Origin of the sequence: Aurantiacibacter aquimixticola (genome assembly GCF_003605475.1) — a bacterium.
Lineage (GTDB): Bacteria > Pseudomonadota > Alphaproteobacteria > Sphingomonadales > Sphingomonadaceae > Alteraurantiacibacter > Alteraurantiacibacter aquimixticola_B.
Genome location: NZ_RAHX01000001.1, coordinates 1,069,020 through 1,126,690 on the forward strand (window position 1 = coordinate 1,069,020; position 57,671 = coordinate 1,126,690).

51 protein-coding genes and 1 riboswitch (2 of these 52 cut by a window edge) are annotated in these 57,671 nt (G+C 63.5%); of the genes, 31 read left to right on the forward strand and 20 right to left on the reverse strand.

Features of this window, described 5'->3' with window-relative positions:
* From D6201_RS05370 to dapA, 8 genes are all read right to left on the reverse strand, one after another.
* Positions 1-1,070: the 5' portion of a DUF4139 domain-containing protein gene (locus D6201_RS05370; protein WP_133303947.1), read on the reverse strand. 541 nt of this gene lie to the left of the window's left edge; the window shows 1,070 of its 1,611 coding nt (coding positions 1-1,070); the start codon lies at positions 1,068-1,070; the stop codon falls past the left edge of the window.
* A gap of 10 nt (positions 1,071-1,080) precedes the next feature.
* Entirely contained in the window at positions 1,081-2,571 is a 1,491-nt protein-coding gene (locus D6201_RS05375) for a DUF4139 domain-containing protein (protein ID WP_120047880.1), read from the reverse strand.
* 73 nt (positions 2,572-2,644) lie between these two features.
* Entirely contained in the window at positions 2,645-5,125 is a 2,481-nt protein-coding gene (locus D6201_RS05380; RefSeq protein ID WP_120047881.1) for a hybrid sensor histidine kinase/response regulator, read from the reverse strand.
* Positions 5,122-5,643, reverse strand: a complete 522-nt coding sequence (locus D6201_RS05385; protein WP_120049218.1) for a DUF2062 domain-containing protein — start codon at positions 5,641-5,643, stop codon at positions 5,122-5,124. The genes D6201_RS05380 and D6201_RS05385 overlap by 4 nt, the downstream gene beginning before the upstream one ends.
* A 144-nt stretch (positions 5,644-5,787) precedes the next feature.
* A complete protein-coding gene (gene smpB / locus D6201_RS05390; protein ID WP_120047882.1) occupies positions 5,788-6,270 on the reverse strand; it encodes an SsrA-binding protein SmpB in 483 nt (160 codons plus the stop codon).
* 42 nt (positions 6,271-6,312) lie between these two features.
* Positions 6,313-6,744, reverse strand: coding sequence for a plastocyanin/azurin family copper-binding protein (locus tag D6201_RS05395; protein WP_133303948.1), 432 nt, complete (start codon positions 6,742-6,744; stop codon positions 6,313-6,315).
* The gene (locus D6201_RS05400) at positions 6,741-8,042 is read right to left on the reverse strand and encodes a hypothetical protein (RefSeq protein WP_133303949.1); all 1,302 of its coding nucleotides are present in this window, start codon (positions 8,040-8,042) and stop codon (positions 6,741-6,743) included. The genes D6201_RS05395 and D6201_RS05400 overlap by 4 nt, the downstream gene beginning before the upstream one ends.
* A gap of 109 nt (positions 8,043-8,151) precedes the next feature.
* Complete coding sequence (gene dapA / locus D6201_RS05405; protein WP_120047885.1) at positions 8,152-9,030, reverse strand: 4-hydroxy-tetrahydrodipicolinate synthase; 879 nt, start codon at positions 9,028-9,030, stop codon at positions 8,152-8,154.
* Between the two features lie 113 nt (positions 9,031-9,143).
* Between dapA and D6201_RS05410 the strand changes: the two genes are divergently transcribed.
* From D6201_RS05410 to D6201_RS05430, 5 genes are read left to right on the forward strand one after another with little or no spacing between them, the layout of a single operon-like run.
* Positions 9,144-11,075 (forward strand): lytic transglycosylase domain-containing protein, encoded by a 1,932-nt coding sequence (locus tag D6201_RS05410; protein ID WP_242447435.1) that lies wholly within the window; start codon positions 9,144-9,146, stop codon positions 11,073-11,075.
* A 34-nt stretch (positions 11,076-11,109) separates the two neighbouring features.
* Positions 11,110-11,538, forward strand: coding sequence for a DUF7684 family protein (locus D6201_RS05415; RefSeq protein ID WP_120049219.1), 429 nt, complete (start codon positions 11,110-11,112; stop codon positions 11,536-11,538).
* Positions 11,538-12,029 (forward strand): transcription elongation factor GreB, encoded by a 492-nt coding sequence (greB, locus tag D6201_RS05420; protein ID WP_120047887.1) that lies wholly within the window; start codon positions 11,538-11,540, stop codon positions 12,027-12,029. The genes D6201_RS05415 and greB overlap by 1 nt, the downstream gene beginning before the upstream one ends.
* 49 nt (positions 12,030-12,078) lie before the next feature.
* Entirely contained in the window at positions 12,079-12,630 is a 552-nt protein-coding gene (locus D6201_RS05425; RefSeq protein WP_120047888.1) for an RNA polymerase sigma factor, read from the forward strand.
* On the forward strand, positions 12,627-13,208 hold the full coding sequence (locus D6201_RS05430; RefSeq protein WP_120047889.1) for a hypothetical protein: 582 nt from the start codon (positions 12,627-12,629) through the stop codon (positions 13,206-13,208). Before D6201_RS05425 ends, D6201_RS05430 begins: the two co-directional genes overlap by 4 nt.
* A 74-nt stretch (positions 13,209-13,282) precedes the next feature.
* On the opposite strand, the gene D6201_RS05435 is transcribed toward D6201_RS05430, so the two are convergent.
* A complete protein-coding gene (locus D6201_RS05435; protein WP_422664716.1) occupies positions 13,283-15,010 on the reverse strand; it encodes a flotillin family protein in 1,728 nt (575 codons plus the stop codon).
* 74 nt (positions 15,011-15,084) lie between these two features.
* Positions 15,085-15,726, reverse strand: coding sequence for a YqiJ family protein (locus D6201_RS05440; protein WP_120047891.1), 642 nt, complete (start codon positions 15,724-15,726; stop codon positions 15,085-15,087).
* 164 nt (positions 15,727-15,890) lie between these two features.
* Here D6201_RS05440 and D6201_RS05445 point away from each other — a divergent pair, with 164 nt between their 5' ends.
* The gene (locus D6201_RS05445; protein WP_242447437.1) at positions 15,891-16,394 is read left to right on the forward strand and encodes a hypothetical protein; all 504 of its coding nucleotides are present in this window, start codon (positions 15,891-15,893) and stop codon (positions 16,392-16,394) included.
* A 56-nt stretch (positions 16,395-16,450) separates the two neighbouring features.
* On the opposite strand, the gene D6201_RS05450 is transcribed toward D6201_RS05445, so the two are convergent.
* Entirely contained in the window at positions 16,451-17,137 is a 687-nt protein-coding gene (locus tag D6201_RS05450) for an outer membrane protein (protein WP_120047892.1), read from the reverse strand.
* Between the two features lie 256 nt (positions 17,138-17,393).
* On the opposite strand from D6201_RS05450, the gene rlmN reads away from it, so the two are divergent.
* The 8 genes from rlmN (at position 17,394) to D6201_RS05490 (ending at position 25,301) form a co-directional block, all read left to right on the forward strand.
* Positions 17,394-18,629: a dual-specificity RNA methyltransferase RlmN gene (gene rlmN / locus D6201_RS05455; protein WP_120047893.1), complete on the forward strand. Its 1,236-nt coding sequence runs from the start codon at positions 17,394-17,396 to the stop codon at positions 18,627-18,629.
* A gap of 117 nt (positions 18,630-18,746) precedes the next feature.
* A complete protein-coding gene (locus D6201_RS05460) occupies positions 18,747-19,664 on the forward strand; it encodes an acyl-CoA thioester hydrolase/BAAT C-terminal domain-containing protein (RefSeq protein ID WP_242447438.1) in 918 nt (305 codons plus the stop codon).
* Positions 19,661-20,254, forward strand: a complete 594-nt coding sequence (locus tag D6201_RS05465; RefSeq protein ID WP_120047894.1) for a class I SAM-dependent methyltransferase — start codon at positions 19,661-19,663, stop codon at positions 20,252-20,254. The genes D6201_RS05460 and D6201_RS05465 overlap by 4 nt, the downstream gene beginning before the upstream one ends.
* A gap of 129 nt (positions 20,255-20,383) precedes the next feature.
* Entirely contained in the window at positions 20,384-20,851 is a 468-nt protein-coding gene (locus D6201_RS05470) for a glycine zipper 2TM domain-containing protein (protein WP_120047895.1), read from the forward strand.
* Between the two features lie 119 nt (positions 20,852-20,970).
* The gene (locus D6201_RS05475; protein WP_120047896.1) at positions 20,971-23,028 is read left to right on the forward strand and encodes an NAD(+) synthase; all 2,058 of its coding nucleotides are present in this window, start codon (positions 20,971-20,973) and stop codon (positions 23,026-23,028) included.
* Positions 23,029-23,068: 40 nt separating this feature from the next.
* Positions 23,069-23,827 carry an SDR family oxidoreductase gene (locus tag D6201_RS05480; protein WP_120047897.1) on the forward strand — a complete coding sequence of 253 codons (759 nt, stop codon included), beginning with the start codon at positions 23,069-23,071 and terminating at the stop codon, positions 23,825-23,827.
* Positions 23,827-24,558 carry a cytochrome b/b6 domain-containing protein gene (locus D6201_RS05485; protein WP_120047898.1) on the forward strand — a complete coding sequence of 244 codons (732 nt, stop codon included), beginning with the start codon at positions 23,827-23,829 and terminating at the stop codon, positions 24,556-24,558. Before D6201_RS05480 ends, D6201_RS05485 begins: the two co-directional genes overlap by 1 nt.
* The gene (locus D6201_RS05490) at positions 24,558-25,301 is read left to right on the forward strand and encodes a molybdopterin-dependent oxidoreductase (RefSeq protein WP_120049222.1); all 744 of its coding nucleotides are present in this window, start codon (positions 24,558-24,560) and stop codon (positions 25,299-25,301) included. Before D6201_RS05485 ends, D6201_RS05490 begins: the two co-directional genes overlap by 1 nt.
* Here D6201_RS05490 and D6201_RS05495 read toward each other — a convergent pair.
* Positions 25,298-25,741, reverse strand: a complete 444-nt coding sequence (locus tag D6201_RS05495; RefSeq protein WP_120049223.1) for a DUF1801 domain-containing protein — start codon at positions 25,739-25,741, stop codon at positions 25,298-25,300. The genes D6201_RS05490 and D6201_RS05495 overlap by 4 nt on opposite strands.
* An 88-nt stretch (positions 25,742-25,829) precedes the next feature.
* On the opposite strand from D6201_RS05495, the gene D6201_RS05500 reads away from it, so the two are divergent.
* From D6201_RS05500 to D6201_RS05520, 5 genes are all read left to right on the forward strand, one after another.
* Positions 25,830-27,131, forward strand: a complete 1,302-nt coding sequence (locus D6201_RS05500; protein ID WP_120047899.1) for an SAM-dependent methyltransferase — start codon at positions 25,830-25,832, stop codon at positions 27,129-27,131.
* A gap of 36 nt (positions 27,132-27,167) precedes the next feature.
* On the forward strand, positions 27,168-28,502 hold the full coding sequence (locus D6201_RS05505) for an MATE family efflux transporter (RefSeq protein WP_242447439.1): 1,335 nt from the start codon (positions 27,168-27,170) through the stop codon (positions 28,500-28,502).
* A complete protein-coding gene (locus D6201_RS05510; RefSeq protein WP_242447440.1) occupies positions 28,499-29,044 on the forward strand; it encodes a hypothetical protein in 546 nt (181 codons plus the stop codon). The genes D6201_RS05505 and D6201_RS05510 overlap by 4 nt, the downstream gene beginning before the upstream one ends.
* Before the next feature lie 60 nt (positions 29,045-29,104).
* Positions 29,105-30,319 (forward strand): argininosuccinate synthase, encoded by a 1,215-nt coding sequence (locus D6201_RS05515; protein ID WP_120047901.1) that lies wholly within the window; start codon positions 29,105-29,107, stop codon positions 30,317-30,319.
* Positions 30,320-31,153: 834 nt separating this feature from the next.
* Positions 31,154-31,738, forward strand: a complete 585-nt coding sequence (locus D6201_RS05520) for a septal ring lytic transglycosylase RlpA family protein (RefSeq protein ID WP_199798177.1) — start codon at positions 31,154-31,156, stop codon at positions 31,736-31,738.
* An 8-nt stretch (positions 31,739-31,746) separates the two neighbouring features.
* Here the strand turns inward: D6201_RS05520 and D6201_RS05525 are convergent, their stop codons facing one another.
* Entirely contained in the window at positions 31,747-33,006 is a 1,260-nt protein-coding gene (locus tag D6201_RS05525) for a hypothetical protein (RefSeq protein ID WP_133303950.1), read from the reverse strand.
* A gap of 173 nt (positions 33,007-33,179) precedes the next feature.
* Here D6201_RS05525 and D6201_RS05530 point away from each other — a divergent pair, with 173 nt between their 5' ends.
* Positions 33,180-35,018: an NACHT domain-containing protein gene (locus D6201_RS05530; RefSeq protein ID WP_120047904.1), complete on the forward strand. Its 1,839-nt coding sequence runs from the start codon at positions 33,180-33,182 to the stop codon at positions 35,016-35,018.
* A gap of 126 nt (positions 35,019-35,144) precedes the next feature.
* Here the strand turns inward: D6201_RS05530 and D6201_RS13145 are convergent, their stop codons facing one another.
* Positions 35,145-35,273, reverse strand: a complete 129-nt coding sequence (locus D6201_RS13145; RefSeq protein ID WP_277949480.1) for a hypothetical protein — start codon at positions 35,271-35,273, stop codon at positions 35,145-35,147.
* Positions 35,274-35,349: 76 nt separating this feature from the next.
* Positions 35,350-38,265 carry an excinuclease ABC subunit UvrA gene (gene uvrA / locus D6201_RS05540; protein WP_120047905.1) on the reverse strand — a complete coding sequence of 972 codons (2,916 nt, stop codon included), beginning with the start codon at positions 38,263-38,265 and terminating at the stop codon, positions 35,350-35,352.
* A gap of 92 nt (positions 38,266-38,357) precedes the next feature.
* On the opposite strand from uvrA, the gene D6201_RS05545 reads away from it, so the two are divergent.
* The 5 genes from D6201_RS05545 (at position 38,358) to D6201_RS05565 (ending at position 43,773) form a co-directional block, all read left to right on the forward strand.
* Positions 38,358-39,152, forward strand: a complete 795-nt coding sequence (locus D6201_RS05545) for a hypothetical protein (protein ID WP_120047906.1) — start codon at positions 38,358-38,360, stop codon at positions 39,150-39,152.
* Positions 39,153-39,683 carry an RNA 2',3'-cyclic phosphodiesterase gene (gene thpR, locus D6201_RS05550; RefSeq protein WP_120047907.1) on the forward strand — a complete coding sequence of 177 codons (531 nt, stop codon included), beginning with the start codon at positions 39,153-39,155 and terminating at the stop codon, positions 39,681-39,683.
* A gap of 308 nt (positions 39,684-39,991) precedes the next feature.
* A complete protein-coding gene (locus D6201_RS05555; protein ID WP_242447441.1) occupies positions 39,992-40,717 on the forward strand; it encodes a lysozyme in 726 nt (241 codons plus the stop codon).
* A 41-nt stretch (positions 40,718-40,758) separates the two neighbouring features.
* Entirely contained in the window at positions 40,759-41,442 is a 684-nt protein-coding gene (locus D6201_RS05560; protein WP_242447442.1) for a hypothetical protein, read from the forward strand.
* Between the two features lie 120 nt (positions 41,443-41,562).
* Positions 41,563-43,773, forward strand: coding sequence for a M3 family metallopeptidase (locus tag D6201_RS05565; RefSeq protein WP_165853501.1), 2,211 nt, complete (start codon positions 41,563-41,565; stop codon positions 43,771-43,773).
* A 51-nt stretch (positions 43,774-43,824) separates the two neighbouring features.
* On the opposite strand, the gene D6201_RS05570 is transcribed toward D6201_RS05565, so the two are convergent.
* Genes D6201_RS05570 through D6201_RS05590 form a run of 5 tightly spaced genes read right to left on the reverse strand, consistent with a single transcriptional unit; the run spans position 43,825 to position 48,530 of the window.
* On the reverse strand, positions 43,825-44,124 hold the full coding sequence (locus D6201_RS05570) for a GCN5-related N-acetyltransferase (RefSeq protein WP_242447443.1): 300 nt from the start codon (positions 44,122-44,124) through the stop codon (positions 43,825-43,827).
* Entirely contained in the window at positions 44,121-44,852 is a 732-nt protein-coding gene (locus D6201_RS05575) for an ABC transporter ATP-binding protein (RefSeq protein WP_120047910.1), read from the reverse strand. The genes D6201_RS05570 and D6201_RS05575 overlap by 4 nt, the downstream gene beginning before the upstream one ends.
* Positions 44,849-45,808: a FecCD family ABC transporter permease gene (locus D6201_RS05580; RefSeq protein ID WP_120047911.1), complete on the reverse strand. Its 960-nt coding sequence runs from the start codon at positions 45,806-45,808 to the stop codon at positions 44,849-44,851. Before D6201_RS05580 ends, D6201_RS05575 begins: the two co-directional genes overlap by 4 nt.
* Positions 45,805-46,647 (reverse strand): ABC transporter substrate-binding protein, encoded by an 843-nt coding sequence (locus tag D6201_RS05585; RefSeq protein ID WP_242447444.1) that lies wholly within the window; start codon positions 46,645-46,647, stop codon positions 45,805-45,807. The genes D6201_RS05580 and D6201_RS05585 overlap by 4 nt, the downstream gene beginning before the upstream one ends.
* Positions 46,644-48,530, reverse strand: coding sequence for a TonB-dependent receptor plug domain-containing protein (locus D6201_RS05590; RefSeq protein WP_242447445.1), 1,887 nt, complete (start codon positions 48,528-48,530; stop codon positions 46,644-46,646). Before D6201_RS05590 ends, D6201_RS05585 begins: the two co-directional genes overlap by 4 nt.
* Positions 48,531-48,623: 93 nt before the next feature.
* Positions 48,624-48,813: riboswitch (cobalamin riboswitch) on the reverse strand.
* Between the two features lie 115 nt (positions 48,814-48,928).
* On the opposite strand from D6201_RS05590, the gene D6201_RS05595 reads away from it, so the two are divergent.
* The 6 genes from D6201_RS05595 to D6201_RS05620 all read left to right on the forward strand — a co-directional run.
* On the forward strand, positions 48,929-49,984 hold the full coding sequence (locus D6201_RS05595; protein ID WP_242447446.1) for a cell wall hydrolase: 1,056 nt from the start codon (positions 48,929-48,931) through the stop codon (positions 49,982-49,984).
* A gap of 142 nt (positions 49,985-50,126) precedes the next feature.
* The gene (locus D6201_RS05600) at positions 50,127-50,435 is read left to right on the forward strand and encodes a hypothetical protein (RefSeq protein WP_133303951.1); all 309 of its coding nucleotides are present in this window, start codon (positions 50,127-50,129) and stop codon (positions 50,433-50,435) included.
* A gap of 87 nt (positions 50,436-50,522) precedes the next feature.
* Entirely contained in the window at positions 50,523-52,469 is a 1,947-nt protein-coding gene (locus tag D6201_RS05605) for a putative bifunctional diguanylate cyclase/phosphodiesterase (RefSeq protein WP_120047914.1), read from the forward strand.
* Positions 52,470-52,706: 237 nt separating this feature from the next.
* Positions 52,707-53,669 (forward strand): malate dehydrogenase, encoded by a 963-nt coding sequence (mdh, locus tag D6201_RS05610; RefSeq protein ID WP_120049230.1) that lies wholly within the window; start codon positions 52,707-52,709, stop codon positions 53,667-53,669.
* Positions 53,670-53,998: 329 nt separating this feature from the next.
* Positions 53,999-54,889, forward strand: coding sequence for a succinate--CoA ligase subunit alpha (gene sucD / locus D6201_RS05615; RefSeq protein ID WP_120047915.1), 891 nt, complete (start codon positions 53,999-54,001; stop codon positions 54,887-54,889).
* Positions 54,890-54,925: 36 nt separating this feature from the next.
* A protein-coding gene (locus D6201_RS05620; RefSeq protein WP_120047916.1) for a 2-oxoglutarate dehydrogenase E1 component crosses the window boundary here: on the forward strand, positions 54,926-57,671 show its 5' portion. Its footprint extends 95 nt past the window's final position; only the first 2,746 of its 2,841 coding nucleotides appear in the window; the start codon lies at positions 54,926-54,928; its stop codon lies off the right edge, out of view.

Consider the following 57,671-nt stretch of genomic DNA (forward strand, 5'->3'; position numbering starts at 1 on the left):
TCGACCGGTACCGGCACACGGTAGAGCTTGAGATCCCCCAGTTGCTCTTCCTCGGCTATGACGGCGACCGGCGACACGGACTCCATAGTCAATGGCGCAGCAACGCGGCTGCCGGTCACGACGATCATCCCGTCGGAAGCCATGGGCGGCGGCAGAGGCGGCGGTGGCCCGTACATCACCACCGGCGAACCCGCAGCCGTGCTGCCGCGCGGCCAGCATGTCAGCCGCAATGGGCGCGCAAGCGGCGGGCTGGAAAGTCGGTCGAAATCGCTGACGATATTGAGCGTCCCCGCAACCGCCATCAACTCGGCATTCTCGAAGGTCTGGCCGTTATCGTTGAGGACGGTCAGCCAGCTTGTGAGGCCGAAGCGCACGTCGTCGGCATCGCGCCCCTCATCCAGCGTGGCGACGTAATTGGCTTCCCAGTCGAAGCCCCAGGAAAGGTACGAAAGCGTCACCTCATATGTGCCACCCGCCTCGCTGGCCGTGTCGATCGTGAAGACGGGCTGCGCGGAAAGGCCGCCAGGCACGCTGTCGAAAGTCAGCCGCTCGGGCAGGCCGGAACAGCGCACCGCTTCATACCCTTGCGCGGTTTGCAGCACGAGCCCGCCATCGGCCCGGGTGCGCACGATGGCATCTTCGCTCGCCGCCTCGCCAGTGGCGGGATTGGTGCGGGTTATGGTGACGCGATTGCCGAGCGTGCCATCCACCAGCGATGCCGGGCTGAGCAGATCGGCATTGCGGTTCTTTTCGATCGTGCCGCCAGGCAGGCCGGTGACGATGGCGCTGACCGCAACCATGCCTTCCGCCACGCCCTCGAAACGGATGGTCGAACGGCCGGGCGGCAGAGTGACGGTGCGAGTCTCCGATATCATGCCGAAGCCGCGGGGATTATCGCGGTCGATCTCACCGCCCAGCATGCGGCCCGGATCGCGATAGATGGTGACGGCGATATCGGTCGGCTCGGATGCGTCGACGACGGCGCGCTCCTGCGCGGTGGCGGGCGTCGTGACGCATGGCGCCGCCGCAAGGGCGAGCGCTAGAGCCAACCAGGGGCGGTCCGGACGCACCGCGCCTTCCCTACCACCGCGTCTCATAAGTGACGCGGACCTCTCGCTCGCCATTGGCGGGCACGGTGACGCGGTAGAGACGCTCGCCGAAATTGATCTGCTCGCCTTCGACGTCTTCGGAAACGACGCGGTAGTCGAGCCCCCACCAATAGCGATCGAGTCCTTCCTGCGTCAGCTCCACGACGACAGGCTCCGGCTTCGCATTGGTAAAGGTGTAGCGCATGGTGGTGCGGTAGAAGTCGACCGAGTAATCCTCACGGATCTCCCGCACCAATTCGTCGTCCTCGTATACGCGGTAACGACGGCTCTGGCGCCATTGCTGACCGGAAATGCGTTCGCGATTTTCGACTTCGGCCTGCACGAACACATCGAAGGCATCGCCGGTGCGCAGGCTCAGCGTGCTGCCCATCGGCGTGTGGCCGATGCCGTTTTCGCCGATGAATTGCGGATTGCCCTGCACGTCCCGCTGGTAAAAGCGCACCGTACCGGCGGGCAGCGCATCGCCGAGGCCGCCCTCGGCGCTCGAATTGAAGCTGATCGCGGTGCTTGCCGCGCGCGGCGCATCGTCGCTGTCGAAGCGAGCGACGTCGATCGTGTAGACCTTGCGCGCCGGAACGGCCTGCACGTCGAGGAAACTCACCTGCTTGGTCTGCGCATCGGCAATCGTCGTGCGCCCGTCGATGGGATAGAGGTAGAAATCGCCGAGCCGCTCCCGGTCCGCGGTTTGCGTGCCGACCTGCTGCAGATCGCGGCGCGGCGGCGCGTAGCCCTGGTTGCCGCTCGCCGGGTTCCCGGCGACCAGCAGCGTATCGGCATCGTGGAAGGTGGTGCCGGTGTTGTTGGTCAGCGTCACCCAGCCCTGCATGTCCACCGTACCGCGCGCTTCGTCGAACAGGGCGACATAGTCGGACGACCAGCCGAGGCCGGGCGTGAGGTAGCGGATGGAAGCGGGGCGCGTGCCGCCGCGATTGCTGTTCAGCGTGACCGAGAGCGTGGGGCGCGCGCGCAGGTTGGGCGGCACCTCGTCGAATACCACACGCACCGGGAGGCCGTCATCGCGCAGAACTTCGATCCGGTCGCCGATCCGCACCACCACGCCGCCTGCGGTGGAGAGCACTTCCGCCTGCTCGCGCATTTCGAGCCCGGTCGCGGGATTGGTGCGGACGAGCGTGACGGTCTGGCCGATGGCCTTTTCCATCAGCTTTTGCGGGGTCAGCAGGTCGAAATCGAAATTCTGCTCGACGATGGCGGTGCCATCGGCATTGAAGCTGACGGTCTGCGGGCGGATCTGCGCGGAAACATCGGGGAATTCGATCCGCGTCTGCCCGCGCGGAATATTCAATTGCCGCACATCCTGCACCAGCGCCTGGTTGTTCTGGTATATGGTGACGGAGACATCGCCCTGCGCGGTCTCCTCCCCGCTTACCGGCGTCTGCTGCGCGGCGGCGGGCGATGCGACGGCAATGGCGAACAAGCTCGCGGCGAGAATACGTGATGTCATGTGGAGCCCCCTTACGATTTGGCCTTGAGCATCGCCCGGCGGCCTTTATCGGCGCTGAACGCGCATCCGGCCGTCAGCTGGCGCGTATCGCCTTGCGCAATACGCCGCCCACCTTTTCGCCGATCTGCTTCACGCTGAAAGGCTTGGCGATGAAGTGCATGTGCTCGATATCGATTTCGCCGCGCAGCTGCTCCTCGGCGTAACCGGACATGAAAAGGACCGGCAGGTTGGGCCGCGCCTTGCGGATTTCCTTCGCCATGGCCGGGCCGTCCATGCTCGGCATGACGACGTCGGTGACGACGATATCGAACTCGTCGGGGTTTTTCCTGAAGGCGTCGAGGCCCTCGTCCCCGTCGCTGGCGGTGACGATGGAATAGCCCTGCCGCGCCAGCGCCCGCTCGGCCACGGCGCGAACCATGTCCTCGTCCTCCACCAGCAGGATGCATCCGCCACCGGAAAATTCGCGCGTGGTCTCCTCGACCGCAGCCTGCTTCGCCTCTTCCTCCGTCACGTGATGGACCGGCAGGTAGATGGTGAAGCGCGCGCCCTTCACCTTGCCGTCCGGCCCCTTGGCATTGCTGGCGAAGATGAACCCGCCCGACTGCTTGACGATGCCGTAGACGGTCGAGAGGCCGAGGCCGGTGCCCTTGCCCTGCTCCTTCGTGGTGAAGAACGGCTCGAACAGCTTGCCCATGATGTCGGGCGGGATGCCGCCGCCCGTGTCCTCGGCGATGAGCACGGTGTAATCGCCCGCCGGAATGATCTCGCTGCCCATGCGGCGGATATCCTTCGCCTCCACCCGTCGCGTGGCGAAGGCGAGCGTGCCCGTCGCTGTCTCTCCGCCGCCATCGCTCTGGATCGCATCGCGCGCGTTGACGGCGAGGTTGATGATGACCTGCTCCAGCTGGCGCGGATCGGCGCGAACCGCGCCAAGATCGCGGTCATGCCGCACCTTCAGCGTAATCTTCGCGCCGAGCAGCCGCTTCAGCAGCTGGCTGACTTCGGACAGGATATCGGGCAGCTGGATCGTCTCTGGTTGCAAGGTCTGCTGGCGGCTGAAGGCGAGCAGCTGCCGCGTCAGGCTGGCGGCGCGATTGGAATTGGCCTTGATCTGCTGGATGTCGTCGTAATCGCTGTCGCCCGGCGTGTGGCGCAGCAGCATGAGGTCGCAATAGCCGATGATGGCGGTCAGCACGTTGTTGAAATCATGCGCCACGCCGCCTGCAAGCTGGCCGACGGCCTGCATTTTGGTGGCCTGCGCCACTTGCCGCTTCAGCCGCGCTTCCTCGGTCGTGTCGGCCAGGCTGAGCAACACCGCCGCCTCACCCAACCCGCGCACGCCAGCCAAGCCCATGCTGACAGGATCGTCCGGCTCGCTGCGAAGGCGTATCGCGATGTCCCCGCTGGAGGCCGGCCCCTGCCCGTGCCGGCGCACTGCATCGGACATGGCGGATTTGTCGCGCGGAACAACGATATCGCTGGGATAGGGTGGCAGATCGTCCTTGCCGATGCCTGCCGCGCGCCGGAAAGCCGGATTGGCAAACAGGAAATGTCCGTCCCGGTCGGTCGTAGCAAGACCCAGCGGCAACTGTTCGAGCAGTGCCTGCAATTGCGCCGCCTGGCCCTTCGTTTCACCGACCGCACCGCCGATACCGATACCGGCGTCGATCAGCAGCATCAGCGAGGGCGCCTCGGCCGCGGCCCGTCCGGGCACGCTTTCGCGCGCGGCCTCCTCCGGATCGGCGAGCGGCACCTGCACCAGCGTCTGCGGACTACCCTTGCGCCCTTCGCGGGCGAAGAAGATCCGCTCCCGGTCGTCCGAACGCAGCAGCTGCACGAATTCCTGCCCCGCCATGCGCGCCGCTTCATCACCGAAGGCACGGCGCGCGAGTGCGGGGTTCGCCGCGCGGATCGTGCCATCGGGTGAGACCAGCGCAACGGCAATGCCCGCCGCGCCGAGCACGCGTCCGAACAAGCCCGTCATATGCTTGCCGATGGCGGCGATCGGCTCCGTCCGGACGATCGGCCGGAAACGCCAGATCAGGTAATCGTCCGCCCTACCCGCGCGAACAGCGCTGGCGGACCAGCTGTGCTCTTCATCGGCGACGGTGACAGGCTCACCCTTGCCATCGCGCCAAGCGGCGTGGGCCAGCCGGGCCAGCAGGTCCGCGCTCGCCCCATCGACGGGAAGTCGGGGCGGGCCATTGCTCGATCCGAACCACAATTCAAAGGCGGCATTCGCGCAGACCAGCCGATTGGCACGATCCGTGATAGCCACGGCCAGGTCGGACTGCTCGATCGCGGCAACGGTAACGGCCCAGTCGGGCGCATCGGCTCCGGAAATCGTCGGCGCAGCGGCGGGGGACCGAGCGGCGATGAAGGCGATCAGGCCCAGCACTGTCAGCCCGCCGACAAAGGCGAAGGTGACGGTTGTGCTTTCGGCGGCATATTGCACCAGCGCGACGCTGGCGAGCACGGCTGCGGCGACAGCAAGCGCGTCGACCAGCTTTCGCGATGGCTCCGCTTCCGTCAATTTCAGCCGCGGCTGTTTCATTCGGCGGTACGTATCACCTGGCGGCGGCCCGGTCGCCTGCCCCAACGGCGCGCGACCACGAATCTCCACAGGAAGCTGGAGACGAGATAGCCGAGCGCGGCCGTAACGACGCTCAGCACCACGAAGCCGAAAGCAGTGACGCCTGCGGTCTGCAGCCACCAGCCGAATTCTGTCCACCAGCCCTGTTCCAGCGCGGCCTTGGCGCTTCCCATCGTATCCGGATCGACTTTCAGCGTGAAGCGTCCCACGCGGTTCGCAACCACGAGCCAGAACGGCACGGTGAAGGGATTGGTGACGAAGGTTATGGCCGCGGCAACGGGCACATTCGCCCGCGCCGGAAGGGCGAGGAATGCGGCGAGGAAAATCTGTCCGAGCGGGATGATGAAGGCGGCAAACAGGCCAAGCGCGGCACCACGCGGAACGGAGCGGCGGGTAAAGCGCCAGAGCTCGGAACGACCGAAGCGGTGGGCAATCGGCGCAAGCCAGCGATTGCGGGCCATTTCTTCCCGCTTGGGCATTTCCGGCATCCTTGCCGAGAGCCATCTGATCGCTGGTTTGAGCATCGTCTCCCGCGCGCCATACACGCTAACTCTTACCGATACAGGTAGGATTAGGCGAAGGGATGACAACCGGCGCTGAATGTCTTTTTGTGCTGCTGCAGATCAGCTCTTTTCGCGCATGAGGCGGGCCTTGTCGCGCTTCCAGTCCCGGTCCTTGATGCTGGCGCGCTTGTCGTGCGCCTGCTTGCCCTTGGCCAGCGCCAGCTCGACTTTCGCCCGGCCCCGGCCGTTGAAATAAATGCTGAGCGGCACCAACGTCATGCCCTTGCGTTCTACCGCACCGAACATCTTGTTGATCTCACGCTCGTGCAGCAGCAGCTTGCGCGGGCGCTTGGGCTCGTGATTGTTGCGATTGCCGTGGCTGAATTCGGGGATGTTGGCATTGACCAGGAAAACCTGCCCGCCTTTGACCTCGGCATAGCTTTCGGCAATCGACCCTTCGCCCGAACGCAGGCTCTTCACCTCGGTGCCCTGCAGGGCGAGACCGGCCTCGAACGTCTCCTCGATATGATAATCGAACCGCGCCTTGCGGTTTTCGGCGACGATCTTCTGCTTGTCGAATGCGGCGGGTTTGGGTCGGGCCATGGTGAGGCGGGCATGTAGGCGCTCGCGCCTCTCCTGCAAACCCTATCGCACCACGATCGATCCGGTCATGCCGAGCAGCGTGTGGCCGGTATGCGTGCAGTCCACGTCATAGCCGCCGCGAGACGGAATGAGCTGGATTTCGACCGTGTCCCCCGCCCCGACTTCGATCGCGCCATTGGCGACGATGGGCGCAGAGCTTTGCGCCACCTGGGCCGCCTGGAAGAAACCCGGCGCAGCAAAATTGTGCCCGCCATCGGAAACATTGGTGAACGCAAGGGTGACGGGCTGGCCGTCCTGCAGGCCGAGCGTCCTCGGCTCGAAGCTGAAGCTGTCCAGCCGCACTTCGACGCGCGGAGCGGATGCAAAGTCCGTGGCCGCAGGCGCGATGCGCGGATCGACATCGTACGTCGTGGCGCAGGAAGCCATCAGCAAAGCGGCAGGGATAAAAGCGAGGCGAAAAACGGCGTGGGTCACATCAGGTCCTCCGGAAGCGTCGGCGTGTTCAGTATGGAGATGAAACGCTGCCAGCGTGCTTCGGGATCCACGCCCGCAGCCTCGACCGCATTGCCGACGATTTCCTCACCCAGCCCGTAATTGATCACGTAGCTTCGATAGGTGTCCATAAAGCGCAGGCTCTGCTCCGCGCGCTGACGGCTCTGCAGGCGGTAGCGCATCGAATTCTCGATCGCCTCCTCACGCGTCATCGTTCCGTCGAGATAGCCGGCGGCGATAGTATAGTAAGCGCCCGAAAGATCGCCCAGCGCCTCGCGCAGCTCGTAATAGGCCTGGATATCGCTTGCATCGATGCCCGCCAGCGGAGCGAGCACATCGCGTTCGTATACGAGCTGGCTGTCGCCCGGGAAAGCAAGCTTCACGCCATATTCGGCGCTCCCTTCGGAGATGATCGCGCGCGGGCTGTAGAGCGGCAGAAGCGTGTACTCGACCTGCCCCATCGCGTTCACCCGGTCACGCTCGATCAGCGTCGAATAGACGTGGTGGCCGGGATAGGCCTCGTGGCAGCCGACATCGACGGCGCGGTCCAGCCGCGTGGGCAGATCGGTGTTGATCTCGATCACCGACTGGTAATCGCCCTGGTAATAATTGAACCCGCCCCAAGGCTTGTCGGTGACGAGGCTGAGAGTGAAATCCTCGCTCTCGGGCAGCGGAATATGCGGCAGGGTGCGCGCGCGGCATTCGGCGACGGCGGCGTCGATCACGGCGCGCAAACGGTCGTTCGGGATGACGAAGCGATCCTGATAGTCATTGAGCCGCTCGTTCAGCGGGCCGTCGTTGGCATCGCCGGGCACTAATTCCTCGATCCGCACAAGCACCGGCTCCAGCGTGGTCAGGTCGATCAGTTCGGGACGCACGCCGAAAAGGCCCTCGGCCTCGTCCTGGAACGGGATTTCCTCACCGCGCAGCATGCGCAGCCGCACCTTGGCGGAATCGAGCATGGCGCGCAGATACCGCACCCGCTCCGCCTCGACACTGCCCGGCTCGGCCTGCACCAGCCCCAGCGTCGCATCGAGCGCGGTAACGCGCGCCTGCAGCATGGGCAGCGTTGTCTCGTCGTCATTCGCCGCGGCGGCGGTCTTCAGCTCGTCCGGCCCGTAATAGGCATCGACATAGCCTGGATCCTTCTCCCCGATCGCCAGCTGCACGGCGAGATACTGCCGCGCCAGTTCATCGAGTGCTGGCGGCGGCGTGTTCGGCATGGTCGAGCACGCGGCGAGCGCGAGGGTGGCGGGCAATACGAAAGTGGAGAGCTTCATTCTTTGTCTTTCTTCGTGACCCCCCCGCGAAGGCGGGGATCCAGATAACGGCAGCGAGCTGGCCGGACGGCTCAGCTGGCCCCCTGCCCGCGCAGGGGCGACGCCGGATTTACAAACCAGCCAGCTCCATCGCCTTGTCCACTACCTTTTTCGCGGCATCGGAGCATGGGGCTATCGGCAATCGTACATCCGGCGCGAACCAGTCGTGCAGCTTGCTCAGCGCATATTTTGCGGGCGCTGGCGAAGCATCGGCGAACATCGCCTTGTGCAGCGGGTAAAGCCTTTCGTTCAACTCCCGCGCCGTGGCGAAATCGCCCTCGCCCGCAGCCTTGTGGAAGTCCGCGCACAGTTTCGGCGCGACATTCGCGGTGACGGACACACAGCCTTTCTGTCCAAGCGCATAGCCCGCCAGCGCCAGCGGATCATCGCCCGAAATCTGGCAGAAATCCGGCCCCGCCCCCATGCGCTGCGTGACGACGCGGGAAAGATCGCCGCTCGCATCCTTTATCGACAGGATCTTCTCCGGAAAGCGGCGATGCAATTCCACTACGGTTTCGGGCAGGATATCGGTCACCGTCCGGCCGGGCACGTTGTAAAGCATGATCGGCAGCTCGGTCCGCTCCGCCAGATAGCTGAAATGGGCGAGCAGCCCTTCCTGCGAGGGGCGATTGTAATAGGGCGCGACCAGCAGCAGCGCGTCCGCCCCGGCGATCTGCGCCTCCTTGGCGTGCCACAATGCAGTTTGCGTGTCGTTCGAACCTGCACCTGCGATCACCGGTACCCGGCCCGCGGCAACTTCGGCGCAGACGGCGATCACGCGGTGATGCTCGTCATTGTCCAACGTCGCGCTTTCCCCGGTCGTGCCGCAGGGCACCAGGCCGCTCGATCCGCTTTCGATCTGCCATTCGATGAAGCGGCGATAGGCGTCCTCGTCGAACGTCTCGTCGCGAAAGGGAGTCGCCAGGGCCGGTATGGAACCTGAGAACATTGTGGGCGCTCCTGCGTTGTGTTTGTAAACGGGCGGGTTTCCCCTGCCCGCGCCCGCTCCCGGGACAACATTATTCAGCGCCTGATAAGGATGCCTTTGCCATTATGTCCAGCATGGTTCGATTTCCCCTACTGACAGCTCTCGCCGTGACCACCGCGCTGGTCGCCCCCCTCACCGTATCCGCACAGGATGCCCGCGAATGGGATCGCAACCGCGCAAACCTCGTCGCCGAAGGGCCGGGCCGCATGGCGCCGCTGATCGCGGAATGGGAACGGCTGTGGAACGACCGTTCGGCGCAACTTCCTTTCACGACCTATGCCCGCTTCATTACGGCCAATCCGGGCTTTCCTGACGAGACGACGTTGCGTGCCCGAGCGGAGCGTCGCCTGCAGGAAGAATTCGTCGATCCGCAAACGCTGCTCGCCTTCTTCCGCGGCAGTGAGCCCGTCACCAATCACGCCAAGGCACATTATGCTCTCGCACTGATCGGCGAGAACCCGCAGGCGGCGCAGCAATGGGCACTCGCCGCATGGCGCGGCGGAGAAATGAGCTCGACGGCCGAAGCGGCGCTGTTCGCCAATTACGGCGCCGGTTTCTCGCAGGCCGACCATGATGCGCGCATGGACGCGCTGCTCTGGCAACGGGATCGCGAGGGGGCGCTCCGTCAGCTCGACCGTACCTCGCCTGACAATCGCGCATTGTTCGCAACGCGGCTCGGTATCCTTCAGGGCCAAGATGGCGCAGCGCCGTCGCAGGACGCCTTTGCCGATCCGGGCTATCTCTACAATCGCAGTCGCGAATTGCGGCAGCAGGGCCGCGATGCCGAGTCTGCGCGCATGTTCATCAACGCGCCCGAGCTTGCCGCACTGCCGCTCGATCGCACGCGCTATATCGAGGAATTGCTCGCCGTCGCGCGTGCCGCCAATCGCCGCGACACGGTGCGCGTCGCCGCACGTGCGCTCGACGCCTTCGCGCCGGGCGAGGATATTTCCGCGATGGAGTACAAGCTGCGCGACGATTACACGTCGCTGATGTGGGCAGGCGGCACCAATGCGCTCTGGCACCTCAATGACGGCGGTTCCGCAGCTCCGCTGTTCTACCAATACGGCGCAGCCGCGCGTTCCAGCCAGACCCGCTCCAAGGGCTTCTTCTGGGCAGGCGAGGCCTGCCGTCAGGCGGGCCGCGATGCCGAGGCGCGCGAGCATTACGAGATGGCCGCGCAATATCCGGACCGCTTCTACGGCATCATGGCGCTCGAGCGGCTCGGTCGCCCGATCCCGCAATATGCCGCCGCGCCCGATGGCTCGCCAACAGCGGAAGAGCGCCGCGAATTCCTCTCCTCCCCGCTGACGCAGGCGGTGAGCGAAGTGGCGCGCGATGCCCCGTGGTCGACCGGCATCCGCTTCTACCGCGCCATGGCGGACGAGGCGGAGACGGTGGGCGAGCACCTGCTCGTGGCGGAGCTGGCCCGCGATATCGGGCGGCGCGACCTTGCTGTAAACCTGGCCGACGCCGCCGCGGCGGACGGACATTCCGGCTTCACCCGCATCGGCTATCCCACGCTCGATACGCCGCCCGGTGCCAACTGGACGCTGGTCCACGCGATCGCGCGGCAGGAAAGCCAGTTCGCGGAGAACGCCATCAGCCACGCAGGCGCTCGCGGCCTGATGCAATTCATGCCCGCCACCGCGCGCGAGGAAGCGCGCCGCGCCAACATGTCCTATTCCGCCAGCCGGCTGATGAGCGATCCGCAATATGCCATGCGCCTTGGCAGCAATCATATTGAGCGCCTGCTGCGCCAGTATGACGGCAGCTACCCGCTCGCCTTCGCGGCCTACAATGCCGGGCCTGGCAATGTGAACCGCTGGCTGCGCGAAAGGGGCGACCCGCGCCGTTCGGGCGACTGGCTGCGCTGGATCGAGGAAATCCCCTTCTTCGAGACCAAGAACTACGTCCAGCGCGTGGTCGAGAACGCCGTGGTCTACGAACAGCTCCACCCAGACCGCGCCGGCCGCAGCCGCATGGCGAGCGACTTTTTGCGATAGAACGTCGGTATAACTTTGGTTATTGGCCTCGGTCGTGAGCCGACGATATCTGCATCTGCCACCGGATTCTCGACCTCCCGATTTTGATTCAGTACCTCGCCGCATTGTCGTAATTGCCGACTGCGAGGTCCACCGGGAGTGGATGAGCCATATAGCCACGTGGTTGGTCGACGCGGGCGCACTTTACGTTATCACATGGGGTATCGCCTGCGAGGACTGGCATGACGCCGTCGATTGGGCGCTGCTGAAAATTTTCGATTACGGTCCCATACCGGACGAAAAGCACATCATGACGACCTGGCATAGTAACGAACCCGTCGAAGAAGCTTTCTGGTTTGCAGGACACTCTGCCTTCCATCCAACAGAAGAGTTGGTCGAGACGCTGATCCTCGACGTATCTCCCGCTAATCGAGAGGCCGCAATCATGGAGAGTTACTCGAAAGCACAAGTCTGCGACGAGTAATGCCCGACATTACCAACCCCATCACTCCCGCCGGTCTTTCCGCGCTGAAAGCGCGTTACGATCACCTGCTCGGCACGGAGCGGCCGGAGATTACCGAGATCGTCAGCTGGGCGGCGGGGAACGGCGACCGCTCCGAGAACGGCGATTATCTCTACGGCCGCAAGCGGATGCGGGAGATCGACCGGGAGCTGGCCTTCCTGGCCAAGGTCATGAAGCATGCGAAGGTCGTCAATCCTGCGCAGCAGCCGGACAAGTCGCGCGCATTCTTCGGTGCAACCGTTACCATCGCCGACGAGGATGCCACACAGCGCACCTTCACCTTGGTCGGCGATCACGAGCAGGATGCGGGCGAAGGCAGGCTCGGCTGGTCCAGCCCAATGGCCCGCGCGCTGCGCGGCGCGGAAATGGGTGACTTGCGCACCGTGCGCCTTCCGGGCGGCGAGAAGGAGTGGGAAGTCGTCGCCATACGCTACCCGGCAGGCACGGAATAAAATCCGGATAATCGTGTAAGAAACGCCCTCGCCCGCCGACTATCGAGGCATGGCACGAGGACACACGACCCTGAATTCGCCCCCGCCATCGCAGGATGAGGCCTATCGCGAAGCCGCCGAAACCTATGGCGGCGCGATCGTCCGGCTGGCACGCGGGTATGAGCGCGATGCCGATCTCGCCCGCGACCTGGTGCAGGACATTCACGCCGCGCTCTGGCGCAGCTTTGCCTATTTCGAGCGGCAGTGCTCGGTGCGCAGCTGGGTCTACCGGATCGCGCATAATGTCGCTGTGAGCCATGTGCAGGCGGCGCTTCGGCGCAAAAGCGGCGGCCTCGTCGAGCTGGACGAGATCGACACGCTTGCCGCGCCCGACAATCCCGAAGCCGATGTGGGCGAGGCGCAGGCCTCGCAGCGCCTCCTCTCCACCATCCACCGCCTCAAGCCCGCAGACCGGCAGGTGATGCTCCTTTACCTCGAAGACCTGACCGCCGCCGAAATCGGCGAGGTGACCGGCCTTTCGCCCGGAGCCGTCGCGACGCGGATCAGTCGCGTCAAAAGCCTGCTCGCGGAAAGCTTCCAATCCCCGGAGACCGAACGATGACCCCTCAGGAATTCGCGCGCCACAGCTGGCAGGATAGTGCGCCTGCGCCCACCTTGCCCTCGCTCGACACGCTGCGCGCGCGCTCCGACGCCTTTCGCCGCAAGATCGTGCGCCGCAACTGGATCGAATATGCTGCTGGCATCTTCGTCATCGTGATGTTCACGGCCATGGCGTTGCTGATCCCGGTCACGGCCCTTCGCGTCGGCGCGGCGATGGTGGTGGCGGGCACGCTGGTGCTGCTGTGGCAGCTTCACCGACGCGCCAGTCCGCTGACTTCGGCCGAGCATGGGGGCGCGCTGTCGCTGCTCGAATACGAACGGCGCGAATTGATCCGCCAGCGTGACGCGCTCGACAGTGTCTTCACCTGGTATCTGCTGCCCCTTTTGCCGGGAATGCTGGTGGTGATGGCGACGCCGTGGCTGAGCATGCCGGTGGCCGAGTGGCAATTGCCGCCCGTCGGGGTGGCGATGCGGATCGGCGCGGCGCTGGCGGTGTTCGGCGCGGTCTATCTTGTGAACAAGCTGGCCGCGCGGCGATTGCAGGAGCGGATCGCGGAAATCGATATGCTGCGTGCGTAAACAGCCTTTGTGATAAAAACGAAAAGGCCCGCGGCGCGAACCGCGGGCCTTCCCCTTTTTTGTAAGCCGCAGCCTTACTCGGCGGCTTCGATGTCGCCATCTTCGCCGCCATCGGCTTCGGCATCGTCGCCCAGATCCTGCGCGAACAGGCTTGGCGTCTCCTCCTCGTCCGAAAGCGCGGGCATCGCGTCGGCATGGCCATTGGCCGCCCCTTCCACCAGTGAGCCAAGCGAGGAGCCATTGAGGCCAAGCTCCTTCATCAGCCCGTCCAGCACCGGAGCCTGGGCGCGGTAGGCCAGCGCTGCCGCCACCGCATCGTTGGCGAGGTTGCCCGACCCGCCGCCGACACTGGCGGCTCCATTGGTGGAGCCTGCCGGGCCGGCGCGCTGGGTAAGGCCATCCACCTGCACGATCTTGATCGAGTCGATGGCTTCCATCGGCTTCGCGCTTTCGCGGATGACTTCCGGCAGCACCTTGAGCAGCGCGAGCTTCGTCTGCAGCGAGATCTGGTCCATCGAGAGGATGTTCGCAGCCTCGTTCACCGCACGCTGACCGGCTGCTTCCACTTCAAAGCGGACCCGGTCGGCCTCGGCGCGCAGCTTGGTAGCGTCGGCTTCACCCTCGGCCTCGCGGCGCTGGGCTTCGGCGCGGTTGGTCGCCGCATCGCGATCCGCCTCGGCATCGACGCGGATCTTGATCGCATCGCGCTCGGCCTGCTTGGACGCCTCGATCAGTTCGATCTTCTTCTGACGTTCGGCAATCTCGCTCTCGCGGGCCGTGGCGACGCGTTCCTCGGCTTCGACGGCCTTGGCGCGGGCCGCATCGGCTTCCGAGCGAGCCTGGCTTTCCTCACGCGACTTGTTCTGAACGGCGATCTGCTGTTCCTGTCGGGCGATTTCGAGCGCGCGGACCTGATCGATGCGGGCTTCCTCCACCAGCCGGTCGGCCTCGATCTGCTGCGCGTCGACCTGCTTCTTCGCTTCGATCTTGGCGGCATCGGCCTCGCGCTGGCGTTCCGCCTGCTCGCGAGCGATTTCGGCCATCTGCGCGGCGCGGCGCACTTCGACTTCGCGTTCCTGCGACAGCCGAGCATATTCCTGGTCGCGTCCGATCTCGAAGCTCTTCGTGTCGGCTTCGAGGTTCTTCGTTTCCATCTGCACGCGCGTGTCCTGCTCGATATCGTTGCGCAGCTTCTTGCGCGCCTCGATCTGCTCGGTCAGCTTGGTCAGGCCTTCGGCGTCGAAGGCGTTGTTGGCATTGAAGTGCTCGATGCTCGTCTGGTCGAGGCCGGTCAGGGAGACCGATTCCAGCTCCAGCCCGTTCATGGCGAGATCGTTCGAGGAAACCTGCTGCACCTTCTGCACGAAGTCGGCGCGCTGCTCGTGCAGCTCGTTCATTGTCATCCCCGCCGCGACGGAGCGCAGGGCGTCGACGAACTTGCCTTCCACCAGATCCTTCAGCATTTCGGGCTGCATCGTGCGCTGGCCAAGCGTCTGCGCGGCCATCGCGATGGCCTCTGCATCGGGCTTCACGCGGACGTAGAACTCCGCCTTTACGTCGATCCGCAAACGGTCGAGCGTGATCAGCGCTTCGGCATCGCGCCGCATAACGCTCAGCACCAGCGTGTTCATGTTCACGGGCATCGTCTCGTGCAAGACGGGCAGCACCAGCGCGCCGCCATTCATCACCACTTTCTCTCCGCCGACGCCGGTTCGCACGAATGCGACTTCTTTGGACGCCCTACGGTAGAGCTTGATGAGGAACATGAAGAATACGAGGATCAGGAAGATCCCACCGACCATCAGGATGAGGCCACCATCGAACAGACTATCCATTTCTTCTCCTTGCTGTTGAACTTTTGATCCGGCGGCGCGCGTCAGCCCATGGGAGCCAGCTTGCGCTCTGCCAGCGGTACGCCGAAGAAGGTCTGCCCTTCGCGCCGTACCAGTAGAATATCGTCGCCAGCCGCGATCACGCTGGCATCTTCATGCGGCTCCACCATGACATAATGGGCGTGGCCATGGTGATCGCGCACCTTGGCGCGGGCGGGCGAGCCGCGTTCCGCCTTGCCCTCGGTGACCTTGCCGCGCTTGCCGACCAGGCTTTCCAGGCCGACCGCCGTGGTCTCGTCCTGCGGCAGCAGGCGGCCGAGTGGGCGCACCAGCGTTGCCGTGACCGGCACGCTCGCCCCGCCGGCGATCAACGCCGCCAGCCATGCGTAAAGTGGCGATCCGGTCAGCCCTTCGGCCAGTCCCTGCACGCTGACGCCGATTCCGGCGAAAAGGAGCAGGAAGGTCATCAGCCAGACGAAGAAGGGTACGCGGCCTAGCCCCAGAAGCGTCGTCAGGGCACCGCCGATGCCGGCGCTTGTCGGGTCGGCGATCATGCCGTCGGCATCGACATCGATATCGGCGTCGAACTCGAAATCGCCGACACCGATGATCTGCAACAGGCCGAGCAACACCATCAGCCCCAGCGCAATGGCAAAGGGCAGATTATAGTCGGCAAACAGGCTCATCTCTCTCCTCACCTCCCGGCAGGGCCGAGGGCGCCTTTCATTTTCGCGGGTTTTCTAGGAGAACCCCCTCCGTCCCCATTCATATGGCATAAATTCACCGATTTTGCCAGAAAAACCGGACTCCGAATGTTGGATTTTTGCCTGTTTCCTACAGGCCTCTGCGCATGTACTTCATCAACATGCTCCGCCCGGTACTCCCTTTGCTCCTGCTCGCTGTCGCCAGCCCGCTATGGGCACGCGATAGCCTCGGCGTGTTCGGCCAGTGGGGCGCATTTGCGGAGCCGGAACGGCAACGCTGCTACGCCATCGCCACGGCCGATGAGAGTCGCGCGAGGCGGGATTTTCAGCCCTATGCCAGCGTCGGCACATGGCCGCGCCGCAATGTTCGCTCGCAAGTGCATTTTCGCCTCAGCCGTGAATTGGCGGAGCGCGCCAACGTGCGGCTCGCCATAGGCGGTGCGCGGTTCGATCTGATAGCGGGCGAAGGCGATGCGTGGGCGACCAGCGCCAGCGAGGATGCGGCGATCGTCACCGCCATGCGCGCCGCGGGCCGCATGAGCATTCGCGCAACCGACAATCGCGGGAACCGCTTTTCCGATTATTACAACCTGGACGGCGCGGCCACCGCCATCGATGCCGCCAATGTGGGCTGCACCAGGCGCGAATAAAAAAGGGCCGAAGGATCGCTCCTCCGGCCCCTGAACCGCGTGTATATGGCTGACGCTTAGAAGCGCAGGCCGACGCCCAACGCGACTTGGTGACGATCGAGATCGGCGTCGAAGCGGCCGCTCTCTCCGGTATCGTCATCGAAAAAGTCGTCTTCGCTGAAATCGAATTCGCCTTCGGAGTAGTTGGAATAACGATATTCGAGCTTCACGAAGCTGCGCTCGCTCAAGGCGTATTCGGCGCCGGCACCGACGCGGATACCGTCGAGATCGAGGTCGGTTTCCAGCTCGGTCTCGCCATCGTCGGCTTCGAAGTTGAAGCGAGCATTTGTGTATCCGCCTTTCACGTAAAGCAGCGTGCGGGGGTTGGCGAGGATGCCTGCGCGGGCACCGATGTAGATGTCACGGCCGGTGTCCAGACGCGCGCCGAAGCCCAGATCTTCCAGATCGCCGTCCTCGACTTCGGTATCCGCAGTAGAAGTCGACAATTCGGCTTCCGCACCGAGCACGATACCACCGACGGCGAAATCATAACCGACCCCGACGCCGTACATGAAGCCATCGATCGACTCGTCGTCGTCATCGTCTACGTCGTTATCGACATCGCTGCCGGCCTTCGTGAGATCGAAACCTGCCAGCGCCTCGACACGCGGACCGGTAAAGGCGGAATTGTCCTGCGCGGCGGCAGGCACGGCGAGAGCCGCACCCGAAGCGCCGGCGAGAAGGAGCGTGAGGGTCTTTTTCATTGGTATTTCCATTCAATCTTTTCGCGCGATCGCTCGCGCTGGGGGGACTGCTGAAATGCTGCGATCGGGCAAGGGTTTCATTAACCTGAAGCAACGCCCCGACTGTTGCCATCGCGCAACAATAATACGCGGCAAAAAGTGTTTGTTGCGCGGCAGATCGAAAAAGGCGACGTAATTTTGCGGTCAATGGACCTGCCGCTCCCGCCCCTGGACTGGCTGGTCAAGTCGGTGATCTCATCCTATATGCGCCGTTCCCATGGCCGATACGACACTGATGAGCATTCCCGGGCAGGTGGACCCGGTTCCCGTCGCGCGTGACATCACGCCGCGCGAGGATGGACGCGTGGATTTGATCGGCCTGCCGAAGAAGCGGATCGCCGAACTGTTCGCCGAAGCGGGGCTCGATGCGAAGCAGGCGAAACTGCGCGCGAAGCAGGTGTTTCACTGGCTGTATCATCGGGGCGTCACCGACTTCGAAGCGATGACCGACATCGCCAAGACCATGCGGCCCTGGCTCACCGAACGTTTCGTGATCGGTCGCCCGGAAGTGATCGAGGCCCAGCACTCGACCGACGGGACGCGCAAATGGCTGCTACGAACCGCCGATGGCCACGATTTCGAAATGGTCTTCATACCGGATGCGGATCGCGGGACGCTGTGCGTATCCAGCCAGGTGGGGTGCACCCTCAATTGCCGTTTCTGCCACACCGGCACGATGCGCCTGGTGCGCAACCTGACGCCGGGTGAGATCGTCGGACAAGTCATGCTGGCGCGTGATGCGCTGGGCGAATGGCCCAAGGGCAAAATGGATTTCGCCGAGATCGAGGACGAAGCCGAATACACTGCCGACGGTCGCCTGCTCACAAACATCGTGATGATGGGCATGGGCGAACCGCTCTACAATTTCGATAATGTCAAAGGCGCGCTGCAGCTAGTGATGGATGGCGATGGCCTCGCCCTCTCAAAGCGCCGCATCACGCTCAGCACCAGCGGCGTGGTCCCGGCAATGGCGCGCTGCGGTGAGGAGATCGGCGTCAACCTGGCAGTCAGCCTGCACGCCGTCACAAAGGACATTCGCGACGAGATTGTCCCGATCAACAAGAAATACGGCATCGAGGAATTGCTGCAGGCCTGCGCCGACTATCCGGGCGCCAGCAATGCCCGGCGGATCACGTTCGAATACGTGATGTTGAAAGACAAGAACGACACCGACGAGCATGCGCGAGAACTCGTCCGCCTGTTGAAGCAGTACAAGCTGCCGGCGAAGGTCAATCTGATTCCCTTCAACCCGTGGCCGGGCGCTGTTTACGAATGCTCCACGCCGGAGCGGATCCGGGCGTTTTCGAACATCGTGTTCGAAGGCGGCATCAGCGCGCCGGTGCGCACCCCTCGTGGGCGCGATATCGATGCGGCATGCGGGCAGCTGAAGACGGCAGCCGAGAAGAAGAGCCGCGCGCAGATGGATCGCGAAGCGGCCGAAGCGCAAGCGTAACGGCCGCAAAAAAACGTCAGACGGTGCGACCGTCTCTTGTCTGGCTACGTAACTCCCGTAGCATTTGTCATCAGGGGAGTTGTCATGAAGAGCCTTTTTGCAGTTTCGTAGGCATTGTTGCTTGCAATTTCGCCGACATCCGTTGGCGCGCAGGACGATCTCGAGCGAGACAGCGTGGTTGTCGGCCCGGAGATGCCGGGCGCGTTTCTTCACCTGCCCGGTGGCGAAGGTCCACATCCCGTGATCATCGTTCTCGGCGGGAGCGAGGGCGGCGACTCCTCGGCCCGCACTTTTGCCGAGCGCTTCGGTGATCATGGATATGCCGTTCTCGGTCTGCCTTACTACTCGCCGCGTCCGGAAGGATCGGACGGACACATTCCCGGCTTGCCGCGTGCCTTCGCGAAAATCCCCGTCGATTATCTCGAACAGGCGAATGCATGGCTCGCCACTCGGCACGACATCCGCAGCGATGCCGTCGGCCTTTACGGCGTGTCCAAAGGCGCGGAGATGGCTCTGCTTGCAGGCACGCTGATCGACGGGTTTGCGGCAATCGCCGCGATCGTACCAAGCGATGTGGTGTGGGAAGGCTGGGGTGCAGGCGAAACCACCAGTTCGTTCAGCTGGCGCGGCAAGGCACTGCCCTTCGTCTCCTACGAGGGAATGGGCCAAGAATTCGCCAACCCGACCGGACCGGAAGGGCGGCCGCGCCTGCGTTTGCCGCATGACAAGGGCCGCAACGCCAACCCTGATCGTGCGGTGCTCGCCCGCATCCCGGTCGAGCAGATCGACGAGCCGGTGCTCGTCGCAGGTGGCGATGCCGACCTGGTATGGAATTCCGGCGAAATGGCACAGGCGATTGCGGAGCGTCGCATCGCAGCCGGTTTGCCGACCGTGTCGCTCGTTTTCACCGATGCCGGACATTATCTCTCCGGCCACGGCAGCCGGGAGACAGGCAATCCTGCCAACCAGTTCGCGCAAGCAGAGATCTGGCCCGCCACCCTCGCCTTCTTTGCCGAGCATCTGAAAGAAGAATGAGCGATCCGGCCACACTCGCCTTTTACGAAAAGCAAGCACCCGGCCTCACGCTGAGCAGCGCGCAGGGGCCGAGCCCGGGTCTCGACGCCTTTCTCGACCGACTGAAGCCAGGCGCGGATATTCTGGAGCTTGGCTGCGGCACCGGACGAGACGCGGCGCGCATGCTGGAGCGCGGCTTCAAAGTCGACGCGACCGACGGCGCCGCGGCAATGGTGCGCAAGGCGAATGAAAGGCACCGCGTAGGCGCACGGCAGATGCGGTTCGACGAACTGGCCGCCGATGCGAAATACGATGCTGTGTGGGCGCAGGCCTGTCTGCTGCATGTGGCCCGCGCCGGTCTTCCCGAAGTCCTCCGCCGCATCCATCGCGCTCTGCGACCCGGCGGCCAGCATTTCGCAACCTTCAAGCTCGGCAGCGGAGAAGGGCGCTGTCTGCTTGGCCGCCTGCACAACTTTCCGAGCGAAGACTGGCTGCTCGATCGCTACCACGACGCGGGTTTCGCCATCCAATCGAGCGAGGTCCATGACGGACAGGGAGCGGACGGCACGGTGCGCGACTGGGCCGCGATCGTCGCTTTCAAGCTCGATTGAGCGCAGCGCCAAAACGCTTCATCCTTAAAATCCAATCCCAACAGGCCGTTCATCTGCGGTTGTCTGAGCCTGAACGATATCCCGACTCATCGACAGCAAGGGCCTGCCGATTGGGAAAGGTACAGAGCCATGAAGAAGACACTACTTGCCATCGCCGCCGCCACCACGCTGGCCATCCCCGCCGCGCCTGCACTGGCGCAGGGCGGACCGCCGCCATGGGCTCCCGCACATGGTTATCGCGACAATGATCGCGGTTACGACCGGTCCGACCGCTACGACCGTCAGGATCGCCGCCGCTACCGTCAGGATCGCCGCAGCGACAGGCGCTATCGCCAGCGCACTTATGACGATTACGGCCGCTATTACGAACCGCGCCGCGTGCGCCGGGGAGACCGTGTGTGGCAGGGCCGCGACGGACGTTACTACTGCGAACGCGAGAATGGCACGACGGGCCTGATCATCGGTGCTGCCGGTGGCGCACTGGTCGGCCGCGCCATCGATACGCGGGGCGATCGCACCGTAGGCACGCTGCTCGGTGCAGCATTGGGTGCCGTGCTCGGCCGCGAAATCGACCGCGGTTCGGCACGCTGCCGCTAGAAGTCCGCAATTGTGAATTGGGCGGTGGCGTCTCAGCTGCCGCCCTTTCTTTTGTACCACAGGCAGTCCACCCCGCTCGCCGATAGATTTCGCAGGCGTTCCCCGCTATCGCACCGGCGATGAGCAAGACCAGCCACGCTTTCTTCGACATGCACACGCACGGTTTCGTGCGCGTCGCCACCGCCACTCCGCGCACCCGCACCGCCGATGTCGGCTACAACCGCGACGGGATTATCGAGCAGGCGAGAAAGGCGCATGCGCAGCATGTCGATCTGCTGCTTTATCCTGAGCTCTGCCTCTCCAGCTATGCGATGGACGATCTGCACATGCAGGGCGCGGTGCTCGATGCGGTGGAAGCTGAGATCGAGACTATCCGCAAGGCGAGCGCCGATCTGACGCCGGCCCTCGTCATCGGCGCCCCGCTGCGGCGCAATGGCCGCATCTACAACTGCGCGGTCGTCCTCTCGCATGGCGAAGTGCTCGGCGCCGTGCCCAAGAGCTATCTGCCCAATTACCGCGAATTTTATGAGAAGCGCTGGTTCGCCCGCGGTCAAAATTGCCGGAACCTGTGGATCCCGGTGAATGGCGAGGAAGTGCCTTTCGGCGTCGATTTGCTGTTCAGCGCGCAGAACCTGCCCGGCTTCACCTTCGGCATCGAGATCTGCGAGGATTTCTGGAGCCCGCTGCAACCCGGCACGGAGGCTGCGTTGGCGGGCGCGACGATCCTGCTGAACCTTTCGGCCAGCAACATCACAATCGGCAAGTCGGATGAACGGCACCTGCTCTCCCGGGCCAGCTCCAGCCGCAATGTCTGCGCCTATGCCTATTCCGCCAGCGGTTTCGGTGAAAGCACGACGGATCTGTCCTGGGACGGACAAGGCATGATCTACGAGCTCGGCGATCTGCTGATCGAAAGCGTGCGCTTCGAGCTCGACCCCGAGCTTTGCGTCACCGATATCGACACGCGCCGCATTCTCAATGAGCGGATGCGGATGCAAACTTTCAACGATGCGGCGGAAGACGCCGGCAGGCCGGAAGACAGCTACCGGGTGATCGGTTTCGAGCACAGCTACGACGCTGCCGATATCGGACTGCAACGTCCGATCCGCCGCTTCCCGTTCGTCCCAAACCGGATCGAGAAGCTGGACGAGGATTGCTACGAGGCGTTCAACATCCAAGTGGATGCGCTGATGCGGCGGATGCAGGCGACAGGCGCGAAGAGCCTCGTCATCGGCATTTCCGGTGGGCTTGATTCCACCCATGCGCTGATCGTGGCGGCAAAGGCTTGCGATACGCTCGGCCTGCCGCGCTCTGTGATCCGCGCCTACACCATGCCCGGCTTTGCGACTTCGGACGAAACAAAGGCGAATGCCTGGAAGCTGATGAAGGCGTTCGAGGTTACGGCGGAGGAGATCGATATCAAGCCTGCCGCGCGGCAGATGCTGAGCGATATGGACCATCCTTTCGCCAATGGCGAGCCGGTGCATGACGTGACGTTCGAGAATGTGCAGGCGGGCCTGCGGACGGATTATCTCTTCCGGCTGGCAGGCCACCATGACGGGTTCGTGATCGGCACGGGCGATCTCAGCGAGCTGGCGCTCGGCTGGTGCACATACGGCGTCGGCGACCAGATGAGCCATTACGCGGTCAATGCCGGCGTGCCCAAGACGCTGATCCAGTACCTGATCCGTTGGGCGACGCGCACCGATCAGTTCTCGCCCGCCTGCGATGATGCGCTGGAAGAAGTGCTGGGCACCGAGATATCGCCCGAACTCGTCCCTGCGGCGGAAGACGGCTCGATCCAGTCGACCGAGAGCATTATCGGCCCGTACGAGCTCAATGATTTTTTCCTGCATCACGTGCTGCGATACGGTCAGAAGCCGAGCCATGTGGCGTTCCTGGCCTGGCATGCCTGGCGCGACGCGAAGAGCGGATCGTGGCCGCACGAGTTTCCGGAAAACGGCAAGAACGCATATGACCTCGCCACCATTCGCGGCTGGCTTGAGAAGTTCTGCAAACGCTTCTTCGAATTCAGCCAGTTCAAGCGCAGCGCGCTTCCGAACGGTCCGAAGGTGAGCGCGGGCGGCGCATTGTCACCACGCGGCGACTGGCGCGCGCCCAGCGATGCGGTGGCCGATGTGTGGCTGGAGGAATTGCGCAAGAACGTTCCTGACTGACGCCCTTGTCAATACTTCGAGATGGCGTAGGTTGCCGCGCATGACCCGTCCCAGCGTTCTTGTCACTGGCGGAGCCAAGCGGCTCGGCAAGGCGATGGTCGAGCGGTTTGCGCAAGGCGGGTGGCACACCGTCATTCATTGCAACACATCGCGCGACGCGGCGGACGACCTTGCGGCCACGTTGCCGAGCGCGGAGGTGGTCCAATGCAACCTGTCCGATCCCGAAGCGGGCGCGGCGATGGTTCGGCAACTTGCCGAGCGGCTCTCCGACTGGCGCTGCCTGGTCAATTCCGCCTCGATCTTCGCCGTCGACGAAGTAACCGCGCTCGATCCGGAAACGAACCGCAAGGCGATGCAAGTGAACGCCGCCGCCCCTGCCCTTCTGGCGCAGACCTATCTCGCCCATGCAAAGAGCGGTGCCGGTCGGCGCGTGATCCAGTTCACCGACCAGAAGCTGCGCAATCTCAATCCGGACTTCTTCAGCTACACGATGAGCAAGGCTGCCGCCAGCATCGCCTCGCAAATGCTGGCAATGGCACATGATGGCAAGGACCGGATCTACACGCTGGCCCCCGGCGCCATCCTGCCGAGCCACGACCAGAGCGAAGCCGAAGCCGAACGGTCGCATACGATGAACCTGCTGCAGCGACGAACCGGGGCCGACGAGATTGCGGAAGCCGCGCTGTTCCTTGCGGAAGGGCCACTGGCGAGCGGCCAGAGCATCTATGTCGATTCCGGCCAGCATCTGCTGAACCAGCCGAGAGACGTCATCTACATGGAACGGGAGGGACGCGCCTGATGAGCGAAATCGCGATCGCAAACGAGGCCGTCGTTGAGCAATCGGTCCAGACAAGTGGCACCAAGCCGCGCAAGCGCCACGCCCTGTCCACCCGGATATGGCACTGGATCAACGCGGTCAGCATCATCATCCTTTTCATGAGCGGGCTGAACATCTCCAACGCGCACCGCTATCTCTACTGGGGCGATTGGGGCTTTTCTCCCGAACAGGCATGGCTCGAAGTGCCACGCTTTCCGGGCTGGGCGACGATCCCGGGATATTACAGCCTGTCGGGCGCGCGCGACTGGCACGTGATCTTCTCGCTCGTCTTCGCCTTCAGCCTGTTGGCCTTCATCATCCTTGCGCTGCTGAACGGTCACATGAAGCGCGACATTTTCGCCCGCGCCCGCGAGTGGCGACCCGGCAACATCTGGGCCGACATCAAGCAACATCTGAAGCTCAATTTCGAGCATGGGGAAGGCAAGTACAACATCCTCCAGAAGATCTCCTATGCGGGTGTCATTCTCATCCTGATCCCGCTGATGATCTTCACCGGCATGGTGATGAGCCCCGGCATGGAAGCCGCCTGGCCGTGGATGACGGAGCTGTTCGGCGGCAGACAGAGTGCTCGCTCGCTGCACTTCATTGCCGCATGGCTGCTATTCGCGTTCTTTGTGGTTCACATCGTGCTCGTCGTTCTCGCCGGACCGATCCACCAGCTGCGCGACATGACCACGGGAGGCCGCGAATGATGCGCCGCCGAAACTTCCTCGTCGCTGCCGGAGCGACCTTTCTCACCGGATGCTCCAAGATCGGCGACACCGAGTGGTTCGCCAAACTGGTCGATGGCGCGGAAAACTGGCACCGCGGTCTGCACCGTGCGCTCGGCGGTGGGCGCATCACGATGGCACCGGAATACGAGATTGCGGATATCTCCCCCTTCTTTCGCGGCAATGGCAGCCAGAGCGTCGACACCGATGCATACCGCGCGTCCGAAGCCGCCGGGTTCGCCGACTGGCAGCTGACGGTGGACGGGTTGGTCGCCAATTCGCTGACGCTGTCGATGGACGACATCCGCGCCCTGCCCCAGCGTACGCAGATCACGCGGCACGACTGTGTCGAAGGATGGAGCGCGATCGGTCAGTGGACCGGTCCGCAGCTTTCGCAGATCTTGCTGGCCGCGCAGCCCACCGATGCCGCAAAGCTCGTGGTCTTTCACTGCGCCGACACGCTTGGCGGGTCGCAATATTACGAGAGCTGCGACATGGACGATGCGTATCATCCGCAGACCATTGTCGCTCATGCGCTCAATGGCGAGCCGTTGCCCGTCCGCAATGGCGCGCCGCTGCGGCTGCGGCTGGAGCGGCAGCTGGGCTACAAGCACGCGAAATATCTCACCCGGATCGAGCTCGTCGACAGTCTCGATGCAATTTACGGCGGCCTTGGCGGCTATTGGGAAGATCGCTCCGGCTATCAGTGGTATGCAGGCATCTAGCCGTCAGGCGGATAGAGCCGGTTCATTGCGTCCCAGCTCAGCCGGATCATTTCCTCCAGCGCGTCTTCGTCGACACGCTCCAGCCGGGTGACGTAGAGGCAGCTCGCACCCTTGCTGTGCGGCCCCAGTTTCTCCCGCAGCGCGTCCATCCGCCTGCCCGTCGGCGCATCGCAATAGCCGCCCATCAGGTAGAGCGAGTGCTTCGCCTTTCGCGAGCTGAAGCCGGTACGCAGCCAGTGGACCTTGCGCCCGCTGTCATAGGTGGTGTGGTAATCGCCGTAGCCGATGATGCTCGCCCCCCACATCTGCGGCTCATCACCGGTCACCCGGCGAAATATCGCGTCGAGCGCCTTCGCACCTTCGCGCCGCGCCTCCGGCTCGACCTGCGCGATGAAACCGGACACGCTCGCATCTGTGGGCACTGTCACCGGATTGCTCATGCCGATCACTATATCGCGCAATTGACTCGCCGCCAAACGCTGCGCAAACCGACCGCCTTTGCATTATCGATGAGGGGACAGGCGCCGCATGTGGTTGCTCGACAAATTTCTGAAGACCGCGATCAAGCGCGGACGGCTCGTCATCACCGATCATGACGGTACGGTTCGCGAATACGGGCCCTCACCCAAAGAGATGGAGAATGGGCCGATCCGTGTCCGCCTGACGCACCCGAAGGCCGCCAATCACATCGCCCGCTATCCGCAGCTGGGCGCAGGCGAAGCCTTCATGTGGGGCTGGCTCGTCGTCGAGGAGCCGCACGATATTCGCGACCTGCTTCTCTACGTCACCGAGATCACGAAAACGCAGGGCGATGCGGTCATCAAGCCGAGCGGGCTCATTCGCAAGAATATCCAGAAGGCCATCTCCAAAGCCGACAGCGTCAATCTGAAAGGCAAGGCGCGCAAGAATGCCGAGCACACCTACAATCTGACGCGGCGGCTGTACGAGCTGTTCCTCGACGAGGACCGGCAGTACACCATGGCCTATTACCGGGACACGGCGAACAGTCTCGAGAAGGCGCAGCTGGACAAGAAAGCGCATATCGCCGCCAAGCTTAACATCACGCCCGAGAACGGGCCGAACATGCGTATTCTCGACATCGGCTGTGGCTGGGGCGGCCTCGCGCTGTATCTCCACCGCACCTATGGCTGCGAAGTGCTCGGCGTGGCGCTGGCGCCGGACCAGATCGCCTTTTGCAAGGAGCGGGCGAAGGAAGCCGGCGTGTCCGACAAGGTGAAGTTCGCGCTGATGGACTATCGCGACGTCAGCGGGAAGTTCGACCGGATCACGTCGGTGGGCCTGCTGGAGCATGTCGGCACGCCGCATTATCCCGAATTTTACGAGCACACCAACCGGCTGCTGAAGCCTGACGGAGTCATGTTCAGCCATTGTTGCGGGCGCTCCGGCCCTCCCGGCTTCACCGACAAGTGGACGCGCAAATACATCTTCCCCGGCGGCTATATCCCGGCGCTCTCCGAACTGGTCACGCAGAGCGAGAAATTCGGCTGGCAGGTGATGGACGTCGAAGCGATGCGCTTTCACTACAGCCACACGCTGGAAGAATGGTACAACCGCACCGTCATGCATCGGGATGAGATCGTCGAGATGTACGACGAGGTGTTCTACCGCATGTGGCTGTTCTACCTGGCCGGAGCGGAGCAGAGCTTCCGCAACGGTTCGATGGTCAACTGGCAGATTCTCTACGTAAAGGATCGCGAGGCCATCCCGATGACGCGCGACTACATGTATGAGGAAAGCGAGCGCCTGCGCGGCCTGGAAGAACCGCCCTCATGGCATCTCGATCCCGCGCTGAAGGAGGCCGCCGAGTAAGGCCATCTCGTCATCCGGCAGGATGAGGCTGATCGCATGAATTCCCCCCGCCCTCTCACCCGCGCCAGCGTATTCGCACAGGCGTGGCCTATCATGCTTGGCCAGGCTTCGGTGCCGCTCGTGGGGATCGTCGATACGGCGGTGATAGGGCGTACCGGAGACGCCGTGGCGCTCGCGGGCGTTGCGCTGGGTGCAGTCGTCATCAATCTCGTCTTCTGGACGTTCGGCTTCCTGCGCATGGGGATGACCGGCTTGACCGCGCAGGCGAACGGCTCCGGCGATCCGCGCGAGGTGGAGGCGTTGCTGCTGCGCGCACTCGGCATCGGTTTCGCGCTCGGCCTCGCCATCCTCGCTCTCAGCGTGCCGATCGCCAATGCGGCTTTCGCCATCATGTCCGGCTCCGAAGCGGTAACGGGAGAGGCGGGCGGTTATGTGGAGGGCCGCTTCTATGGCGCGCCCGCGGCGCTTGCAGTCTATGCCATGAATGGCTGGCTGCTGGGCCTTGGCCGGACGCGAGAGGCGCTGGTGCTGCAGATCGCGATGAACATCGCCAACATCGCGCTCGACATCTGGTTAGTCTGGGGCCTCGACATGGGCGCATATGGCGTCGGCCTCGGCACCGCCTGTGCGGAATGGATCGCGCTCGGTCTCGGCCTGCTGATCGTCGGGCGGGTGACGGGCGCAAACGTCTTTGCCCTCGCCCGTCGTGTGCCGCGCGCACTGCTGCTCGACCGGCAGCGGCTGCTGCGCCTCTTCGCCGTCAATCGCGATATCATGATCCGCACCATCGCGCTCCTCATCCTGTTCGCCTGGTTCGCCAATGCCGGGGCGCGGATCGGGGCAGATGCGCTGGCGGCCAACCATGTGCTGCTGCAGTTCGTGAATGTCGCCGCCTTCATTCTCGACGCCTTCGCCTTCACGGCAGAGGAGCGCGTCGGCCAGGCCTATGGCGCGCGTAACCGACAGCGCCTCCTGCGCGCGATCCGGCTGACCGGCGAGTTCGCGCTGGCCGCCGGCATTGTCTTCGCGCTCGCTTTCCTGCTGCTCGGCGGGCCGATCATCGATCTGCTGACCACCGACGCCGACGTGCGGGATATGGCCCGCACCTTCCTGCCGTTCGCAGCGCTCGTCCCGCTCATCGGCATGCCGAGCTGGATGCTGGATGGCATCTTCATCGGCACCACCAGAGGCCGCGCATTGCGCAATGCAGGCGTGGCGGCGACCATCCTCTATATCGCTCTCGACCTCGCCCTCAGGCCGTTCGACAATTGGGGCGTGTGGATCGCCATCACTGCCAGCTACCTCTTGCGCGCGGGCGGGCTTGCGCTTTACCTTCCGCGCCTGCTTAGGGATTTGGAGACCGGCAAATGACATCACCGCTGCTGCGCCGCTGGCTTGCCGCCCTGCTGATGACACTCGCCAGCTTCGGCATGGCGGCGCCTGCTCTCGCCGAGGTGCAGGTGCATTTTCATTCCTTCAATGGCAGCATTTTCGGCGGGCGCTACCCGCACACCTTCGTGGTGTTCGAGGGCACGCTGGACGACGGTACGCCAGTCAGCGAAAATTACGGTTTCTCCGCCCGCAACACGGCGGAGGCGATATCGTCCGGCCCCGCGCGGCACATGGTCATGACCGAGACGCAGAGCACCATCGCCGACACCAATCGCCATTTCTCCGTCAATGTCAGCGACGCGCAATATCGCCGTCTGCGAGCCGAAGTCATTGCCTGGCGAGACTATCCCGGCGCGTTCTACGATCTGGATGAGAACAACTGCATCCATTTCGTGGCCCGCATGGCGCAACTGCTCGGCCTCGACGCGGACGTGCCGGATGAATATCTGCGCCGGCCGCGCGCATGGCTCAATTACGTCATACGCAGCAACCCGCAGCTTGGCGCGGCTGAGATCGGCTGATTGCGCCGGTGACACCGCGCTGCTAGCCGCGCGTGTCCCACCAGCAGACAGGAAGCGCGCATGTCCGATTTGAAAAGAGTGGTCCTCGCCTATTCTGGCGGCCTCGACACCAGCGTCATCGCCAAATGGCTGATGGTGGAACGGGGGCTGGAGGTCGTCACTTTCACCGCCGATCTGGGCCAGGGCGAAGAGATCGAGCCCGCGCGCGAGAAGGCCCGCGCGATGGGCATTCCGGACGAGCACATCTTCATCGAGGACCTGCGCGAGGAATTCGTGCGCGACTTCGTCTTCCCCATGATGCGCGCCAATGCCCGTTACGAGGGCGATTACCTGCTCGGCACCAGCATTGCACGCCCGCTCATCTCGAAGCGCCTCGTCGAGATCGCGCATGAGACCGGCGCCGATGCCATCGCCCACGGCGCGACCGGCAAGGGCAACGACCAGGTGCGTTTCGAGCTGTCGGCTTATGCGCTCGATCCTGACATCACCGTCATAGCTCCATGGCGCGAATGGGACCTGACGAGCCGCACGGCGCTGATCGACTGGGCGGAGAAGCACCAGATCCAGGTGCCCAAGGACAAGCGCGGCGACAGCCCCTTTTCGACAGATGCGAACCTCCTGCACACCTCGTCCGAGGGCAAGGTGCTGGAGGACCCGTGGGAGGAGACACCGGACTATGTCTACTCGCGCACGGACCATCCGGAAGACGCGCCCGACACGCCCGAATATATCGAAATCGCCTTCGAGCGCGGCGACGGCGTGGCGCTCAATGGCGAGGCGATGGCGCCTGCCGCCCTGCTTTCCGCACTCAACGATCTCGGCCGCAAGCACGGCATCGGCAGGCTCGATCTGGTCGAGAACCGCTTCGTCGGCATGAAGAGCCGCGGCATGTACGAAACGCCGGGCGGCGAGATCTACGCCCGCGCGCATCGCGGTGTGGAGCAGATCACGCTGGACCGCGGCGCTGCGCATCTGAAGGACGAGCTGATGCCGAAATATGCGGAGCTCATCTACAACGGCTTCTGGTTCAGCCCGGAGCGCGAGATGCTGCAGGCGGCGATCGACCTGAGCCAGGAGAAGGTGAGCGGCACCGTCCGGCTGAAGCTCTACAAGGGGCAGGCCATGGTCGTGGGTCGCAAGTCGCCGAACTCGCTCTATTCCGAGGCGCATGTTACCTTCGAAGACGATGCGGGCGCTTACGATCAGAAAGATGCGGCCGGCTTCATCAAGCTCAATGCCCTTCGCCTCCGTCTGCTGGCCAAACGCGACCGTTGACAGGCAATTTGCCGCAAACTTGCCGATAGTTTCGCGCGAAACGCCGAGACGTGGACTTATCCACCTCTGTCCACTGGCATTTGCGCCATAAGTGGATAAGTCGACGCTGGCGCCCTTGCCCGACTCGGTGCCCGCGCGCATTCTCAAATCATCGAAGACGGAAAGTCTCCGCCACGAAGGATCGCCTGCCGATCTTGATACAGGAGAGACACGGAAGTGTTCGACGCGATGATCGCACTGTTCTCGGTGGAGGAAAGGAAGATGGAAGGTCTTTTCGAAGACTGGACGCCAACCGGACCGTTGAAACCAGGACAGTCGTTCATCGGATAGGCCGGAGAAGAAATCCGGCGTCGAGGTTTGCAGAAGCACTCCGGTGCGGAAGCAACCGTTCGAGACGCCGTGAGGACGAGACCGGTCTCGGGCGGGTGGAAAGACGCGGCTGAGATCGCTTGCGATTTCGCCAGTCGGAAAGCCCGATCCGGCACCGGCGCGAGCGCCGGGCGACATATTCGGAAGGAAAACGACACTTCGGTGTCGTCGCCCTGAAGAAGACACGCCAGGCGCCAAGTATCCCTTCGGGGGTCCACACGCCGGTGAGAGTGGGGTCGGCAGCGATGCCGGCCCCATTTCTGTTGTGTACCACAGGCGCAACCATCTCTCACTCCGTCGACCGATTCGAAGCGCCGTTTGTCCGGTTCTAGGGTGTGTAGGACAGCCCGCTCCACGCGCTTCGCCGTATTACCGCCCCATTCTTCCGGTGAAGCGAGCCTCTTCGCCGACAGGCCGATCCTGCGGTTTGGAATGATTTACCAATGTCCGGTATCTGCGCCGCCCATGGACGGGAACTCCACCAAACGCTTGACGCCGCGCGCGGTCGCCGTGCTCGCAGCCATTGCGCTGCTGGGCAGCACGGGTGCGGGCTATGCCGAGCAGAGCCAGGAGCGCGTCGACCTCGCAGCCGAGACGACCGCCACCGAAGCCGCGCCCGCCGGACCGGTCTTCACGCCCAGCGACGAGGCCGAGTTCGCCGAGGCCTTCAACGCCTTCGACGAGCCGGTGGAGCCTGCCATCCCCGATCACGCCGTCGACATCACCACGATCGAGCCGGCCGCTCCGCCGCTCAGCACCTCTCTCGGTTCGGGCATCGCCAGCTACTACGGTCGCCGCTTCCACGGTCGCCGCACGGCCAATGGCGAGCGGTTCGACATGAACGCGATGACCGCCGCCCACAAGACGCTGCCCTTCGGCACCAGGGTGCGGGTGACCAATCCGCGCAGCGGCCAGTCCGTCGTGGTGCGCATCAACGATCGCGGACCGTTCACGCCGGGCCGCACGATCGACCTCAGCCGCGCCGCCGCGACCGAGATCGGCCTGATCCGCCGCGGCCACGGCAATGTGGAGCTCGAGCTGCTCGACTGAGCGGCCCGTCAGCGGCTCCCCGCCGACCCACTCCCTTCTAGCCCGGGCACCTCAGTGTCGCCCTCCTCCAGCTCCGCCAGCGTCAGCGTCCACCACGCGTCCTCCCCCGCCTCGAACGCCGCCATCTGCACCATTTCGAGATCGCCATCGGGATCGCCGCCCGGCTGCTCGTGCGGCTTGGGAGCGCCCGCGGGCCGCGCCGCATCCATCCGCTCCAGCCGGTTGCCCAGCCACATGCAGTCGTCCGAGGTGAGGTGCACCGCCTCGTCCTCCTCCGCATCCGTGCACAGGCCCCCGCAATCGGGGCAGGGTGTGACAGGTGTGACAGTGTCCTGAGGCAAATCCGCATCCGCCCCTTCGCCCGCCCGTTTCCGCGCCTCGGCACGCGCCGCCTCGGCCTCGGCGAAGCCGCGCGGATCGGCGATGAGGTCGCGCGCGTCCTGCGCCTCCCGCAGCGCCTCGGCATCGACCCGCTCGGGCATCACGGCATCGGCATCCGCGCCATCGCGCAGCGCGTCGATCCAGTCGTCGAGCTGCGGCAGCGAGGCCGCGACGTCGAGCCGCTCGGCCGCCTTGTCGAGCCGCGCCAGATGCGCCAGCAGCAGCCGCGCATCGTAGCGCCGCCGCGACCCGACCTCCTCGCCATGGTAATAGACCGTCTCCTCCACCCCGTGGATCGCCCGCTCCGCCAGCTCGCTCTCCGCCACGGTGCGCGCCGCGACCAGCGCCGCGTCCCACGCGCGAGCGAACCCCGGATGCCGCCGCCGCGCGCGATAGGCCGTCTGCCGAGCGATCCCCGCCCGCTTGCAGGCGATGGAGACATTGCCGAGCGTCTGCATGGAGACGAGAAAATCCGCCATCCGCGCCCCGGTAAGCGCTTCGGTGGAGCCGAAGGTGCGCGGAGCCGGAGCGGGTGTGGGATGCTCCTGCGGCTTGGAGCCTTCGCCGGTGGCATGCCCCACAGCGGCGCCGGTCGCAAGCTCCGGAGACCGAGGCGCAGCCGAGGCAAGGCCGACCGGCCGCCCGAGCTCTTGCGAGGAGCCAAGCGGACGGATGTCCGCGCCCGGCGCTTGAGGGACCGACAAATCATCGGGGTGGGCGTTTGCATTACCTCGCTCCGGATCGACCACAGGCACCTTCAGATAATACCCATGCTCGTCGAGCACCCGCTGGAGCTTCTCCTCCGGCGTTTCCCCGGTAAGCGGATTGCGCCCATCGGGAATATCGCCGGGCATCGAGAAACGGTCGAAACGGGTCTGGTCGGTCATGGCATGCATCCTTTGCGTTGGGTCCGAAAGAACCGCGCAGGGAGGCACATTTGCGGGGATGTAGGAAAGAACCGATTTGACACATCCGCAACTCTGCGAAAACAATAGCGCCATACCTATTCATATCGTTTCGGGTTTCCAGACGCGGGCTCTTTCAATAATCAAGGATATATATGGCTCTCGGAGAAGCAGCAGCAGCAGCAGCAGCAGTTAAAGTCGTCGATGCGGCAGCCCCTAGACTTTTAACTCGCGTCGGCCGTCGCGTGTCAAAAAGTGTGGAGCGAACCAAGGTTCTCCTTACTAAAACATTTCAAAACCATTTAGAGGCCAGCAATTTCCGCGCGCGATGGGTAAAGACTATTGTCTCAAAAGACAAGCCAGTAGATTTGGAGAATATTTACGTCGGCCTTCTACTTGAAAACGAAGTCGACGGATTAATCGCAGACAGCGATATCGACCCAACGGAGAATCCAGGTTCTCGAGTAATCGTAAGTGGTACAGGAGGTGCTGGTAAAACAGTTTTGATGAAAAAGCTTCTTCTGGATGGATTTGAGAATAGGCAAGGTCTTATTCCGCTTTTTGTCGAATTAAGAAATCTGTCATTCGATGGAGAGATTCCTCTAGCAAAGCTGATATTCGAAAACTTGGCAGACGAGGGAGGTCCCGAAGGATACTCGCTATTCGAGACTGCGTTGGAAGAGGGTCTTTTCCCAATCTTCCTAGACGGCTTCGACGAGATAAACCCAAACTTGATCGACGGTGCAACAAAGCAGATTTCTAAGTTTTCTAGAAAATATAAAAAATGCTCGATAATTATATCAACGCGCCCTGGCACTGGCATTCATTCGCTCACAGACTATTCGGTATATCATTTGCAACCACTCAGCAAAGAACAAGCATTAGAGCTCATCGAAAAGACACGCTTTGAGGCGGTCTCGAAGTCAAAGTTTTTGACGGCCCTAAAGGATGGACTATATGAAAAGCATCAATCGATGATGTCCATTCCGATATTGGTTGTCATGATGCTTCTTACGTTCAGAAGCTATGGCGAGATTCCAAGCCGAATGACCGTTTTTTACAGTCAGGCTTTTGACACGCTTTACTCAATCCATGATGCTGAGGGGAAAGAGTCATATAAGCGAGTGCACGATTCCGGCCTTCCTCCTGACCAATTCAGACTGGTCCTAAATGCATTTTGCTATTCGTCTCTTTGCGAGTATGAGATTGAATTTAATCGTGAGAGCCTAGAATTGTTTGTATCCAAAGGGATTCGAATAGCTCGAGCAGAGTGCAGTACCAAAGAGTACATTTCCGACCTTATAAAAAATGTGTGCGTTCTCCAGCCAGACGGTCTGAGCTATCTTTTCGTTCATCGGTCGTTTCAGGAATACTTTGCTGCAACATTTGTAAGTAGATACTCAGGAAAAAAGCCTTTCGCAGCTTACGACCAGCTAATACGGATGACGGGACCAGATCTGCACCAGATGCTCGTTGAGATTGATCGCCCCAAGCTCTATCGACAATGGCTACTTCCGAAGCTCGAGAAATATTACGAAACGCTGGATGCAATGAAAAGCAAATCGGCGATTGAGAAATTCAATTTGTTCGCTGCGAGTCTTGTTGTCAGGACATCGGACTACGCTATACCGTACGGAATGGCTAGAACTGACTTCACAATAGAAGGGCTTACACTCGCCCATATGACTGACACTACTATTTCGCCAGCAACACTGATCCAAGGCGTGAAATTTTCTGATCAAGACCTGAAAAAAATACAGGGAATTGCAAAGAAGACGCCTCCACGTAGTATTTCAAAAGGTGATGGGACTGGAGCTGTTGTGCAAATAGCGCGTCACTATATTCAGCTTTCTAAAAACGAAGTTAGTATGATCGGGAGGAGCAATTTTGATGGCCTCTTTCGGGCATATCTGAGCGCCGTTGAGGATCAGCTATCGAAAATCCGAGAGATTGTCGCAAAGGATGTGATAGTTGAGGATTTGATTTTCGATTGATTCTCCAGATATGCTCATTTTTTACGACAAATGGGAAACTTGCTCGCAGAACAAATCAAAATCGAATTCACGGCTTTCGGAGCCTCCTCTAACCGAGTACTTTGGATCGGTTGCGTCTCATGTCTCTCAATCCGCCGCCTCACGCGCCTTCTCCGCCCTCTCCAGCATCGGTTGCAGATACTGGCCGGTGTAACTCGCAGGCACTGCAGCAACCGCCTCCGGCGTCCCCTCGGCAACAACCTCCCCGCCCCGCACGCCGCCATCCGGCCCGAGGTCGAGCAGCCAGTCCGCCCCCGGATCAAGTCCGGGGCAGGCTAACCTCTGATTACATTCACTCCGCAGCTTCTTTCGCCCTCTCCAACATCGGTCGCAGATACTGGCCGGTGTAGCTTGCGGGGGTCGCGGCGACATCTTCGGGTGTGCCCTTGGCCACCACTTCGCCTCCCCTGACACCTCCATCCGGACCGAGATCGAGAATGTAATCAGAGGTCTTGATCACATCCAGATTGTGCTCGATCACCACCACGCTATTCCCCTGGTCCACCAGCCGGTGCAGCACTTCGAGCAGTTTGCGCACATCCTCGAAATGCAGGCCGGTGGTGGGCTCGTCGAGGATGTAGAGCGTCTGGCCGGTGCTGCGTTTGGACAGTTCCTTGGCGAGTTTCACGCGCTGCGCCTCTCCGCCTGACAGGGTCGTCGCCTGTTGGCCGACCTTGACGTAGCCCAGCCCCACCTCGTTCAGCATGTGCATCTTGTCGCGGATGGGGGGGACGGCCTTGAAGAAGCCTTCCGCGTCCTCGATCGTCATGTCCAGCACGTCGGCGATGGAGTGGCCCTTGAACTTCACTTCCAGCGTTTCGCGGTTATAGCGCTTGCCGCCGCATTCCTCGCAGGTGACGTAGACGTCGGGCAGGAAGTGCATCTCGATCTTGATCAGGCCGTCGCCCTGGCACGCCTCGCAGCGGCCGCCCTTCACATTGAAGCTGAAGCGGCCGGGCTTGTAGCCGCGCGCCTGGCTTTCGGGGAGGCCGGCGAACCAGTCGCGGATCTGGGTGAAGGCGCCGGTGTATGTTGCAGGGTTGCTACGGGGTGTGCGGCCGATGGGCGACTGGTCGATCTCGATCACCTTGTCGCAATATTCGAGGCCGGTGACCTTGTCGTGCGCGCCCGCCACCACGCGGGCATTGTTGAGCGTGCGCGCGGCGGCGGCGTAGAGCGTGTCGATGGTGAAGCTGGATTTGCCGGAGCCGGAGACGCCGGTGACGCAGGTGAAGGTGCCGAGCGGGATGCTGGCGGTGACATTGGCGAGGTTGTTCGCCCGCGCGCCATGGACCGTCAGCTTGTGGCCATTGCCCTTGCGGCGCGTCTGCGGGACGGCGATCTCGCGCCGGCCGGTGAGGTAGTCGGCGGTGAGCGACTTCTTGCTGCGGAGCACCTGCTTCAGCGTGCCCTGCGCCACGACCTCGCCCCCGCGCACGCCCGCGCCGGGGCCGAGATCGACCACATGGTCCGCCTGGCGTATCGCGTCCTCGTCATGCTCGACGACGATGACGGTATTGCCGAGATCGCGCAGGCGTTTGAGCGTTTCGAGCAGCCGGTCGTTATCGCGCTGGTGGAGGCCGATGCTCGGCTCGTCCAGCACGTAGAGCACGCCCGATAGCCCGCTGCCGATCTGCGATGCGAGGCGGATGCGCTGGCTCTCCCCGCCTGAGAGGGTGCCGCTGGTGCGGTCGAGATTGAGGTAATCGAGCCCGACATTGTCGAGAAAGCCCAGCCGCTCGACGATTTCCTTGAGGATGGCCTTGGCGATCTGGTTCTGCGTGTCCGTCAGCTTCTCCGGCAACGCGGTGAACCACGCCAGCGCGTCGGATACGGAAAGCCGCGTGGGCATGGAGATGTCGGTGGAGTCAATCTTCACCGCCCGCGCCTTCTCGTTCAGCCGCGCGCCGCCGCATGTCTCGCAGGGCTGCGCGGTCTGGAACTTGGAAAGCTCCTCCTGCATCCACGCGCTTTCGGTCTGCGCCATGCGGCGGTTGAGATTGCCGATCACGCCTTCGAACGGCTTGCTGACCGTGTACTGCTTGCGCCCGTCCTTGAAGGTGAGCGGCACGCGCTTGCCCTTCGTGCCGTAGAGGATAACGTCCTGGTTCGCCTCGCCCAGCTGGTTCCACGGCGTGGTGAGGTCGAAGCCGAACTCCTTGGCGAGGCTGCCCAGCACCTGCATGTAATAAGGCGAAGGCGGATTGGACTTCGCCCACGGCACCACCGCGCCCTTCTTCAGCGTCAGCTCTTCGTTGGGCACGACCAGCTGCGGGTCGAACAACTGCTTCTCCCCGATCCCGTCGCAGGTCGGGCAGGCCCCCTGGGGCGCGTTGAAGGAGAACAGGCGCGGCTCGACCTCTTCGATGGTGAAGCCGCTGACCGGACAAGCGAATTTCTCGGAGAAGACGATGCGGTTGGGCGGCAGGCCCGCGCCTTTCATCGCGCCGCCGCTGTCGGCGTCATCCTCGCGCCCCGGCACCATGCCATCGGCAAGGTCGACGAAGGCCAGCCCCTCGGCCAGCTTGAGCGCGGTTTCGAACGAGTCCGCCAGCCGCGTTTCCAGCCCCTGTTTCACCGCGAGGCGATCGACCACCACTTCGATGTCGTGCTTGAATTTCTTGTCGAGCGCGGGTGCCTCTTCGATCGCATACATCTCGCCATCGATCCGCACGCGGGTGAAGCCCGCCTTCTGCCACTCGGCCAGCTCCTTGCGATATTCGCCCTTGCGCCCGCGCACCACCGGCGCGAGCAGATAGAGCCGCGTGCCTTCGGGCAGTTCCATCACCCGGTCGACCATGTTGGAGACGGTCTGCGCCTCGATCGGCAGGCCGGTCGCGGGCGAGTAGGGCACGCCCACCCGCGCCCAGAGCAGGCGCATGTAATCGTAGATCTCGGTGACGGTCGCCACGGTCGAGCGCGGATTGCGGCTCGTCGTCTTCTGCTCGATGCTTATCGCGGGGGAAAGCCCGTCGATATGCTCGACATCGGGCTTCTGCATCATCTCGAGAAACTGGCGCGCATAGGCGCTGAGGCTCTCTACATAACGCCGCTGTCCCTCGGCATAGATCGTATCGAAGGCGAGGCTGGATTTGCCCGAGCCCGAAAGCCCGGTGATGACGATGAGCGCATCGCGCGGCAGGTCGATATCGACGCCCTTGAGATTGTGTTCGCGCGCGCCTTTGACGGAAATTTTCGTGAGAGCCATGGCCGTGCAAGTGGGGGCTGGCGCGGGCTGAGTCCAGAGGGCTTCGTCCCGTCCGGATGGAACAGCTTGTCGAGTGATCAATTGTTTTGGAAATGGGTACGATTCATGCCTCCGTGCTGGCGTTATCCGGTCTGGCGCTTGCAGCGTGTTCGAACGAACAGAGCGAACCCGTGCGTGCGGCCCAACAAGAATCCGGCGAAGTGAGGTCGGCAGACGATACTGGCGATGCGCCGCAGCCGGAGGAAACTTCGCAGACAAGTGAAGGCACCACACCATTGCTCCGCGTGCCGACCGATTTCCGCGGCACATGGGCGCGCTCGCCGGGCGCGTGCGCCATGCGCGGTCACGACCGGTTCACGTTAACCGGTCAGGAAATTCGCTTCTTCGAGAGCGGCGGCGAAATTGGCGATATACGGCGGGACGGCAACGCGCTCGCGATCACCTATCCTCACGGCCGCCCCGACCGATCGCCGACGCCCCAAGCGGTTTATCTTGCACTGGAAGGCGATGGCGCGATGCGCGTGCGGATCAGTGAGAACGAAAGCGTCACCTACCGCCGCTGTCCGGCTCGGACGACGGCCACCGTGCCCGAACGGTTTCGCGGCCTGTACGCGCTGGACCGCCAGGCTTGCGAGCAGGACTACACCTATGCCCGCGCTTTCCAGAATGTGACGGTCGAGGCGAACCGCGTGCGTTTTTTCGAGACGGGCGGCCCGGTGACCGATTTGAATATCGACGGCGACAGCATCGCCATCACCTTGCGCGAAATGGTAGGCGACGATGAAAGCGAGCGGGCGATCTATCTCGCGCTGGAGGAGGATGGCAGCGTGCGCTATCGGCCGAGCAACGATGCCGAGATTAGCCCGATGGTGCGCTGTCAGCGTTAAATGACCCGCCGCCTGTTCGTCGCCCTCCCCTTGCCCGAACCCATCCGCGAGGCCCTCCTCGATACGATGGAAGGCATCTCCGGCGCGCGTTGGCAGGATGCGGACAATCTGCACATTACACTGCGTTTCGTGGGCGAAGTCGACCGGCACACAACCGCCGATCTGGAAACCGCGCTGGAGACAGTCCCCTTCGCGCCGTTCTCGATCGCGCTTTCGGGCGTCGGCCATTTCGAAGGGCACAAGCGCGCGCGGGCGATCTGGGCGGGAGTCACGCCGAACTCCGCTCTGGCCGATTTGCAGCACAGCGTGGAAATGGCCTGTCGCCGCGCGGGCCTTCGGGCGGAAAATCGAAAATTCGTCCCGCATGTGACGCTCGCACGCCTGAATAGCGGCAGCGGTCATATCGGTGAATGGCTCCACGAAAACGGCACGCTCGCGCTTGGACCGTGGACCGCAGACTGTTTCGCTCTCTTCGAAAGCGACCTCACTCCGCAGGGCCCGATCTATACGCAGCTTACGGAATTTCGTTAGGGGCGCAGCCCACGCATCATTGTTGCGCTGTCAAGCACGATGCTCACGAGCCGCCCGACACATCGGACGAAGCGAGGACCGATCGCACGTCGCACCCGTTGATTGAGTGAATGCACATAGAAAGTCCGCGCGAAATCATTACGCAAAACACGCGCCGGACCCGACCAGACAGGACCATCATGTCGAAACCGACAGCAATGACCGTAATTCCATTGGACCCGAACGAAGGATCCAGCCATCCGCCTGCTCCGCCGAGCAATGCGAAGGCGCGCAAAACGGAGGAAGATCTCCGCCCCGCCTTGCGCTGGATGCGCGGCGAGATGGTTCGCGAGTTCGTCCGACGTCTTCGCCGCAAGTCGGACCGGAACGACCGCCGCCGCCAGAAGCGTAAATTGACGCTTGCGGCTTCGGCTGCCGTAATGGCGGCAAGTCCAGGTGCGGTCCAATACGGTGCTGCGGCGCCGGATTTCTCTACACAAATTGCACAGATGAAGGTCGATGCGACGCAGACCCGCGTTCACGCCTCTGATCTCACATCCAGCGAAACGATGAAGGAGGCACTTGCCGAAGAGGAAGGCGTTCGCCTTACCGTGTATCGCGATGTCGCCGGTTATTCTACGGTCGGTGTCGGCCACCTCGTGCTCCCTGAAGACAATCTGCGTGTCGGCGACACGATCACATACGAGCAGGCACTCGAATTTCTCGAGCAGGATCTCAAAAAGGCCGAGGCAGGCGTTCAGCGCCTTGTGGGCGATCTGCCGATCTATCAGCACGAATTCGATGCGCTTGTAGACCTTGTTTACAATGTCGGTGAGGGCAATGTCTCCGAGAGAGAAAGTCCAAAGTTGAATGCTGCGATTGCAAGTGCCGATTATGAAGGCATCGCGGAGGAGTTGCATTATCACCATGCGGCAGGAGCCAAGGCTAATGGTCTGGTATACCGCTCGGAACGCAGGCAGGCGATTTTTATGGAAGCGGCGTATGACGATCCCCGGCCTGTCGAGATCGCCGTCGCCGGCAATTTGAGTACCTGATCCTTCACGTCTGCGGCTTACGCCGCGATCGTCTGAGCTTTATGACCACAAAGACACTCACGTCCTGTCGTCCCGTCAACGCCCTCGCGGCGCTGGCAGGATGCTTCGTGCTGTCCGCTTGCGGACTCATCACGCCGGGCCACCCTGCTGAGGAAATGCTGGGGGACGAGGCCGTGCCGACAAGCGAGCAGGTCATCGCGACCCTGCCGCAAGCGACGGCCACGCCGGACCAGGATTGCCTCGTGGTCGTGTGGGACGAACAGGCGACCCCCAACCGCGATTTCGACCGTGAGCACGACCTGGTCGAAGGCGGGGCGATCTCCTGCGCCACCGGCACCAGCGCCAGCGAATTCGAAGCGGCGCTCACCAACATCCGCGCAGCTGCGGCGGCTAACGATCGCGCTGCGCTCATCCGTGAATTGAACATACCCCTGCTCTACATCGATCGAGACGGTACGCCGCAGGCTCTGCCGGAAACGGCCGTGGTCGAGCGAGGCTTCGACGATATCTTCACGCCGGAGATGCTTCTCCTGATGCAGGATCTGAAGCTGGAGGACATGACTGTCGTGCCCGATCAGGGTGCATTCTTCCAGCTCGGCTCGATCTGGCTGGTCGCGTCGGAAAAGGGCGGCCGCCCCCGTCTCGTGACCGTCAATCGCCAGGCGCTGGACGAGGCGATCGCCAGTGCGCGGGAAACCGCGCTGGAAGAAGAGCCGCTTTCCTGAACGCTGCCCGTCGTTCAGCCGCTTGGCAGCTTCGCCTGTTACAGTTAGATATCCGTTTCATCGGCAACCACCCGTTCCGGGCGCGTTGCCGCAACGCATAGAATGAAAGAGGTTGCCCGAATGAAATCGCGCCTGCTTGCCACCACCACGATCATCGCCCTTGCAGCTTCTGCCTGCACCACGACGATGGAGGATACCGACATGGCCACCGCCTCCGGATTGCCGCAGACCGTCGAGTACGATCCCGAAATCCCCGCCGCGACGAGCATCTTCGCCGAAGCATCGCCGCTTTACATGCATGCCCCGCAATTCGACCGGGTGCAGGACAGCGAATGGCAGGGCATCATCGAGGAAGCGATCGCGATCCAGCTGGCCGAAGTCGAGGCGATCGCCAACAACCCCAATCCGGCGAACATGACCAATACGCTGGTCGCCATGGAGCGTTCGGGCCAGGTCTTCAGCCGCGCCTATTCCGCCTTCAGCCAGATCGTCGGCGCGAATATCAACGACACCATCGCCGCGGCGGACGAGGCGCTTGCCCCGCAGATCGCTGCGATGAACGACACGATCTATCTCAACCCGCAACTGTTCCAGCGCGTGAAGGCGATCTACGACAACCGCGCGGCGATGGCGATGACGCCCGAAGATGCGATGCTGCTTGAGGTGTATTACCAGAATTTCGTCCATCGCGGCGCGCTGCTGGGTGACGAGGCGCAGACCGAACTGCGCGATATCAACGAACGCCTGAGCTCGCTCAGCACGCAGATTTCCCAGCGCATCACGACCGGCCAGAACCAGGCCGCCATCGTGGTTGACACGCGCGAGGAGCTTAGCGGCCTCTCCGATGGCCAGATCACCTCTGCCGCACAGCTCGCCACCGAGCGCGGGCATGACGGCAAATACATGATCGGCGTCAGCAACACCTCGGGCGTTGCCATGCTGTCCCAGCTGCACGACCGCGACGTGCGCGAGCGGCTGTTGATGGCGAGCCTCAACCGCAACCAGAGCGGCGAAGCGGGAACGCTGGACGCCATTCGCGAGACCATCGCGCTGCGCAATCGCCGCGCCCAGCTGTTCGGCGAGCCGACGCATGCCAACTGGCAGATGTACGATCGCATGGTTTCGGACCCGCAGGCCGCGATCAAGTTCATGGCCGACATGGTCCCCGCCCTGCGCGCCACGCAGGACCGCGAAGCCGCCGTGCTGCAGGCCCGGCTGGAGCAGGACGGTCACGACTTCCAGCTCGCCGCATGGGACTGGCCGTATTACGCCGAGATCGTCCGGCAGGAGCGCTATTCCCTCGATAACGAGGAAATCAAACAGTATTTCGAAATCGACCGCGTGCTGGAAGACGGCATTTTCTACATGGCGGGCGAGCTTTACGGCCTCACCTTCGAGAAACGCAGCGACATCCCGGTCTATCACCCCGATGTCTCGGTCTACACCGTGTTCCACGATGGCAGCCCGATTGCGCTCTTCTACTTCGATCCGATGCAGCGGGACAGCAAGCGCGGCGGCGCCTGGATGAGCAATTTCGTCGAGCAGAGCCATCTGCTCGGCTTGCGTCCGGTCGTCACGAATACGCAGAACATCGCCCCGCCCGCGCCGGGTGAGCCGCGTCTGGCGACATGGGACGATGTGGAAACGATGTTCCACGAATTCGGCCACGCGCTGCACGGCATCTTCGCCGACCAGCAATATCCGTCGCTTTCCGGCACCAACACCGCGCGCGACTGGGTCGAATTCCCGAGCCAGTTCCACGAGAATTTCGCGGCTCTGCCCGAAGTGCTCCAGCGCTATGCCCGCCACCACGAAACCGGCGAAGTGATTCCGGACGAGCTGGTGCAGGCGATCAATCGCGCTGGCCGGTTCAACCAGGGCCACGGCTTTGGCGAGATCATCGCCGCATCGCTGCTCGACATGGAGTGGCATTCCATCGACCCGAACCAGCCGGCACCGACCGATATCATGGGCTTCGAAGCCGCCGCGCTCGAGCGGATCGGCCTGCGGTCCGATCTTGTTCCGCCGCGCTATCGCACGCCGTATTTCAGGCACATTTTCGAGCATGGCTATGATGCGGGCTATTACGCCTACACCTGGACGGAAATGCTCCACCACGATGCATACAGCTACGTGGAAGAAAATGGTGGCATGACCCGCGAGATGGGCGACCACATCGTTGCGACCTTCCTCGGCCAGGGCCATTCGAAGACCTACGAACAGATGTTCCGAGACTTTACCGGCCGCGACCCGCGCGTTGAGCCATTGCTCGAAGCGCGCGGCCTGATCCCGGGAGAGACGCAGCCGGGCGGGGCGTCGGGCGTTCTGTAAGTCTGAGCCTGATGATTATGGGGCCGTCGGAGCGATCCGGCGGCCCTTTTTTCATCGCCGGAGCTTGCCGCGCATTTCGAGCGATCTGCGATTTAGGGTCGGCAAATCCTCCGACCCGCCGAGCGCCGCCTCGCCCAGAGCTATGGCGCGCTCCAGCAATTCGTCGGATGCGTTGCGATAGGCGGGCGCGTCGATCGCTTCGCGCCACGGTTGCCCGCAAGCATTGTCGAGCAGGATGCGCTGGAAGCAGTGATCGAAGCGCACCGGCCAGTGCCGTTCCGGCGCGGCGACCGGCATACGCTCACGCGTAAGGGCGAACCAGCGGGCTTGGAGGTCGTCTCGGTCGGTCACCCAGAAATGACGAGCGCGCGGTGGCCGGGTTCCCCTGTCCATTCCGCATCGATGCCCCAGACGCGATTGACCACAGCTCTATCGAGGGCCTGCAACGGTTCCGCATCGGCGACCAGATGGCCCTCGTCGAGCACCAGCACGAGGTCCGCATGGTTCATCGCCAGCGCCAGATCGTGCAACACCAGCACCACGCCGCGCCCGGCGTCGGCCTCCGTCCGCAGCACGCGCAGCATGGCGAGCTGATGCGCGAGATCGAGCGCGGCGAGCGGTTCGTCGGCGAGTATCCATTCCGGCTTTCCCGCAAGCACCCGCGCCAGCAAGGCCCGCGCCTTCTCTCCGCCGGAAAGCGTCGAAACCGGGCGCATCGCGAAGTCCTCCAGCGAGCAGGCAGCGATCGCGTGGGCGATGGCGTCTTCGCCTCGGTCGCGGTGGGGCAGGCGACCAAGCGCGACGAGATTTCGCACCGAGACATCCCATGCGATCTCGGCACTCTGGGGTAGATATCCGATGCGTTGGGCGCGCGCTCTGGGCGTGAGATCGGCGAGCGGCAAATCGCCAAGCGACACCTCTCCGCCATCGGGTGCAAGCAATCCCGCCAAAACGGAGATCAGCGTCGATTTGCCTGCGCCGTTCGGTCCGCAGATCGCGGTGATCCCGCCACGAGGCAAAGCAACCGTGACGTCCCGCAAACGCCCGGTGACGGACAGGTCGGTTACGGCAAGCGTCACGCCAGCCCCCTTCGCATCCGCAGCAGCAGCATCAGGAAGAACGGCGCGCCGATCAGGCTGAGCGCGATGCCGAGGCGCAGCTCCGTCACCAGCGGCAGCACACGGCAGACCATGTCTGCGACCAGCACCAGCAATGCCCCTGCCAGCGCGCTCGGCAGGATAAGGGTGGAGGGTCGGCGATCGGTCAGCGGGCGCACCAGATGCGGGACGATCAATCCGACGAAGCCGATGATCCCCGCCACGGCGACGCCGCTGCCCACGGTGAGGCCGGTGCCCACCACCATCGCCCAGCGCAGCCGTGCGGGATCGACGCCGAGCGAGCGGGCGGCATCTTCCCCCAAGGTCAGCGCGTCGAGCCCGCGCCCCGCCCACCACAGCACCGCGATCCCGGCGAGCGAGAGCGGCGCTGCCAGCATCACGTCCTGCCAGCTGCGATCGGTGAGTGCGCCCATCAGCCAGGTGACGATGCTGCTCATGGCAAAGGCATTCGGCGCCAGGCTGATGGCAAGGCTCGTCATCGCGCCCGCGAGGCTGGCGATCATCATACCCGCCAGCGTGAACAGCGCGATGCCATGGGCCGGACTGGTGGTGCGGCCGGCGATCAGCGCAAGCAATGCCATCGCTCCGCCCGCGCCGATCAGCGCGAAGGCAGGCAGCAACAGCGCGGTTGCCGCCCCGATATACAGCGCGATCACCGCGCCCAGGGCTGCGCCGGGAGCGATACCGAAGAGGCCGGGATCGGCAAGCGGGTTGCGCAGATATCCCTGCATCGCCGCACCCGCCGCGCCGAGGCCCGCTCCGACCACCACGGCAAGCACCGCACGCGGGAAGCGCAATTCTGCGAGGATAAGCGCGCTATTCGCCGTGTCTGCCCCCAGCCAGACGCGCCCGGCCAACAGCGAGAGCGGCAGAGCAAGCGCGAGGAGAATCGCGAAGGTAAGCGTCGCGCGGTTCATCGCCCCTCCGCTCGTGCGAGCGTCGTATCGTTCTCCATCGACCGCCGTATCTCTCGCAGCCGTGCCAGCGCGCGCGGGATCGTCGGCCCGCCGCAATAGAGCAGCGCGCTATCGAAGGTCTCGTATCGAATGTCGTCGAGGGTCTTCAACGCCGGATGGCTGAGCGCACGCTCGTCTCCGGCGGCGAGCACCAATTGCGGCGGATCGGCGAGCACCTGCTCGAGCGGGAGATACGCCCCCTGCCCCATGCCGCGCGCCGCGGAATGGCTGGCGAAACCCGCCTGTTCGAGCATGGCAAAGGCGAGCGAGCCCTCGCCCGCAACGATGCCGCCCTGTTGCCACAGCAGCGTCGGCACCGGCTCGCCATCGGCAGACGCCGCATGCCACGCGCTTTCGATGCGCCCGGCCAGTGCCTCGCCGCGCTCCGCCTCTCCCGTCAGCTCGGCAAGCTGGCGGATTTGCGCGAGACTGTCTTCCAGCGATCCGGCGATGCCGAGCCGCTCCACACGCACATCGGCCCGCTCCAGCGCGCTCGCCGTGGCAGGCGACAGAAAGCTGTCCGCCACCACCACGTCCGGCGAGAGTGCGAGGATTTCCTCTACCGTGCCCCCGGTGCTGGCGTAACGCCGCGCATCCGACGGCTGCATCGAGCTTGCCGCCGGATCGTGGCTGTAATGGGAGATCGCGAGCAGCTGTCCCGGCGCGGCAATTTCGGCCAGGATCGCGTCGGCGCAGGGATTGAGGCTGACGATGGTGGGCCGGTGGCTTGCAGCGCGCTCTTCACCATCGCCGCCACACCCGGCCAGCGCCAAAAGCGCGAGGGCAGCCAGCCTTGTCACAGCCGCAGCCTTGCTCCGACGAAAGCGGCTCGCCCGCGCGTCGCATAGCCCGCGGCGGTCTGGTAATCCTCGTCCCAGACATTCTCGACCCGGCCGTATAGCTCGACCATATTGTTCAATTCATAGGCTGCGCGCAGGGTAAGGAGTTCGTAGCCGTCCAGCCGCACGGTGTTCGCCGCATTGTCGAAACTGTTCGACACCAGCCGCAAGTCCGCGCCCAGGGTGAGCGCGCCGATGGCCTGCCAGTCGGCGGTCAGCGTGGCGGCATGGCGCGGGCGGCGCGGCAGCCGGTTGCCACTATCGCGATCCTCGGCTTCGGTGAAAGCGTAGACAGCGCCCAGCCGCAGCGAGTCGAGCGTAAAGACGCCCGCTTCCACCTCGACGCCAAGCGCGCGGGTGCGGGCGATATTGTCATAGGTGCCGAAGGGCCGGTCCTCGCAGATGGTATCCTCCACGCCGAAGCAGCCGACAAAGGCGATCTGGTCGTCCGTTTCGCGGTGGAACAGCGTGACGCCGCCATAAACCGCCTGCGCCCGGTCGCCATAGGCGATGCCGAGATCGAGGCTGGTGCTTTCCTCCGGCTCCAGCGCGGCATTGCCGAAATCGGATAGTAGCTGGAACAGGCTGGGAGCCTTGAAGCCCTCGCCGATACTGGCCCGCACGCGCCAATTGCTGGCGATTGCGTAGCTCGCATCCGCGCCGAAGCTCACTTCGCTGCCGAAATCGTCGTGATCGGTGAAACGCGCGCCCAGATGGCCGGAAATGCCGCGCCATTCGACGCCAGCCTGGGCATAGGTGCCGAAGATGCGGGTGGAGGCGCGCTCGGCAAACAGCGTTTCGTACGCGGTCCACTCGTTCTCCGCCCCGAAATTAAGCAGCAGCGGGCCGATGGGCCGCCACTCGCCATTCACCGCGATCCGGCCCGACCGGCCGTCGCTGGTAAATGTCGGATCGTCTCCGAAATCGCGATTGAAATTGTCGCGGCTGGTGTCGGCAAAGCTGTAGCTGCCCTGCACGAAAAGCGGTCCGCTGTCGTAGACCATGCCCGCCGAGCCGAAGGTCTGGCTGGTGTCCTGCACTTCGTCCGTATCGGCGAGCGAGAAATCGGGCGCGGGGAAACCGTCGAATTCGAGTTCCCCCTCCGCCTGACGCAGCCGCGCGAACACTTCCAGACGGTCGGAGAAATAGTATCGCGCATGGCCATCCAGCGCCCATTGCTCGAACCCGTCCGCCTCGGTGCCGGTTTCGGCAGCGGAGAAACCGTCGGTATTGGCGAAGCTGCCGGACAGGCCGAGAAAGCCGGTATCGGGGTCGGACAGGCCACCCGACGCCGTCGCCAGCACGCTGTCATTGGCGCCGTATTCCGCGCTCGCCAGCAAACCGCTTTCCGCGCGGGTGGATGCGACAAGCACGCCGCCGATCGCATCCGATCCCCAGATCGTGGAATTGGACCCGCGCAATATGTCGAGCTTGCCGAGATTGGCGGAAAGCAGATTGCCGAAATCGAAGCCGCCCGATGGCGATGCCGGATCGGCCACGCGCACGCCGTCTACGATCACGAGCAGCTGCTCCGCCTCCGCCCCACGAACGCGCACGCCGGTGAATGCACCCAGCCCGCCATTGCGGGAGAGCGAGAGCCCGGGAACGCGCTGGAGCACGCGGGTCAGGTCCGACCCCTGTACGTCCAGAATTTCGTTCTCGGTAATGACCGTTACGGCCTGGCCGGTGTCTTCGACTTCGGTCCGCGTGCCGGTGGCGGTGACGGTGATGAACTCCTCACCGGTTCGCACGTCGGTAAGGATAATCGATGGCTCTTCGTCCTGCGCCGCGGCAGGCACGGCCAGCGCCGCGAGGGACACACCACAAATCAGATATTTAAGCACAAAACCTCCTATCATAAACGAACATGCCGCTTATGACGGAGGGAGCGCGGGCATGCGCTCTCCCGCTCGCTATCGGTGCACCCCGCCCGGCAGCAAAAGCGACCGTCACCCGGCAGGTCTCCTGGCTCCCGGATCGTCGGTCCGCTTCCGCCTTCCCGCCCCGAAGGGCAGTGGCATGAAGGAAGCATCCCTCCCCGGTCACAGTTGCGGGGGCAGCGGAGGTCTTGCACCCCCTTCCCTCTCAGCTTCGCCTTCGCGAAGAACCCGTGACGATGGCCGCGCTCTAGTCCCGGTGGTGAAATGGTGCAAGGTTAAGGCGCGCGCATTTTGCGTCCCGCAGTGGCACGCAGCGCGCGGCGAAGGTGCCTGTTAGTCTTTCGCCCTTATGATGCACGTCCGTGCATCAGCCGCCGATCATCCCCGCCGCACCCGCGCGCGATTTCCGCACGAAGCGCCTGCCGTTTCGAGAACGCGCGCGTCCCGTGCTGAAGCGTCTGGCAGTGATCGGCCTCGCCATCGGTGTGCCGACACTCGCCGCGCCCACGGCCATCGCCGCCTTGCAGAGCGAAAATGCCGCACCCGCAATCCAGCCCATGCCGTTCGAGGTACCGGGGGAAAGCTTTCCGGGATCGGCCTTCTACTATCTGGAGGAAACACCGCTGCTGGTGGATGTCGCGGGATGGGATGCACCCGTCGGTGTGATCGGGGTGGCCGCCCGCGCGTCTGCCACGGAGGATGCCGAACCCCCGCTTGCCGCTCCGCCGCTGCGCATTTCGGGATCGGACCGCGATCACGCCCGCGCACAGCAATGCATGGCGCAGGCGATTTATTACGAGGCGGCGAGCGAAAGCGATGCCGGCCAGCGCGCGGTGGCGCAAATAGTGCTCAACCGCGTGGCGCATCCCTCCTATCCGCGCACGGTGTGCGGCGTGGTCTATCAGGGCAGCGAGCGGAGCACCGGGTGCCAGTTCACCTTCACATGCGACGGTGCGCTCGCCCGCACGCCATCGCGCAGCGGGTGGGCACGCGCCAGCCGCCATGCGCGAGAGGCGCTGTCGGGCCTTGTCTATGCCCCCGTGGGCACGGCGACGCATTACCATACGCTGGCGGTCAATCCCTACTGGGCGAGCAGCCTGCAATCGGTCGGTGTGATCGGGGCGCACATCTTCTATCGCTGGCCCGGTGCTGCCGGACGGCCCGCCGCGTTCAGCGCAGGCTATGCCGGTGGCGAACCGAGCGCGGCGCGCGCGCGCAGTTCCGTGCCCGCAGCGCCATTGCCGAACGATATCCCCGTGGTCGCCCCTCTGCCGGACCTGCCGGATGGCCGCACGCCTGCCGCACCATCTCCCCCCGCGGCCGGGACACAAGCTGCGCCAGCCGCCGAAATCATGCCGCAGAGCGGCGATGTGCGGGAAGAATATGCGAATAGCGGGCGCTGGATCACCCGCCCCTGAGGGACGCGAGAAAGCCTCGCAACGGCGCTAACACGTCGGAAACCATTTCGCCGAACCTTCGCTTAGCGTGGTCATCCTACAAGACGTCCTGCCCGCTCGAAAGGAGCGGACCCGCGTTACTTTTGCAGGACAAGTTCGCACCATGTCTATTCGCTTTGCCGCCCCCATCGCCCGCTGCCAGAACAGAATGCGGCCCGGCGCCGTGCAGGCGCGCACGCTGTTGGCGGCCAACGACAATCCCAGCGGCGTGACCCCGCTGCACGTCAACGCAGCGCTGCGTCACTTCGCGCAATACGGAATTTCCGCGGCAGAGCATGCGCGCGCGCAAGCGACGAAGGCAGCGCGTTCCGGCGATCGGCAGGGCTTCGAGTGGTGGCTCGGCATCTGCCGCGCGCTCGACCGACGCATGCCCCGCGCGGTGGAGCTTCCCGATTGCGGCAGCGCCGTCTGATTACCAAAAGCTTGCGCCGCAATAAGTGCAAACAGCCTAGGGGCGCACTTAACCAAAGCGTGAGCCGGGCGGGCCTATCGAAGGGCCATGCAGTGGCCGCGTAACCTCTTCGGATTGCCCGCGAAACGCGATGGTGAGCTTGCCAGGGCGCAAGTGCGCGCGCATCTCGACGCAGCCGTCCACACCAAGCCGTGGAGCGCGCTGGTCGGCAGCGTGTGCGCGGGTGCCGGGGCGTGGACATGCGCACTCGCAACGGGCGAGTCCCCTTTAGTCATCCTCGCCGCAATAGTGAGCGTGGTGGCCGTCCTTCGGGTCGCTCACGCCGTCGGACACGATCTCTCACCGGAAAATCCCTCAGTGCGATTGCTGGATGCGGCCTTCCCGCTGACAGCTTGCCTGTTCGCCCTTTCGCTCGGCTTGATCGGTTCGCTCACCATCATGCGGGACGCGGCGGCGGGGGTGCAGTTGCTTGGCGTGGGAAGCGCGATTGCGTTCGGACTGGCTCTTTCCGTCCGCAGTGCGGGGCGTCCCGCTATCGCGATCGCGCAGCTATCCTGCGCCTATTCGCCGATAATCTACGCCAGCTTGCAAAGCGGAAGCTACCCGCTGCTCGTGCTGGCGGTGGTCCTTCCGAACATCGCCATCGGCATGGGGACGATGACGCTGACCATTTTCGCGCAGCTCGAAGAGCGCATCGAGACCGCCCTCGCCAGCCGCGCGCATGCCGAGACCATTCGCGCGCAGACGCGGCTCGATCCCGTCACTGGGCTGCTCAACCGCCACGGCTTCGATGAAGAGTTCGCCAGGCTGGCCAACGGGCTTGGCGCAGACGAGCGGCTGGCCCTGATGTGGATCGATCTCGATCGCTTCAAGGACGTGAACGAGACGCTGGGTCATGAAGCGGGCGACGAGACGCTGCGCATCATCGCCAGCCGATTGCGGACGAAATTGCCGGAAGAGGCCGTCCTCGCGCGCTTTGCCAGCGACGAATTCGTCTTCGCCGCGCGGGTGGCCTTGCGCGCGGAAGCGGAAATCCTGGCGAGCGACATGGGCGAAGAAGCGGCGCGCCCCTTCCGGATCGACGGTCACCGGCTTTCCGGCGGTGCATCGCTCGGCGCGGCGCTGATGCCGGACGACGCGTCCTCCACGGACAAGCTGATGCAGGCCGCCGATCTTGCGCTTTACCATGCGAAGGCTTCCCGCAGAAACGAGATCCGTTTCTTCGACCGCGCGATGACCCGCGAGCTGGCGAGGCGCAAGGAAGTGGAATCCGAATTGCGTTCGGCCCTGCAGAAGGATGAGTTGAAGGTCTTCTTCCAGCCGATCGTGGATCTGCAGACCGGCCACATCCGCACGTTCGAAGCGCTGGTGCGCTGGTTCCATCCGGAAAAAGGCGAATTGCTGCCCGATGAGTTCATCCCCGTGGCGGAGGATACCGGCCTGATTATCACGCTGGGCAATTGGGTCACGGCGCAAGCCGCCAAAGCGGCAAGCAGCTGGCCCGAGCACGTGACGCTCGCGGTCAACCTATCCCCGGTGCAGATCAAGGCGCCCGGTGCCGCGCTCGGGATCCTGTCCGCGCTCGCCGAAGCACAGCTCGATCCGGCAAGGCTGGAACTCGAAGTCACCGAGAGCCTGTTCCTCGAAGACGACGAGCACACCGCCACCTTCATGAACGAGCTGGCGCAGCGCGGCGTCCGCTTCGCGCTCGACGATTTCGGCACGGGCTACTCCTCGATGCGCTACATCCACGACTACCCTTTTCGCACGATCAAGGTCGATCGCAGCTTCGTTTCCGGCGCGAATATCGGCGCGCGCAGCGACGCCATCGTGCGCGCTGTCGCGGAAATGGGAACGACGCTGGGATTGGATGTGGTGGCGGAAGGCATCGAGACGATCGGCCAGCTGCGCACGATCAGAAGTTCCGGCTGCACATTGGGGCAGGGCTTCTACTTCAGCCGCGCCGTCCCGGATTATCAGGCCGCGCTCCTGCTGGCGGAAGAGGATCGCCCGCTTGCCAGCAATGCTGGATAAAGGCGGGAACCGGGGCGCGTCCGAAACGTCTTGCACGCAGCGGAGAAATGCCTGCCTGCGCACTTTATCGCTATTGCGAACTGTTAGCGAAAACTAATCCCTAAACCCGGTTGCCAAGCCTGTTTTGCAGGCGTAGGGCCGCCCCCATTCCGGTGCGCGGCCCCGCTGGGCGCATGGCCGCACGCGCGACAGGTCACGATGGATGCGCCCACGGCACTGAAGGACCAGGCTTACCCAATGGCACGCAAGAAGATCGCACTCATCGGTTCGGGCATGATCGGCGGCACGCTCGCCCACCTCGCCGCGAAAAAGGAAATGGGCGATATCGTCCTGTTCGACATCGCCGAAGGCATGCCGCAGGGCAAGGCGCTCGACCTCAGCCAGTGCGGCCCGATCGAAGGCTTCGATGCCAGGATCACCGGATCGAACGATTATGCCGATATTGCGGGCGCAGACGTCGTGATCGTCACCGCCGGTGTCCCGCGCAAGCCAGGCATGAGCCGTGACGACCTGCTCGGCATCAACCTCAAGGTGATGAAGGCCGTTGGTGAAGGCATCAAGAAAAACTGCCCCGACGCATTCGTGATCTGCATCACCAACCCGTTGGACGCGATGGTCTGGGCGCTGCGCGAATTTTCCGGCCTGCCGCACAACAAGGTGGTCGGCATGGCGGGCGTGCTCGACAGCGCGCGCTTCGCCACCTTCCTCGCCTGGGAATTCGATGTGAGCGTGAAGGATGTGAACGCATTCGTGCTCGGCGGCCATGGCGACACGATGGTGCCCATCACCAGCTACACCACGATCAACGGCATCCCGGTGAACGACTTCGCCAAGATCAAGGGCGTATCGGAAGGCCGCATCGATGAAATCGTCGACCGCACCCGCAAGGGTGGCGGCGAAATCGTCGGCCTGCTCGGCAATGGCTCCGCTTATTACGCACCCGCCACCAGCGCGATTGCGATGGCCGAGGCGTATCTGGGCGACAGCAAGCGCATTCTGCCCTGCGCCAGCTTTGTCGAAGGCAAGTATGGCCTCGACGGCCTCTATGTCGGCGTCCCCACCATGATCGGCGCGGGCGGCACCGAGGAAGTCATCGAAATCGAACTGTCGGACGAAGAGAAGAGCAACCTCAAGGTCAGCACCGACGCGGTCGAGGAACTGCTCGAGGCGTGCAAGGGGCTGGATAGCTCGCTGGCGTGATTTTGAGAGTCCTCTTAGCCTTGCCACTTGCCGCGGCGTGTTCGAGCCATGGGCCAGGCTCATGGTCTGAGGTTGGGAGAGAGGCAGTCGATGCCTGTCTCGACGCTGATATTCAATCGATCACTGCTGTCGACGGCTGGGGCGATCTGGATCAATCTGTTTTTGAGAGACTTGGCGACGGACAATTTCGGTTCAAATTCCCATCAGCGAGTGACGACCAAAACTTCGCGTGGATATGCGAAGGAAACACAATCGAAAGACGGATCTTCAGCATACGGACTGGCGATCCAGATTCATCAGAAACAATAAGCGCCAACAGGAGCTTCTGAATGTCCATCCTCGTAAACAAAGACACCAAGGTCATCACCCAGGGGATGACCGGCAACACCGGCACCTTCCACACGCAGCAGGCGCTCGATTACGGGACGCAGATGGTCGCGGGCGTGACGCCGGGCAAAGGCGGCTCCGAGCATCTCGGCCTGCCGCAGTTCAACACCGTGCGCGAGGCCAAGGACGCGACTGGCGCGACCGCGAGCTGTATCTACGTGCCGCCGCCCTTCGCCGCCGATGCCATGCTCGAGGCGATCGAGGCGGAAGTCGAACTGATCGTCGCGATTACCGAAGGTGTTCCGGTGATGGACATGATTACCGTCAAGCGCGCGCTTTCCGGCTCCAAGTCCCGCCTGATCGGCCCCAACTGCCCAGGCGTGCTGACGCCGGAAGAATGCAAGATCGGCATCATGCCAGGCAAGATCTTCAAGAAGGGCAGCGTCGGCGTGGTCAGCCGCTCCGGCACGCTGACTTATGAAGCCGTGCACCAGACGACCGAAGTCGGCCTTGGCCAGACCACCGCGGTCGGCATTGGCGGCGATCCCGTCAACGGCACCAATTTCATCGACGTGCTCGACCTGTTCCTGTCGGACGATGCCACCAAGTCGATCATCATGATCGGCGAAATCGGCGGCAGCGCGGAAGAGGAAGCGGCCGAATTCATCAAGCAGGAAGCCGCCAAGGGCCGCCGCAAGCCGATGGTCGGCTTCATTGCCGGCCGCACCGCACCTCCGGGCCGCCGCATGGGCCATGCCGGCGCCATCGTTTCGGGCGGCAAAGGCGGAGCGGACGACAAGATCGCGGCGATGGAAGATGCGGGCATCCGTGTCTCCCCCTCCCCCAGCGAATTGGGCACAACGCTCGACGCCCTTCTCAAGGAACTCGCGTAGCTCCTACGCACTACCTCCAAGGAGAGGTGACGCATCATGGGTAAAGAACCGCAGGATTTTCTTCCCGAACTGCCGGGTCAGGACGGCCCGCAGCAGGGGCCGAGCTGGGCCAATCCGCGCTGGCCGCTGACCGGCGACGCGCCCGATCTCGACGCGGCGATGGACCCAACGGAGATGGCCGCGCTCGTGAAAGAGGCCTCGGCGAAGGCGGGCAAGCCGACCGATACCAAGAGCGTGGAGGCCGCGTGCCGCGATTCCATCCAGGCAATGCTGCTCATCCGGCTTTACCGCGTGCGCGGGCACCTCGCGGCCGACCTAGACCCGCTCGGCCTCGCCAATCGCGAAGTGCCCGAAGATCTGACGCTGGAATGGCACGGCCTTGCCGGGCAGGAAGACAAGGAAGTCTTCGTCGGCGGCGTCTTCGGTTTTGAATGGGTCAAGGTGGGCGAGCTGCTGGACGTGCTGCGCAACACCTATTGCGGGCATGTCGGCCTCGAATACATGCACATCGCCGACACCGAAGAGCGGCGGTTCTTGCAGGACCAGTTCGAAAGCCCGGAAGAGACGATCCAGTTTACCCCGGAAGGCAAGCAGGCGATCCTGCAGGCGGTGATCCGCGGCGAGGAATACGAGAAGTATCTCGCCAAGAAATATGTCGGCACCAAGCGTTTCGGCCTCGATGGCGGCGAAGCGATGATCCCGGCGCTGGAAGCGGTCATCAAATATGGCGGCAGCTCCGGCGTGCGGGAAATCATCTATGGCATGGCCCATCGCGGCCGGTTGAACGTGCTCGCCAATGTGATGGCAAAGCCATATCGCGTGATCTTCCACGAATTCTCCGGCGGCAGCGCCAATCCGGACGATGTCGGCGGATCGGGCGATGTGAAATATCACCTCGGCACCAGCACGGACCGCGAATTCGACGGGATCAAGGTTCACATGAGCCTGGTGCCAAACCCCTCGCACCTTGAGGCCGTGAACCCGGTCGTGCTCGGCAAGACCCGCGCGCAGCAGGCCATGCATGACGACCTTTCCGCGCATGAAAAGGTGCTGCCCGTCCTCATCCACGGGGATGCCGCCTTCGCCGGACAGGGCGTGGTGTGGGAATGCTTCGGCCTTTCCGGCGTGCGCGGCTATTCGACCGGCGGCTGCATTCACTTCGTCATCAACAATCAGATCGGCTTCACCACCAGCCCGCAATTCGCGCGCTCCTCACCCTATCCGTCCGACGTGGCGAAGGGCGTGCAGGCGCCGATCCTGCATGTGAATGGCGACAATCCCGAAGCCGTCACCTTCGCCTGCAAGCTGGCGGTCGAGTACCGCCAGACCTTCAAGCGCGACATCGTGATCGACATGTGGTGCTATCGCCGCTTCGGCCACAATGAAGGCGACGAACCCAGCTTCACCCAGCCGCTGATGTACAAGGAAATCCGCCAGCACCCGCGCGTGTCGGAGCTGTATTCGGATCGCCTGCGCGATGAGGGCGTGATCGAGGAGGGCACCACGCCGCAAATGCGGCAGGATTTCATCAGCCATCTCGACGAAGAGTTCGAAAAGGCGAAGGGCTACAAGCCGAACGAGGTCGACTGGTTCGCCGGTCGCTGGAGCGGGTTGCACAAGCCTGCCGATCCGGAGACCGCCCGCCGCAACACCGAAACCGCGATCGGCAAGAAGCTGTTCGACAGCCTCGGCCGGACGCTTACCACCGTTCCGGACGATCTCACGATCCACAAGACGCTGGGCCGCGTGCTCGATGCCAAGCGCGAAATGTTCAAGACCGGCACCGGCTTTGATTGGGCGACGGCGGAAGCGCTGGCATTCGGCAGCCTCGTCACCGAAGGCTTCGGCGTGCGCCTTTCGGGTCAGGATTCGGGCCGCGGCACGTTCAGCCAGCGCCACGCCATCTGGGTCGACCAGACGGATGAGGGCAAGTATATCCCCCTCGCCACGCTGCCGCATGGCAAGTTCGAGGTGTATGACAGCACGCTCAGCGAATTCGGCGTGCTCGGCTTCGAATACGGTTTCGCCCTCGCCGATCCGAAAACGCTGGTGATGTGGGAAGCGCAGTTCGGCGATTTCGCCAATGGCGCGCAAATCATGATCGACCAGTTCATCGCGTCCGGCGAAGTGAAGTGGATGCGCGCCAACGGGCTCGTGATGCTGTTGCCGCACGGCTATGAAGGCCAAGGGCCCGAGCATTCGTCCGCCCGGCTCGAGCGGTTCCTGCAGCTTTGCGCGAACGACAATATCCAGGTGCTCAACATCACCAGCCCGGCGAATTACTTCCACGTGCTTCGCCGCCAGATGCTGCGCCCCTTCCGCAAGCCGATGGTCATCATGACGCCCAAGAGCCTGCTGCGGCATCCGTCTGCCAAGTCCGATGCCGAGCTGTTCATGGGTGACAGCCACTTCATGCGCATCCTGTCCGACAAGGCGGAGATTGCCGACAAGAAGGTGCGCCGGCTCGTGCTGTGCAGCGGAAAGGTCGCCTACGACCTGATGGAGAAGCGCGACGAGGAAAAGATCGACGATGTTTCCATTGTCCGGATCGAGCAGCTTTATCCCTTCCCGGGGGAGCCGCTGGCCGTGCGCCTGAAGCGGATGACCAATCTCGAAGAAGTCGTCTGGTGCCAGGAAGAACCGCACAATAACGGCGCATGGTTCTTCGTTCAGAATCGCATCGAGGACGCGCTGACCGCTGCCGGGCATGAGGGCATGCGCCCCTGCTATGCCGGGCGAGAGGAAGCGGCCTCCCCCGCCACGGGCTTCGCGGCGCGTCACA

Bases quoted from the DNA above. Each gene is read 5' to 3' on its own strand.
- D6201_RS05465 (WP_120047894.1), top strand. From the start codon at position 19,661: ATGAGCGATCCGGCCACACTCGCCTTTTACGAAAAGCAAGCACCCGGC.
- D6201_RS05400 (WP_133303949.1), bottom strand. From the start codon at position 8,042: ATGAAGCTCTCCACTTTCGTATTGCCCGCCACCCTCGCGCTCGCCGCG.
- rlmN (WP_120047893.1), top strand. From the start codon at position 17,394: ATGGCCGATACGACACTGATGAGCATTCCCGGGCAGGTGGACCCGGTT.
- D6201_RS05545 (WP_120047906.1), top strand. From the start codon at position 38,358: ATGGGTACGATTCATGCCTCCGTGCTGGCGTTATCCGGTCTGGCGCTT.
- D6201_RS05520 (WP_199798177.1), top strand. From the start codon at position 31,154: ATGGACGGGAACTCCACCAAACGCTTGACGCCGCGCGCGGTCGCCGTG.
- D6201_RS05600 (WP_133303951.1), top strand. From the start codon at position 50,127: ATGTCTATTCGCTTTGCCGCCCCCATCGCCCGCTGCCAGAACAGAATG.
- D6201_RS05510 (WP_242447440.1), top strand. From the start codon at position 28,499: ATGACATCACCGCTGCTGCGCCGCTGGCTTGCCGCCCTGCTGATGACA.
- sucD (WP_120047915.1), top strand. From the start codon at position 53,999: ATGTCCATCCTCGTAAACAAAGACACCAAGGTCATCACCCAGGGGATG.
- D6201_RS05440 (WP_120047891.1), bottom strand. From the start codon at position 15,726: ATGAGCCTGTTTGCCGACTATAATCTGCCCTTTGCCATTGCGCTGGGG.
- D6201_RS05480 (WP_120047897.1), top strand. From the start codon at position 23,069: ATGACCCGTCCCAGCGTTCTTGTCACTGGCGGAGCCAAGCGGCTCGGC.
- D6201_RS05450 (WP_120047892.1), bottom strand. From the start codon at position 17,137: ATGAAAAAGACCCTCACGCTCCTTCTCGCCGGCGCTTCGGGTGCGGCT.
- D6201_RS05605 (WP_120047914.1), top strand. From the start codon at position 50,523: ATGCAGTGGCCGCGTAACCTCTTCGGATTGCCCGCGAAACGCGATGGT.
- D6201_RS05515 (WP_120047901.1), top strand. From the start codon at position 29,105: ATGTCCGATTTGAAAAGAGTGGTCCTCGCCTATTCTGGCGGCCTCGAC.
- thpR (WP_120047907.1), top strand. From the start codon at position 39,153: ATGACCCGCCGCCTGTTCGTCGCCCTCCCCTTGCCCGAACCCATCCGC.
- mdh (WP_120049230.1), top strand. From the start codon at position 52,707: ATGGCACGCAAGAAGATCGCACTCATCGGTTCGGGCATGATCGGCGGC.
- D6201_RS05495 (WP_120049223.1), bottom strand. From the start codon at position 25,741: ATGAGCAATCCGGTGACAGTGCCCACAGATGCGAGCGTGTCCGGTTTC.
- D6201_RS05560 (WP_242447442.1), top strand. From the start codon at position 40,759: ATGACCACAAAGACACTCACGTCCTGTCGTCCCGTCAACGCCCTCGCG.
- D6201_RS05500 (WP_120047899.1), top strand. From the start codon at position 25,830: ATGTGGTTGCTCGACAAATTTCTGAAGACCGCGATCAAGCGCGGACGG.
- D6201_RS05485 (WP_120047898.1), top strand. From the start codon at position 23,827: ATGAGCGAAATCGCGATCGCAAACGAGGCCGTCGTTGAGCAATCGGTC.
- D6201_RS05490 (WP_120049222.1), top strand. From the start codon at position 24,558: ATGCGCCGCCGAAACTTCCTCGTCGCTGCCGGAGCGACCTTTCTCACC.
- D6201_RS05505 (WP_242447439.1), top strand. From the start codon at position 27,168: ATGAATTCCCCCCGCCCTCTCACCCGCGCCAGCGTATTCGCACAGGCG.
- D6201_RS05580 (WP_120047911.1), bottom strand. From the start codon at position 45,808: ATGAACCGCGCGACGCTTACCTTCGCGATTCTCCTCGCGCTTGCTCTG.
- D6201_RS05470 (WP_120047895.1), top strand. From the start codon at position 20,384: ATGAAGAAGACACTACTTGCCATCGCCGCCGCCACCACGCTGGCCATC.
- D6201_RS05410 (WP_242447435.1), top strand. From the start codon at position 9,144: ATGGTTCGATTTCCCCTACTGACAGCTCTCGCCGTGACCACCGCGCTG.
- dapA (WP_120047885.1), bottom strand. From the start codon at position 9,030: ATGTTCTCAGGTTCCATACCGGCCCTGGCGACTCCCTTTCGCGACGAG.
- greB (WP_120047887.1), top strand. From the start codon at position 11,538: ATGCCCGACATTACCAACCCCATCACTCCCGCCGGTCTTTCCGCGCTG.
- uvrA (WP_120047905.1), bottom strand. From the start codon at position 38,265: ATGGCTCTCACGAAAATTTCCGTCAAAGGCGCGCGCGAACACAATCTC.
- D6201_RS05445 (WP_242447437.1), top strand. From the start codon at position 15,891: ATGTACTTCATCAACATGCTCCGCCCGGTACTCCCTTTGCTCCTGCTC.
- D6201_RS05435 (WP_422664716.1), bottom strand. From the start codon at position 15,010: ATGGTCGGTGGGATCTTCCTGATCCTCGTATTCTTCATGTTCCTCATC.
- D6201_RS05375 (WP_120047880.1), bottom strand. From the start codon at position 2,571: ATGACATCACGTATTCTCGCCGCGAGCTTGTTCGCCATTGCCGTCGCA.
- D6201_RS05565 (WP_165853501.1), top strand. From the start codon at position 41,563: ATGAAATCGCGCCTGCTTGCCACCACCACGATCATCGCCCTTGCAGCT.
- D6201_RS05385 (WP_120049218.1), bottom strand. From the start codon at position 5,643: ATGCCCAAGCGGGAAGAAATGGCCCGCAATCGCTGGCTTGCGCCGATT.
- D6201_RS05380 (WP_120047881.1), bottom strand. From the start codon at position 5,125: ATGAAACAGCCGCGGCTGAAATTGACGGAAGCGGAGCCATCGCGAAAG.
- D6201_RS05475 (WP_120047896.1), top strand. From the start codon at position 20,971: ATGAGCAAGACCAGCCACGCTTTCTTCGACATGCACACGCACGGTTTC.
- smpB (WP_120047882.1), bottom strand. From the start codon at position 6,270: ATGGCCCGACCCAAACCCGCCGCATTCGACAAGCAGAAGATCGTCGCC.
- D6201_RS05430 (WP_120047889.1), top strand. From the start codon at position 12,627: ATGACCCCTCAGGAATTCGCGCGCCACAGCTGGCAGGATAGTGCGCCT.
- D6201_RS05530 (WP_120047904.1), top strand. From the start codon at position 33,180: ATGGCTCTCGGAGAAGCAGCAGCAGCAGCAGCAGCAGTTAAAGTCGTC.
- D6201_RS05555 (WP_242447441.1), top strand. From the start codon at position 39,992: ATGCGCGGCGAGATGGTTCGCGAGTTCGTCCGACGTCTTCGCCGCAAG.
- D6201_RS05425 (WP_120047888.1), top strand. From the start codon at position 12,079: ATGGCACGAGGACACACGACCCTGAATTCGCCCCCGCCATCGCAGGAT.
- D6201_RS05525 (WP_133303950.1), bottom strand. From the start codon at position 33,006: ATGACCGACCAGACCCGTTTCGACCGTTTCTCGATGCCCGGCGATATT.